At 65.7% G+C, this 57,671-nt stretch carries 48 protein-coding genes and 1 pseudogene (2 of these 49 running past the window's edge); 24 read left to right on the forward strand and 25 right to left on the reverse strand.

From position 1 onward, the window contains the following. Positions 1–2,374, forward strand: partial view of a transglutaminase TgpA family protein gene (locus GUV69_RS08425; protein WP_164201434.1) — the 3' portion only. It extends 170 nt beyond the left edge of the window; only the last 2,374 of its 2,544 coding nucleotides appear in the window; its start codon lies off the left edge, out of view; its stop codon occupies positions 2,372–2,374. A gap of 54 nt (positions 2,375–2,428) precedes the next feature. Here GUV69_RS08425 and GUV69_RS08430 read toward each other — a convergent pair whose 3' ends face one another. Together GUV69_RS08430 and rsmI are read right to left on the reverse strand one after the other, a co-directional pair. Next, positions 2,429–3,928, reverse strand: a complete 1,500-nt coding sequence (locus tag GUV69_RS08430) for an NAD-dependent succinate-semialdehyde dehydrogenase (RefSeq protein ID WP_164201436.1) — start codon at positions 3,926–3,928, stop codon at positions 2,429–2,431. A gap of 226 nt (positions 3,929–4,154) precedes the next feature. Next, positions 4,155–5,042 carry a 16S rRNA (cytidine(1402)-2'-O)-methyltransferase gene (rsmI, locus tag GUV69_RS08435; protein WP_208786704.1) on the reverse strand — a complete coding sequence of 296 codons (888 nt, stop codon included), beginning with the start codon at positions 5,040–5,042 and terminating at the stop codon, positions 4,155–4,157. Between the two features lie 118 nt (positions 5,043–5,160). Between rsmI and GUV69_RS08440 the strand changes: the two genes are divergently transcribed. Both GUV69_RS08440 and GUV69_RS08445 read left to right on the forward strand, forming a co-directional pair. Beyond that, positions 5,161–6,843, forward strand: a complete 1,683-nt coding sequence (locus tag GUV69_RS08440) for a dolichyl-phosphate-mannose--protein mannosyltransferase (RefSeq protein WP_164201438.1) — start codon at positions 5,161–5,163, stop codon at positions 6,841–6,843. A 59-nt stretch (positions 6,844–6,902) separates the two neighbouring features. After that, positions 6,903–8,735, forward strand: coding sequence for an AMP-dependent synthetase/ligase (locus GUV69_RS08445; RefSeq protein ID WP_164201440.1), 1,833 nt, complete (start codon positions 6,903–6,905; stop codon positions 8,733–8,735). On the opposite strand, the gene GUV69_RS08450 is transcribed toward GUV69_RS08445, so the two are convergent. The 5 genes from GUV69_RS08450 to GUV69_RS08470 all read right to left on the reverse strand — a co-directional run bounded on the left by GUV69_RS08450 (position 8,732) and on the right by GUV69_RS08470 (position 13,761). Further along, positions 8,732–9,985, reverse strand: coding sequence for a TIGR01906 family membrane protein (locus GUV69_RS08450; RefSeq protein WP_164201442.1), 1,254 nt, complete (start codon positions 9,983–9,985; stop codon positions 8,732–8,734). The two genes, GUV69_RS08445 and GUV69_RS08450, sit on opposite strands and share 4 nt — an antisense overlap. 80 nt (positions 9,986–10,065) lie before the next feature. After that, positions 10,066–11,304, reverse strand: coding sequence for a L,D-transpeptidase (locus GUV69_RS08455; protein ID WP_164201444.1), 1,239 nt, complete (start codon positions 11,302–11,304; stop codon positions 10,066–10,068). A 63-nt stretch (positions 11,305–11,367) separates the two neighbouring features. Continuing rightward, the gene (gene ahcY / locus GUV69_RS08460; RefSeq protein WP_164201446.1) at positions 11,368–12,846 is read right to left on the reverse strand and encodes an adenosylhomocysteinase; all 1,479 of its coding nucleotides are present in this window, start codon (positions 12,844–12,846) and stop codon (positions 11,368–11,370) included. A 134-nt stretch (positions 12,847–12,980) separates the two neighbouring features. Continuing rightward, positions 12,981–13,235 (reverse strand): Trm112 family protein, encoded by a 255-nt coding sequence (locus GUV69_RS08465; RefSeq protein ID WP_164201448.1) that lies wholly within the window; start codon positions 13,233–13,235, stop codon positions 12,981–12,983. A gap of 136 nt (positions 13,236–13,371) precedes the next feature. Beyond that, positions 13,372–13,761 carry a DUF3499 domain-containing protein gene (locus GUV69_RS08470; RefSeq protein WP_164201450.1) on the reverse strand — a complete coding sequence of 130 codons (390 nt, stop codon included), beginning with the start codon at positions 13,759–13,761 and terminating at the stop codon, positions 13,372–13,374. Between the two features lie 121 nt (positions 13,762–13,882). Here GUV69_RS08470 and GUV69_RS08475 point away from each other — a divergent pair, with 121 nt between their 5' ends. After that, entirely contained in the window at positions 13,883–14,398 is a 516-nt protein-coding gene (locus GUV69_RS08475) for a metallopeptidase family protein (protein WP_164201451.1), read from the forward strand. 53 nt (positions 14,399–14,451) lie between these two features. On the opposite strand, the gene GUV69_RS08480 is transcribed toward GUV69_RS08475, so the two are convergent. The 3 genes from GUV69_RS08480 to GUV69_RS23180 are packed head-to-tail and all read right to left on the reverse strand — an operon-like array spanning position 14,452 to position 20,130. After that, the gene (locus GUV69_RS08480) at positions 14,452–16,176 is read right to left on the reverse strand and encodes a DUF5719 family protein (RefSeq protein ID WP_431197124.1); all 1,725 of its coding nucleotides are present in this window, start codon (positions 16,174–16,176) and stop codon (positions 14,452–14,454) included. 55 nt (positions 16,177–16,231) lie between these two features. Further along, positions 16,232–19,561, reverse strand: coding sequence for a glycosyltransferase family 2 protein (locus GUV69_RS08485; RefSeq protein WP_164201453.1), 3,330 nt, complete (start codon positions 19,559–19,561; stop codon positions 16,232–16,234). Between the two features lie 29 nt (positions 19,562–19,590). Further along, the gene (locus GUV69_RS23180) at positions 19,591–20,130 is read right to left on the reverse strand and encodes a WhiB family transcriptional regulator (RefSeq protein WP_164201455.1); all 540 of its coding nucleotides are present in this window, start codon (positions 20,128–20,130) and stop codon (positions 19,591–19,593) included. Between the two features lie 414 nt (positions 20,131–20,544). On the opposite strand from GUV69_RS23180, the gene GUV69_RS08495 reads away from it, so the two are divergent. Continuing rightward, positions 20,545–21,243 carry a TIGR03089 family protein gene (locus GUV69_RS08495; RefSeq protein WP_164201457.1) on the forward strand — a complete coding sequence of 233 codons (699 nt, stop codon included), beginning with the start codon at positions 20,545–20,547 and terminating at the stop codon, positions 21,241–21,243. A 63-nt stretch (positions 21,244–21,306) separates the two neighbouring features. Here the strand turns inward: GUV69_RS08495 and GUV69_RS08500 are convergent, their stop codons facing one another. Beyond that, on the reverse strand, positions 21,307–21,879 hold the full coding sequence (locus GUV69_RS08500) for a GtrA family protein (protein ID WP_164201459.1): 573 nt from the start codon (positions 21,877–21,879) through the stop codon (positions 21,307–21,309). 172 nt (positions 21,880–22,051) lie between these two features. Here GUV69_RS08500 and GUV69_RS08505 point away from each other — a divergent pair, with 172 nt between their 5' ends. The 4 genes from GUV69_RS08505 (at position 22,052) to manA (ending at position 26,852) form a co-directional block, all read left to right on the forward strand. Continuing rightward, positions 22,052–23,248 carry a 5-(carboxyamino)imidazole ribonucleotide synthase gene (locus GUV69_RS08505; protein WP_164201461.1) on the forward strand — a complete coding sequence of 399 codons (1,197 nt, stop codon included), beginning with the start codon at positions 22,052–22,054 and terminating at the stop codon, positions 23,246–23,248. Further along, positions 23,245–23,844, forward strand: a complete 600-nt coding sequence (gene purE, locus GUV69_RS08510; protein ID WP_164201462.1) for a 5-(carboxyamino)imidazole ribonucleotide mutase — start codon at positions 23,245–23,247, stop codon at positions 23,842–23,844. The genes GUV69_RS08505 and purE overlap by 4 nt, the downstream gene beginning before the upstream one ends. Before the next feature lie 11 nt (positions 23,845–23,855). After that, positions 23,856–25,529, forward strand: coding sequence for an LCP family protein (locus GUV69_RS08515; RefSeq protein ID WP_164201464.1), 1,674 nt, complete (start codon positions 23,856–23,858; stop codon positions 25,527–25,529). 66 nt (positions 25,530–25,595) lie between these two features. Further along, positions 25,596–26,852: a mannose-6-phosphate isomerase, class I gene (gene manA, locus GUV69_RS08520; protein WP_164201466.1), complete on the forward strand. Its 1,257-nt coding sequence runs from the start codon at positions 25,596–25,598 to the stop codon at positions 26,850–26,852. Here the strand turns inward: manA and GUV69_RS08525 are convergent. Next, the gene (locus tag GUV69_RS08525; RefSeq protein WP_164201469.1) at positions 26,849–27,943 is read right to left on the reverse strand and encodes a lipid II:glycine glycyltransferase FemX; all 1,095 of its coding nucleotides are present in this window, start codon (positions 27,941–27,943) and stop codon (positions 26,849–26,851) included. The genes manA and GUV69_RS08525 overlap by 4 nt on opposite strands. A 135-nt stretch (positions 27,944–28,078) precedes the next feature. Further along, the gene (glpX, locus tag GUV69_RS08530; RefSeq protein WP_191081841.1) at positions 28,079–29,101 is read right to left on the reverse strand and encodes a class II fructose-bisphosphatase; all 1,023 of its coding nucleotides are present in this window, start codon (positions 29,099–29,101) and stop codon (positions 28,079–28,081) included. 218 nt (positions 29,102–29,319) lie between these two features. Here glpX and GUV69_RS08535 point away from each other — a divergent pair, with 218 nt between their 5' ends. From GUV69_RS08535 to GUV69_RS08555, 5 genes are all read left to right on the forward strand, one after another. Continuing rightward, positions 29,320–30,000, forward strand: coding sequence for a DUF4245 domain-containing protein (locus GUV69_RS08535; RefSeq protein WP_164206346.1), 681 nt, complete (start codon positions 29,320–29,322; stop codon positions 29,998–30,000). A gap of 9 nt (positions 30,001–30,009) precedes the next feature. Beyond that, positions 30,010–30,624, forward strand: a complete 615-nt coding sequence (locus GUV69_RS08540; RefSeq protein ID WP_164201473.1) for a carbonic anhydrase — start codon at positions 30,010–30,012, stop codon at positions 30,622–30,624. A gap of 77 nt (positions 30,625–30,701) precedes the next feature. After that, positions 30,702–32,123 (forward strand): class II fumarate hydratase, encoded by a 1,422-nt coding sequence (locus GUV69_RS08545; protein WP_164201475.1) that lies wholly within the window; start codon positions 30,702–30,704, stop codon positions 32,121–32,123. A gap of 171 nt (positions 32,124–32,294) precedes the next feature. Beyond that, a complete protein-coding gene (locus GUV69_RS08550; protein ID WP_164201477.1) occupies positions 32,295–32,960 on the forward strand; it encodes a TetR family transcriptional regulator in 666 nt (221 codons plus the stop codon). After that, complete coding sequence (locus tag GUV69_RS08555) at positions 32,957–34,687, forward strand: MDR family MFS transporter (RefSeq protein ID WP_164201479.1); 1,731 nt, start codon at positions 32,957–32,959, stop codon at positions 34,685–34,687. Before GUV69_RS08550 ends, GUV69_RS08555 begins: the two co-directional genes overlap by 4 nt. 231 nt (positions 34,688–34,918) lie before the next feature. Here GUV69_RS08555 and GUV69_RS08560 read toward each other — a convergent pair. Together GUV69_RS08560 and GUV69_RS08565 are read right to left on the reverse strand one after the other, a co-directional pair. Continuing rightward, positions 34,919–36,391: pseudogene (locus GUV69_RS08560) on the reverse strand (HNH endonuclease signature motif containing protein). Positions 36,392–36,419: 28 nt separating this feature from the next. Beyond that, entirely contained in the window at positions 36,420–36,977 is a 558-nt protein-coding gene (locus tag GUV69_RS08565; RefSeq protein WP_164201481.1) for a prepilin peptidase, read from the reverse strand. Between the two features lie 61 nt (positions 36,978–37,038). On the opposite strand from GUV69_RS08565, the gene GUV69_RS08570 reads away from it, so the two are divergent. Both GUV69_RS08570 and GUV69_RS08575 read left to right on the forward strand, forming a co-directional pair. Further along, positions 37,039–37,833 (forward strand): hypothetical protein, encoded by a 795-nt coding sequence (locus GUV69_RS08570; protein ID WP_191081210.1) that lies wholly within the window; start codon positions 37,039–37,041, stop codon positions 37,831–37,833. 50 nt (positions 37,834–37,883) lie between these two features. Continuing rightward, entirely contained in the window at positions 37,884–38,528 is a 645-nt protein-coding gene (locus GUV69_RS08575; protein WP_164201483.1) for a GNAT family N-acetyltransferase, read from the forward strand. 51 nt (positions 38,529–38,579) lie between these two features. On the opposite strand, the gene phoH2 is transcribed toward GUV69_RS08575, so the two are convergent. Further along, the gene (gene phoH2 / locus GUV69_RS08580; protein ID WP_164201485.1) at positions 38,580–40,004 is read right to left on the reverse strand and encodes an RNA 5'-3' helicase PhoH2; all 1,425 of its coding nucleotides are present in this window, start codon (positions 40,002–40,004) and stop codon (positions 38,580–38,582) included. Positions 40,005–40,286: 282 nt separating this feature from the next. After that, complete coding sequence (locus GUV69_RS08585) at positions 40,287–41,048, reverse strand: isoprenyl transferase (protein WP_164206350.1); 762 nt, start codon at positions 41,046–41,048, stop codon at positions 40,287–40,289. A gap of 235 nt (positions 41,049–41,283) precedes the next feature. Here GUV69_RS08585 and trhA point away from each other — a divergent pair, with 235 nt between their 5' ends. Then, positions 41,284–41,925: a PAQR family membrane homeostasis protein TrhA gene (gene trhA / locus GUV69_RS08590; protein WP_164206352.1), complete on the forward strand. Its 642-nt coding sequence runs from the start codon at positions 41,284–41,286 to the stop codon at positions 41,923–41,925. On the opposite strand, the gene GUV69_RS08595 is transcribed toward trhA, so the two are convergent. The 3 genes from GUV69_RS08595 to mca all read right to left on the reverse strand — a co-directional run bounded on the left by GUV69_RS08595 (position 41,918) and on the right by mca (position 45,622). Continuing rightward, a complete protein-coding gene (locus tag GUV69_RS08595) occupies positions 41,918–44,146 on the reverse strand; it encodes a thioredoxin domain-containing protein (protein WP_164201487.1) in 2,229 nt (742 codons plus the stop codon). The genes trhA and GUV69_RS08595 overlap by 8 nt on opposite strands. A gap of 113 nt (positions 44,147–44,259) precedes the next feature. Further along, positions 44,260–44,586 (reverse strand): hypothetical protein, encoded by a 327-nt coding sequence (locus GUV69_RS08600; protein ID WP_164201489.1) that lies wholly within the window; start codon positions 44,584–44,586, stop codon positions 44,260–44,262. Between the two features lie 130 nt (positions 44,587–44,716). Then, complete coding sequence (mca, locus tag GUV69_RS08605) at positions 44,717–45,622, reverse strand: mycothiol conjugate amidase Mca (RefSeq protein ID WP_164201491.1); 906 nt, start codon at positions 45,620–45,622, stop codon at positions 44,717–44,719. Between the two features lie 233 nt (positions 45,623–45,855). Between mca and GUV69_RS08610 the strand changes: the two genes are divergently transcribed. Both GUV69_RS08610 and greA read left to right on the forward strand, forming a co-directional pair. Continuing rightward, positions 45,856–46,314, forward strand: a complete 459-nt coding sequence (locus GUV69_RS08610) for a DUF4307 domain-containing protein (protein ID WP_164201493.1) — start codon at positions 45,856–45,858, stop codon at positions 46,312–46,314. 152 nt (positions 46,315–46,466) lie between these two features. Continuing rightward, positions 46,467–46,961 (forward strand): transcription elongation factor GreA, encoded by a 495-nt coding sequence (gene greA, locus GUV69_RS08615; RefSeq protein WP_164201494.1) that lies wholly within the window; start codon positions 46,467–46,469, stop codon positions 46,959–46,961. 40 nt (positions 46,962–47,001) lie between these two features. Here greA and GUV69_RS08620 read toward each other — a convergent pair whose 3' ends face one another. The 4 genes from GUV69_RS08620 to GUV69_RS08635 are packed head-to-tail and all read right to left on the reverse strand — an operon-like array spanning position 47,002 to position 51,239. Continuing rightward, positions 47,002–47,619, reverse strand: coding sequence for a rhomboid family intramembrane serine protease (locus GUV69_RS08620; protein WP_164201495.1), 618 nt, complete (start codon positions 47,617–47,619; stop codon positions 47,002–47,004). An 8-nt stretch (positions 47,620–47,627) separates the two neighbouring features. Next, a complete protein-coding gene (gene ilvA / locus GUV69_RS08625; protein WP_164201496.1) occupies positions 47,628–48,866 on the reverse strand; it encodes a threonine ammonia-lyase in 1,239 nt (412 codons plus the stop codon). Between the two features lie 47 nt (positions 48,867–48,913). Continuing rightward, the gene (locus GUV69_RS08630; RefSeq protein ID WP_164201497.1) at positions 48,914–50,239 is read right to left on the reverse strand and encodes an AI-2E family transporter; all 1,326 of its coding nucleotides are present in this window, start codon (positions 50,237–50,239) and stop codon (positions 48,914–48,916) included. 40 nt (positions 50,240–50,279) lie between these two features. After that, a complete protein-coding gene (locus GUV69_RS08635) occupies positions 50,280–51,239 on the reverse strand; it encodes an aldose 1-epimerase family protein (protein ID WP_164201498.1) in 960 nt (319 codons plus the stop codon). Positions 51,240–51,373: 134 nt separating this feature from the next. On the opposite strand from GUV69_RS08635, the gene galT reads away from it, so the two are divergent. Then, positions 51,374–52,537: a galactose-1-phosphate uridylyltransferase gene (gene galT, locus GUV69_RS08640; RefSeq protein WP_164201499.1), complete on the forward strand. Its 1,164-nt coding sequence runs from the start codon at positions 51,374–51,376 to the stop codon at positions 52,535–52,537. After that, the gene (gene galK, locus GUV69_RS08645) at positions 52,534–53,682 is read left to right on the forward strand and encodes a galactokinase (protein WP_164201500.1); all 1,149 of its coding nucleotides are present in this window, start codon (positions 52,534–52,536) and stop codon (positions 53,680–53,682) included. Before galT ends, galK begins: the two co-directional genes overlap by 4 nt. Before the next feature lie 116 nt (positions 53,683–53,798). Here galK and GUV69_RS08650 read toward each other — a convergent pair whose 3' ends face one another. Further along, on the reverse strand, positions 53,799–54,707 hold the full coding sequence (locus tag GUV69_RS08650) for a Bax inhibitor-1/YccA family protein (protein ID WP_164201501.1): 909 nt from the start codon (positions 54,705–54,707) through the stop codon (positions 53,799–53,801). Positions 54,708–55,135: 428 nt separating this feature from the next. Between GUV69_RS08650 and GUV69_RS08655 the strand changes: the two genes are divergently transcribed. The 3 genes in view from GUV69_RS08655 to GUV69_RS08665 are tightly spaced (at most 12 nt apart) and all read left to right on the forward strand, a layout consistent with a single transcriptional unit that may run on beyond the window. After that, complete coding sequence (locus GUV69_RS08655) at positions 55,136–56,473, forward strand: branched-chain amino acid ABC transporter permease (protein ID WP_370590722.1); 1,338 nt, start codon at positions 55,136–55,138, stop codon at positions 56,471–56,473. Between the two features lie 12 nt (positions 56,474–56,485). Next, the gene (locus tag GUV69_RS08660) at positions 56,486–57,457 is read left to right on the forward strand and encodes a branched-chain amino acid ABC transporter permease (RefSeq protein WP_164201502.1); all 972 of its coding nucleotides are present in this window, start codon (positions 56,486–56,488) and stop codon (positions 57,455–57,457) included. Further along, positions 57,454–57,671, forward strand: partial view of an ABC transporter ATP-binding protein gene (locus GUV69_RS08665; RefSeq protein ID WP_164201503.1) — the 5' portion only. 784 nt of this gene lie beyond the right edge of the window; only the first 218 of its 1,002 coding nucleotides appear in the window; it begins with the start codon at positions 57,454–57,456; the stop codon falls past the right edge of the window. Before GUV69_RS08660 ends, GUV69_RS08665 begins: the two co-directional genes overlap by 4 nt.

The raw sequence follows: 57,671 nt of genomic DNA on the forward strand, positions 1-57,671 counted from the left end.
GCTGCGTGGCTGGGCCTGGTACCTGCCGGTCCTGACCACGGTAGTGGTGGTCTGCCTGACACTTGCGGCACTTCGTGCCCTCCGCGCCCAGCCCCTGCTGGTTGCTGCCGGCGGCTTCGCATCCCTGATCGCCATCCTCACCCTGACCTTCTTCCGGAGCACGGGCATCGCCGGGTTCATTCCCTCCGGCGCAACCATGGCTGAACTGGACAGGTTCCTCCGCAGGGCCAGTGAGACTGTACTGGCCGAGACGGCCCCGGTGGCCCCCAACGCAGGCATTGTTATGGTCACCTGCGCCGTCCTTGGCCTGACCGTCATCCTCATTGATGCCCTCGCCGTGCCGCTGGGGATGCCGGCCACAACCGGGCTGGGCCTGCTGGCCATCCTGGTGGTCCCGGCAATGGTGAAACCGCAAAGCGTAGGGGTGTGGGGCTTCAGCACCGCGGTAGCGGGATACTTGCTGATTCTGGCCTGCAGCCAATGGTTTGCCCCTGATGCCCGGACGTCCGCTGACAGTGGCCGGACGCCCGGCAACCTGCGCCGGGCCGTGTTGACCGGAACCGTTGCCCTGGTGGCCACCCTGGCAGTTCCGCTGGCCATCCCGGGCTTCGACCACGGAACGTTTCCCCAGGGCTCGCGGCTGAACCCGTGGGGCAACGCAACGGGCCTGAATCCCATGATCACGCTGGGAAACAGCCTCCGGGCGCCCGCCGGGACAGGCCGCATCACCTACGCCACCAACGCGTCCGCACCGGTCTATCTGCGGACCGTGACAGTGGACAATTTCGACGGCGAAACCTGGGGGCCCGATGACCGGGACGGCGAGCGCCGGCCGGTGGCGGGACAGATCCAGCCGGGCTACGAAATCACGGCGGACGAACAGGTGCGCCAAGTGACCGCGGTGGACACCGGCAGTTTCACCAGCCAGTACCTGCCGCTGCCCTATGCCCCGGAAACAATCCGCGGGCTCAACGGCTCCTGGACGTGGGACCCTGCAACGCTCGCGGTCAAGGGAGGAAACACCAGCTCCCGCGGCCAGCAGTACATTGTGGCATCCTCAGTGCCGAAGCTCACCGCCACCATGCTCCAGCAGTCATCCCGGGAAGTGCGGGGAATTTCGGACGACTTCACCAGGATTCCCGGCGGCGTTCCGGACATCGTCCGCAGCACCGCTGATGCCGTGACTGCTTCCGGCGATAACGCCTACGCCAAGGCGATGGCCATCCAGAAGTACCTTCGTTCAGGGGAGTTCACCTACTCACTGCAGTCTCCGGTCCAGGGCGGCTATGACGGGAACGGGCTTTCGGTGCTGGCCGATTTCCTGAGCCAGAAGAGCGGCTACTGTATCCACTACTCCTCCGCCATGGCCGTCATGGCCAGGCTGGAAGGAATCCCCAGCCGCATCGCCGTAGGCTACGCGCCCGGCCGGTCCACCGGCGAGACGGTGTCCCTCGCTGGCCAGGGTGCGCTGCCCGAGTACGAGGTGGACGCCCGTGACGCGCACGCGTGGCCGGAACTCTACTTCCAGGGATTGGGCTGGGTGCCGTTCGAGCCCACGCCATCACGCGGCGTGGTCCCCGATTACGCCACCGAGCCGGTGAGCCCGGGCTCCCCCGACCTCATCGAAAACAACGACGACCTGCTGTCCGAATCCACGGCACCCGTCCCGGCTCCGAGCGCCACACCGGCACCCCTTCCGGGTCCTGGTGGCGGCAACGACGTGGGGCAGCTTCTCCTGCCGTGGCTGGCGGGGACAGCACTCGTCCTGCTTGTCCTGCTCCTCGTCGCGTCGCCGCGGCTGGTCCGGACAGGGATCCGCGCCCGGCGGCTCCGTGGCGCGGATCCGGGCAGGGACGCTCCGGGCACAGATGCTTCGCTTCCACTCGCCTGGGCTGAACTCCGCGATCTTGGCACCGACTACGGATTGCCGCCGGAGCCCAGCGAAACGCCGAGGGCGTACTCGGCGCGGCTCCGGAACTCGTCTGTGCTCGGCGGGACGGGCGGGCTGGACGACGCCGCACACCAGGCTGTCCGCTCGCTGACTTCCGACTTCGAACGTTGCCACTACGGCCCGCCCGCCGACCGTCCCGCCGCCAACCCCGCACCCGCTGGCCTGGCGGCAGGCCGCCCCGTGCGGAAGGCCGGGCCCGTTGCGCCCCGCATCGCTGCCGTGCAGCAGTCGTTGCAGGAGAATGCATCGCTTCCGGGGCGGTTGCGCGCCACCTGGCTCCCGGCGTCGGTCCTGGGCCGGTTGGCCGCGTTGCTGGCAGCGCCCTTCCAGGCAGCCGGCAGGCTCGCCCGCCGCACGGCAAAAGCCGCCGCGCGCTCCTGGTCGAGAGTGCGCGACGGCTTCGTGCGGCCCCGACGCGGCTAGCGGGCTGCTGCCGGGTCCGGTCAGCCCGCGGGTCCGGTCAGCCTGCGGGTCCCGTCAGCCTGCGTAGGGGTCCGCGATGCCGATGTACTGGGTGTAGAGGTACTCCTCGATCCCTTCGAGTCCGCCCTCGCGCCCCAGTCCGGACTGCTTGACGCCGCCGAAAGGTGCGGCGGCATTGGAAATGACGCCGGCATTCAGGCCCAGCATGCCGGTCTCCAGGCGTTCGCCCATCCGGATGCCGCGGTTCAGGTCCCTGGTGAAGACGTAGGCCACGAGCCCGTACTCGGTGTTGTTGGCAAGGCGTACGGCTTCGTCCTCGGTGCCGAAGGTGATGATCGGCGCGACGGGGCCGAAGATTTCCTCGGACAGGATCCGGGTGCCTTCGGTGACGCCGGTGAGAATGGTGGGCTGGTAGAAGTAGCCGGGGCCCTCTGCTGCCGCACCGCCCAGGACGGCCTTCGCGCCCGACGCCACGGCGTCGGTGACGAGTTCGTGGACCTTGTCCCGGCTCTTTGCATCGATCAGCGGGCCTACCTTGGATTCGGGCTCGGTGCCCCGGGCGGTGGTCATCTCCCGCATCTTCGCAGCGAACTTCTCTGCGAACTCATCCGCAACCGATTCATGCACGATGAACCGGTTGGCTGCGGTGCAGGCCTCGCCCATGTTCCGCAGCTTGGCCAGCATGGCCCCGGCGACGGCGGCGTCCAGGTCGGCGTCCTCGAACACCACGAACGGGGCGTTGCCGCCGAGTTCCATCGAGGTCCGCAGCACGGTTTCGGAGGCATCGGCGAGGAGGCGGCGGCCAACCTCGGTGGATCCAGTGAAGGACAGCTTGCGCAGGCGCTGGTCCTTGATCAGCGGGCCCGTGGTGGCACCGGCCGTGGACGTGGGAATCACGTTCAGGACACCGGCGGGCAGCCCTGCTTCCATCATGACCGCAGCGAAGAGCTGCGAGGTCAGCGGCGTCAGGTTCGCAGACTTCAGCACCATGGTGCAGCCCGCGGCGACAGCCGGAGCGATCTTGCGGGTGGCCATGGCCAGCGGGAAGTTCCAGGGTGTGATCAGCAGGCACGGGCCCACCGGCTTCTTCGTCACCAGCAGCCGGGACTTCCCGTCGGGAGATACGGAATACCGGCCAAACGCGCGCACGGCCTCCTCGGAGAACCAGCGCAGGAACTCCGACCCGTACGTGACCTCGCCCCGGGCCTCGGCGAGCGGCTTCCCCATCTCCAGCGTCATGAGCAGGGCAAAATCCTCGGCCCGCTCCGTCACCAGGTCAAAGGCCCGGCGCAGGATCTCACCGCGCTCGCGCGGCGGGACCTTGGCCCAGGACTCCTGGGCCGCCGCGGCAGCATCCAGGGCAGCAATGGCATCCTCCGGGCCGGCGTCGGCAATGCTCACCAGCACCTTGCCGGTGGCGGGATCCTCGACGTCGAACGTCTTTCCCGACGCGGCCGGCCGCCATTCGCCATTGATCAACAAGCCTGTGGGGACCGAAGTCAGCAGCCCGCTCTCACGTTCCGCAGAAACAGTTGTGTGGGCAGTGACAGTCACGATGACTCCCTCGTCAGTAAAGTACGTTCCCAGGCCCACGGGGCTGTTGCGGCCGTGTCCTGGCTGATTTCCTTCACAGTACTGCCGGGCCGAACCGACGGTCTACGCCCGGATGCACCACGCGTCCGAAGCCAGGTTGTGCAGTTGCACAGGCGTGGGCTGACCTGCCATGAGGCCCTGCGGCGAAGCCTGGTCACTCCCTGTTCAACCCCGCGCTGCGCAAACATCAGCGCGCTGCGAGCACCGCCGAATACAGCTCGCGCTTACTCACCCGGACGTCCTCCGCAACGGCAGCCACCGCTTCCTTGAGCCGGATCCCCTGGGCCATCAGTTCGTTCACGGCGGCAACGTGGTCTTCCGGGGCGCCCGGAGCCTTCTCGGGAGCACCGCCCACCACAACCGCTATCTCGCCGCGGACCTCGTTGTTTTCCGCCCAGAGCAGCAGCTCCCCTACCGTCCCGCGAATGACTTCCTCGTAGGTCTTGGTCAGTTCACGGCAGACAGCGATCCGCCGCTCCGCGCCGAAACGCTCGCGGAGCGCCCGCAGCATGGACTCCAGGCGGTGCGGGGCTTCAAAAAACACCATGGTGCGCCGCTCGGCGGAGAGGTCCGCCAGCCGGGACGCGCGTTCACCCGCCTTCCGGGGAAGGAAACCCTCAAAGCAAAAGCGGTCCGTAGGGAGGCCGGAGAGGGCCAAAGCGGTCAACACGGCCGAGGGCCCCGGCACCGCAGTCACTGTGAGTCCGGCTGTTACAGCACCCTCCACCAGCCGGAAGCCCGGGTCCGACACGGCGGGCATGCCTGCGTCGGTGACCATAACAAGGGTTTTGCCCGCACGGACCTGCTCCAGCAGCTCCGCTGTCTTCGTGGCTTCATTGTGCTCGTGGTAGCTGATAACCCTGCCTGCCACAGTGACGCCGAGACTTTGGACCAGGCGGTGCAGGCGCCTGGTGTCCTCGGCAGCGACGATGTCCGCCGTGCCGAGCAGTTCGATGAGGCGGGCCGACGCGTCTCCGGTGTTTCCGATGGGCGTGGCCGCCAGGACGATCCGGCCGGGCCCTGCTGCCACCGCACCTGACGCGGCCGGTCCTGCTGCGACGTCATCACCGGTCACCGGCCCCGCCTCAGCCACAATCGAAGGTTCGGCAGGGCTGGAATCGGCAAAGGTGCTGGGGTTAGGGTCCACCCCACCAGCCTACTGCCGGCAGGTGGCGTAAGCGTCAAAAGGTAGCATGGGGCACGTGACGCAGACCTGGATGCGGCCTGCCGAGGCCAGAGAACATGTTCCCCCGACCGGCCGCCCCTGGATTGCCCGCCCGGCGGAGGCGTTCTCCGCGGCAGCCCTGCGCGAGCGGCTCATCGGCAACGTCCGCAGCTGGCGCGACTACCCGCCGTCGCTGCAGTTCTGGTTCTGGCTGGTTCCTGTTGTGACCTCCGTGATCGGCGGCATCCTGCGTTTCGTCCGTCTGGACAGCCCTCCCAGCCTGGTTTTCGACGAAACCTACTACGTCAAAGACGCCTATTCCTACCTGGTCAGCGGCTATGAGCGCCAGTGGCCGGACAAGGCCAACGACTCCTTCAATGCAGGCAACCCGGCCATCCTCCTGGACAGCCCGGAATACGTGGTTCATCCCCCGGTGGGCAAATGGATGATCGCGGGGGGCATGTGGCTATTCGGCTCGGATAATCCCTTCGGCTGGCGGTTCGGCGCGGCCCTGACGGGCACCCTGTCCATTCTGCTCCTGACGCTGATCGCCCTCAAGCTGTTCCGGTCCCTGCCCCTGGCGGCCGCGGCAGGCCTGCTGCTCGCCGTCGACGGCCATCATCTGGTGATGTCACGGACCTCGCTGCTGGACATCTTTTTGATGTTCTGGCTCCTGGCCGCCTTTGGCGCCCTGCTCCTGGACCGCGACGACGGGCGGCGGCGCCTCGCGGCGCGGCTCGCACGGCTGGCGGCGGCGTCGACGGCGGGACGTCCGTCCGGGCGCCAGCTGCTCGCTGGACCGTGGCTGGGGATCCGCTGGTGGCGCGTCACCGCCGGCGTATGCATGGGGCTGGCCGTGGGGACAAAGTGGTCCGGCCTGTTCTTCCTTGCCGTCTTCGGCCTCCTGACGGTCCTCTGGGACCTGAACGCGCGCCGGGTGGCGGGCATCCGGGGCTGGATCAGCGGCGGAATCATCAAGGACGGCCTGCCGGCCTTTGCCAGTATGGTTCCCGTCGCTGCCCTGGTTTACACCGCCACATGGACCGGCTGGTTCCGTTCCGGGGACGCCTACTTCCGCCGCTGGGCGCAGGACAACCCCTCCTCTGCGTGGGGCTGGGTGCCTGACTCGCTCCGCTCGCTGGCGCACTACCATCTCGAGGCCTACAAGTTCCATCAGGGCCTGGGCTCGGAACACCCGTATGAGGCCAGTGCCTGGAGCTGGCTGGTGATGGGCCGGCCGACGTCGTTCTACTACCAGCAGCCGGGACCGGAAACCCTGGAGTGCGAGGCAGCCCGCTGCGCCTCGGCCATCCTCTCCGTGGGAAACCCCGTGATCTGGTGGAGTGCGGCAATCTCCCTGGTGGTCCTGCTCTTTTGGTGGGCCGGACGCCGTGACTGGCGCGCCGGGGCGATCCTGGCCGGTGTGGGGGCCGGGTACCTGCCGTGGTTCCTGTACCCGGAGCGCACCATGTTCTTCTTTTACGCCGTCTCTTTTGAGCCCTTCCTGATCCTCGCCCTGGTCTATTGCCTTGGCCTGGTCCTGGGCCGGGAAACCGAGCCGCTCTGGCGCCGGCGGTCGGGCCTTTACCTCGTTGCGCTTTTTGTAGCTGCGGCGGTCCTGCTGTCCGCATTTTTCTACCCGTTATGGACTGCGGAGACCATCCCGTACCAGGAATGGCGCATCAGGATGTGGATGCCGTCCTGGATCTAAGGCAGGATTGCATCAAACCTTTGAACGCCGCGGGAAGGCAGCGGAACGGAGACACCCCCGTGCGAGAAGCAAGCACTGAACTCCTGGTGGAGCTGGAGCCGGACAGCAATGTCACCGATCTCCTGCTCCGGCAGGAAGCCGCCAACACCGCCCACCCCCTCTACGCCCGCAAGGGTCCCAACGGCTGGACCGACGTTCCGGCGCACAAATTCCTCCAGGATGTCTGCGCCCTGGCCAAGGGGCTCATTGCCGGCGGCCTTGAGCCGGGAGACAGCGTGGCAGTGATGTCCGCTACGCGCTATGAGTGGACGCTGGTGGACTTCGCCGTCTGGTTCGCCGGTGGCGTGACAGTGCCGATCTATGAGACGTCGCCGCCCAGTCAGGTGGAGTGGATCCTGCACGACGCCGGTGCCCGGCATGTGTTCGCCGAGGACCGCGAGAAGGTGGCCATGATTGCCCGTGTAGTGGAGGGCTCGACGCTCCTGCGGGACCGGCTGGTCAGCGTAGTCAGGATGGATTACGACGGCGATGCCCCGGACCTCGCCAGCCTCTCCGCCGCCGGCACGGGCGTGACGGACGCCGAACTGGAACGCCACCGCTCGGCCGCCGGACTGGACGACGTCGCGTCCCTCGTCTACACCTCGGGTACCACCGGCCGCCCCAAGGGGTGCCAAATCACTCATGGCAATTTTGCTCTCGTGGCCGTCAACGTGGTGGCTTTCCTGCCGGAGATCCTGAAGCAACCCCATGCCCGCACCTTGATGTTCCTGCCACTGGCCCATGTGCTTGCCCGTGCAGTCCAGGTTTCGTGCCTCCATGCCGGCGCCACGCTCGGCCATGTCAACAGTTCCGCGGCGTTGCTGGAGGCTCTGGGCACGTTCAGACCGACCTTCCTCCTCGCGGTGCCCCGGATTTTCGAGAAGGTCCGGGCAGGCGCCGCGCACAAAGCTGCCGTGGCCGGCAAATCCAGGATTTTCGCCGCGGCAACCGCTGTCGCCATCCGCTATTCCACCGAACAGGACAGCGCCGCCCGCGGCCAAGGAAACGGGCCGGGCATCACGTCGCGGCTGAGACATGCCCTCTTTGACCGGCTGGTGTATTCCAGGATCCGCCAGCTTTTCGGCGGCCGGGTGCAGCATATGGTTTGCGGGGCCAGCCCACTGGCAGCCGACGACGCGCACTTCTTCCGTGGTGCCGGCATACCGGTCCTTGAGGGTTACGGCCTGACCGAGACCACCGCACCCTGCACAGCCAACACTCTAACCCGCACCCGGGTGGGAAGCGTGGGCATCCCCCTGCCGGGAACCACCATCCGGGTGGGGGAGGACGGCGAGGTGCTGGTGAAAGGCATCGGCGTGTTCAAGGGATACCACGCCAACGACGCCGCCAACGCGGAAGCCTTCGTGGACGGGTTTTTCCGCACCGGGGATCTAGGCGAACTCGACCCGGAAGGCTTCCTGACCATCACCGGCCGCAAGAAGGACCTGCTCGTCACCGCCGGGGGGAAGAACGTGGCGCCGGGTCCGCTTGAGGAGAAAATCCGAGCCCACCAACTGGTTGACCATGCGGTCGTGGTGGGCGACGGGAAGCCGTTTGTTGCCGCCCTCATCAGCCTGGATCCTGCCGGACTCGAAAACTGGTGCCAGGAAAACAAGATGCCGCTCCTGTCCCTGCCCGAAGCCGCCCGGGATCCCCGCGTTCGGCAGTCCATTCAAACGGCGGTGGACCAGGCGAATACGCTGGTTTCCCATGCTGAGGCCGTCCGGAAATTCACTGTCCTGACCGCAGCACTGACGGAAGAATCCGGCCACCTGACGCCCTCCCTCAAACTCAAGAGGGCCGCCGTCGTCAATGATTTTGAAGCGGAGATCGCCGGGCTGTACGGCAGCTAAACGGGAACGCCGGGGGCGTCCTTCTCAACCTTGGCGAGCCCGCGGCGGCGGCGTGTGGGCCAGGTGAGGATCAGGGTCACCAGTGAGGCCAGAAGCACCAGCCCGGCGATCACGATCCCGGCATCAATCCAGAACTGGCCGGGGAAGAGCCGGATCAGGGTGTCTTCCAAGGCAAAGGTCCACGAGCCGCTTGCAAAGAAGAGGCGGTGGAACTCGGTGAAGAACTGCTGCCAGCCCAGCACAGCCAGAGCCGCGAGAGCCAGGATGATGGCCAGGGAAATGATGGATCCGGCGAACAGGCCCCGGCGCACGCCACCCGTGCTCTTGCGGCGCAGGTAGGCGATGGCCACGATACTGAGCACTATCAGGAGCGCCCCCGCCCCGAAGGCGGAAAGGATAACGAGCTTCACGTCCGCCATGTGGCTGACTTCGCCGTCCTTGAACAGGCTGTCACCGCTTCGGTTGACGAGGTCACCGAGATACCGCGGGCCCGCCCAGTTGCTGAGGTAGTCCACGGTGTAGGAGCCGTACGTCATACGGTCCTCGGTGCTGAAGCCGTACCCGTCACCGGGAAAACCAGGCCTGTTGTATTCGACCCAGAGGAACAGCGGGCTGGTCACGGCGCGCACGGCGAGCACCAGGAGAATGACGGGGTAGAAAAACGCCAGGAGGACCTGCCAGATACGCGGCGCAACAGGTTTGGCGTTGGCGGCACTCTCGCGCTCGGCATTGCGGCGCTCCACTTCGTCCTGCGGCGGGCGGACCAGAAGCGCGGATGTCGGGAGCGGTTCATGGAAGGGAGCTGCCTCGTGCCGGGCTGCGCCGGGGAGGGGAGCTTCCTTCCCGGTCCTGGCCCCTGAAGACCCGACGGCGGCTGAAGACCCGACGGCGGCGCGCTGGGTTTCAGCGGAATCGGATCCAGACCGTTCGGCTCCTCCGCGGCGCCCGGCAACGGCGCGTTCCACGGCGGTGGGTTCGGCGGTGGAACGTTGAGCGGTGGAACGTTCGTGGCTGGCGCTGTCAGGGCTGGAAGATGCAGGGCTGGATGCCTCAGCGTTGGCAGGCTCAGCAGCGGAAGTCTCCGCCCCGGAAGGTTCGGCGGCGGCCTCCGCGGCCTTCCGGTCCGCGCGGCTTTCGGGTTGACCCGTCATCCAGGAAAAAGCGGGTTCGTCCGAGTCGGATGAGGTGTCGAGGACCGGATCCGGCTGCGGCTCCGAGCGTTTGGCAGGGGTCGGCGAATTGTCGTTCACAGCAGCGTCACTTCCGTTGAGGTTCGCGTTGCCGGCTCTGGTCCGGGCAGCGCGATGTGTCTGGTCTTGAGCCTACCGGCCTAGTTGTCATACTCGGCCCAAGGGATGTTCCAGTCCCCGTAGCCGTCGTCGACGGCTGCGTAGTCGCCCTCTGTGTTGATGATTTGAACGACGTCGCCGGTGGTCATGTTGTCAAAGACCCAGGCGGCGCCGTCGGGAGCGAAGCCAATACAGCCGTGGGAGACGTTCGTGTTTCCGATGAACGGGTAGGCGGACTCGAGTGCCTGGTGGATGTAGGCGCCGCTGAGTGTCAGGCGGATGGCGTACTCCACGTCCACGTTGCCGTAGTAGGCGGGGTCGCCGGGCTTGAGCCCGATGCTGGCGGCCCGGAAGTGGTCGTAGCGGTTCTTTTCCATCAGCACCGCGTAGCCTCGGGCCGACGGGAAGCGTTTGTCCCCCATGCTGACCGGGAGGGTTTTGACTACCTGGTCATTGACGCTGAGGGTAAACGTGTGCGCGGCGGCATCGGCGATGGCCACCTTCTTGTCGCCGAAACGGATGTTCGCCTTCTTGTTGAAGTTGGCGATCTGGCCGTTGCCGAGGTCCACGCCGAAGAGCTTCATGTCCATGGTGACGGTGGAGTTGGCAGCCCAGAAGGCTTCGGAACGGTAGCGGACCATGGTGTCGCTGAACCAGTGGAAGGCCCCCGCCTGGCCGGCACTGGAGGTAATGGTGATGGCCTTCTCCACCGCCTCCCGGTTGAGCACGGGCTCACTGAAGACAACCTGCAGGGGCTGCCCCACACCTACCTTCATACCGTCCAGAGGATAGATGGCGGCATCGGCTTCATGCGTGCTGGACACGGTATTGAACGACTGCGTGGCCGTTGTTTCGCGTCCCGCGCTGTCCGTGACCACATAGGTGTAGCTGTACTCTGTGTTGAACTTCAGCGGGGCCGTGGCAGTCCAGCTGCTGCCATCAGCCGCGAACGCGCCCTCGACCGCCTCACCGGAGGTACTGGTGAGGGTGACGCTCTCGATCCTGCCATTACCCACTGTGACTGAAACCGGGGTTGCAGGGTTCACCTGTTTGGCGGCGTCGGCAGGGGTGATGTCCACTTTCACGGGAGCGACCACCGGCGAGGCCAGGCCCGGAGCCGAGCGGACGGCGGATGCTGCTTCCGACTCCAGCGCCCCGCGCGCGAAGCCGGGCGCAACCGCCGCAAAAACACCGCCTGCAGCAGCAAAGGCGCAGACGGCTGCCACAACGAGAATCTTCTTGGCGGTCGACATACGGCGTGGCTTTACTTCAGGCTCCATAGTCCGATCTTAATGGTTGAAGGTAACAACCCCGGGCGCGGTCCGCGCCCGGGGAGTCACACCTCAGTAACGATAATGCTCGGGCTTGTACGGGCCTGCGACGTCGAGGTCCAGGTACTCGGCCTGTTCCTTGGACAATTCCGTCAGCTCGACATCCAGTGCGCCCAGGTGCAGCCTGGCCACCTTTTCGTCGAGGATCTTGGGCAGGACATAGACCTGGTTGTTGTATTCGCGGTCGCCTTCGGGCTGGTCCCGCTTGGTCCACAGTTCGATCTGCGCGATGGTCTGGTTCGCGAAGGAGTTGCTCATGACGAAGGAAGGGTGGCCGGTGGCGTTGCCCAGGTTCAACAGGCGCCCCTCGGACAGGACGATGATGGACTTCTCGGCGTCCGTGCCCTGGTCAAACACCCACTCGTGCACCTGGGGTTTGATTTCCACCTTCTTGACTCCGGGGATGCGGGCCAGGCCGGCCATGTCGATTTCGTTGTCGAAGTGGCCGATGTTGCCCACGATGGCCTTATCACGCATGCCGGCCATGTGCTCGGCCATGATGACGTCCTTGTTCCCGGTGGTGGTGATGAAGATGTGGCCTTCACCCAGCACGGACTCCAGCCTGGCAACCTGGTAGCCGTCCATCGCTGCCTGCAGTGCGCAAATGGGGTCGATTTCGGTGACAATAACACGGGAGCCCTGGCCGCGGAAGGCTTCTGCAGCACCCTTCCCGACGTCGCCGTAACCGCAGACAACCGCCACCTTGCCGCCCATCAGGACGTCTGTGGCCCGGTTGATGCCGTCCGGCAGGGAATGGCGGATACCGTACTTATTGTCGAATTTGCTCTTGGTGACCGAGTCGTTGACGTTGATGGCCGGGAACAGCAGTTTGCCCTGCTCAGCCAACTGGTAGAGGCGGTGCACACCGGTGGTGGTTTCCTCGGTGACGCCGCGCAGGTGGGAACCGATGCGGGTCCACCGCTGCGGGTCCTCCTGCAGGGACGCACGAAGAACGTCCAGGAAGATCCTGCCTTCTTCGGATTCGTCCTCGGCTGCTGTCGGCACAGAACCGGCTGCCTCGAAGTCAACACCCTTGTGAACCAGCATGGTGGCGTCGCCGCCGTCATCCAGGATCAGGTTCGGGCCCAGCTCCGGAGCAGCATCCGCGCCGGGCCAGGTGAGGATCTGCTGGGCCGTCCACCAGTACTCTTCGAGGGTTTCGCCCTTCCAGGCAAACACCGGCACGCCCTGCGGGTCCTCAACTGTACCGTTGCCCACCACCACGGCGGCGGCGGCTTCGTCCTGGGTGGAGAAGATGTTGCAGGAGGCCCAGCGGACCTCGGCGCCGAGCGCGGTGAGGGTCTCGATCAGGACGGCGGTCTGCACCGTCATGTGGAGGGAACCGGCGATCCGCGCACCTTTCAGCGGCTGGCTGGCGCCAAACTCCTTGCGGAGGGACATCAACCCGGGCATCTCGTGTTCGGCAAGGCGGATCTGGTGGCGGCCGGCTTCGGCCAGCGAAATGTCGGCAACCTTGTAGTCAAATGTCATGGGATTCCTTTGCTCTGTCCGATGTCGGCAACGACGCTAAAGCGTCTGCGTAGAAGTTATGTGGTGAATGGCAACTGCGTTGGCGGGCTCCCGGTGAGGTCCGGCCGCTAACGGCAGGGGCCTGGCGGAATTGCCTAGGCTGCACCGGCCGGGCGCGTGCCGTCGGCAGGCGGAGCCACCGAATCGTGCTGGTCGGAGCCGGCTGCGTTGGCGGCCTGCAGCAGTTCCGGGGGCAGCAGCAGCGGGATCCCGTCCTGGATCGGGTAGCGGAGCTTCACGCCGGAATCTCCTGCCGCCGTCGATACAAGCTCGTCGCCTTCCTGGACCAGCGGCGAGCCGGTCACGGGACAGCGCAGGACGGACAACAGGTCAGGGTCGAGCTTTGCCATGGTTGATGCTCCCGGAAGGGCGCGTATTCGCGCCGGTGGCTGACTGATTAGCAGGTTCCAGCCTACCGCCAGATGAGTATCCCGACGGTTCGGGGACGCAGGCGGCCGGGCGTACGGCAGTCAGCAACGGCCCCGGTCAGGAAGGTTCGCGCAGGACACGGAGGTGGCCGCGCCGGGCGCCTTCCGCCGGGGCAGGCGCCTCCAGCGCCGAATGGGAAGCCCGCTGGGCCTGCGTTGTCTGCAGCTTAGGGGGCAACGCCGCCGCTTCCCGGACCGCGTTGGCAAGTGCCAGGAGGTCGTCGGGGCCAGGCTGTTGCGGGTTGGCGGGCATGGCCAGGCGAAGTACTTCCCAGCCACGTGGAACCGTCAGCGAGCCGGCATGCTGCTCGCACAAATCGTAACAATGCGGCTCAGCGTAGGTGGCAAGCGGACCCAGGACTGCGGTGGAGTCGGCATAGACGTACGTCAAAGTAGCTACCGCTGACTGACGGCAGGCTGATCTTGAACACTCACGGATAGCTCCCACGACATCACAGACTACTCCGTCGCACGGACTTTTCCGGGTATTTGCGGCCGCTGCCGCCGCGTCCTGATGCGTTTCACCGGGTGGTGTCGCGTAAATCTGCGGCCGGGTTTACAGTCAATGTATGCAGTCATCGAACCATGATTCCGCTTTTACGGTCCGTTTGGCTGACCCGGACGCCCGCATCGGCGAAACGGGACCGGCTTCACCGGGCCGAAGCTTCGCGACGCGCCGCAGGAACCGCCACGGCCGCGGCCTCCGGGGTGAGCTGGTGCTGCCCACACACCCCGGGTACCGGACACGATCCGACCGCTTTGATGACATGGTGCTTGACTCGGCGCAGCGGCTGCACGACATCTGGGGCAAGACACTGGACGGCGTACGCTTCGCCGTCGACGAGATACCGCCGGAGCTCGAGCAGTTGGTGGCCAATTCCGCACCACCTCCCATGGGCTCCTACACTCCCGCCACGGAGGAGGAAGGCCCGGTCATCACGCTGTACCGCCGGGTGGTGGAGCAGGGCTGCGGCAGCCGGGAGGAGCTGCAGGACCTCGTTCACGATATTGTTGTGGAACACACCGCCGAAATGCTCGGCGTGGCACCGGAAACGCTCGATCCGGTCTACCGCCGCAGGTACTGAACCCGGCAACTGAGGCCCGGCTATTTGCACCTGGCAGGACCCGCCGCGCACTCTCAGTAGCGCAGGGTGACGGCTACCTTTTCCTGTCCTGACGCTGCCGGCATAAAGGCCAACGTTGAAATATCCTCGCGGCCTTCCTGCTGCAGGAGCAGCGCGCCGTAGGCAGCGTCCCCTGATGCTGCGACGACGTACGCCACGACCTCTGACCCATCCACCTGTTCGGGAAGTTTGATCGAGGTGGTGGTGCCGCCCGCGACGTCGGCCGTTGCCGCCGGCCGGATCCTGCCGTCCGCTGTGACGGGGCTGTAGGAGATCGTTGCCCGGTTCTCCAATACGCCGAAGACCAGGGTCCTGTCTCCCCCCTTCGGCACCGGGACGACGTGCTGGCTCCCCAGCCTGGTACCGGAAGCCGCCCACGCAACGTCGGAGGCCTTGTCGCTGCTGACCCCGCGGGTGACCCGTGCCGAGGCCACAAATGACACGTCCGAACTGGTGGACACGGTGTAGTGGCCGGCCGGGACACCGGCCAGCGAAATCTCTGTGACCGCGGCGGCCTTGGCAGTCACAACACCGCCGCCGGGCAGGGCCTTTTGCCCATCCCGGCCGAAGAGCTTGACTTCCACTACTGCGTCCGACGGACCGGGGACGGTGATGGCCAACGCCGGTCCGGCGTCGTCGAAGCCGCCGGTCCCGGTCACGGCAGCGATTCCGCCGGCGTCCTGGATGTCGATCCCGGTCAGGACCTGCCTCGCGGCAGGAGCAGCTCCAGGCCCAATGAAGTCCACACCGCCGGGCGTCAGCCCACGGAGCACACTTTGCTGAATGGCGGCGGCCACGGGACCGCCGGCGCTGCGGACGTGCACGCTTAGCTGCGCCTCCCCCGGCGCCAGGCCGGCAAGGACAACCGAGCGGGTCGTCCCCGGCGCGACGAGGAGGCCCCGGCTGCCGGGAGCCTGGATCTGCCCCTTATTCCCAAAGAGCTCCAGGCTGACCGTGGCCGGCGTACTGGAGGCATTGCTCAGGACCAGGACGGAGCTGCGGCCCACCGTGGTGCTGGCACCGCTGAGCCACAGGTCGTTGGCAGGCGGCTGGCAGTTGGCTGCCGCGGAACCCTGGAGGTCACCGTCGGTGGCCGTGTATTTCACAACACCGGCCGCGGAGGGCTGCTGGCCGTCCAGGGCCTCGGCGCCCAGGACGGTGGCGCCGTCCACATTGTGCCCGTTGAGCACACCGGCCTTTACATCCTGGGGGCCGGATTCCTGGCCCGGTTGGCCGCCACCCTTGGCGATTTCGACGGCGGGCGTACCGTTGAGCGCGGACAGCACGCTTCCCGGAAGGACACCGCCGGGGGCGCTGAGGACGGCACCGGTGACGACGCTCCTGGCCGTCGCTGATTCCGGACTGAACTGCGGGTCCGTACCCGCTTCCGTCCCTTCGAGCAGGCGGGCCGGTCCCGGACATACACCCACGCTGGCGCCCGCCGGAACGGAGGCCAGGACAGCAGGAATGCTGCGGCTGCCGGCCGGTTGGGGGGCAAAGGACGCAGCCGCGACGATGCCTCCTGCCGCCGCAACAATGGCCACCGCAGAAACCAGGCCGGCCAGCAGTTCCCTGGCAGGGGTCTTGCGGCCGGCAGGCGGCGCAGCTATCGCAGCTGTTGCCTTGGCTGGCGTGTCCGCTTCCGCACCGGAGCCGGGTGCAGTGCGCGGATCCGACCCAGGACGCGTATCCGCGGCGGGGCTTGTGGCTGCCGGAGCGCCCGTGCGTGCCAGAGGCATTTCCGGGCCGGCGGGAGGCGTTTCTGACCCGGCCGGTCCGGGCTGGGCAGCGTCCTTATGCATTCTGGTGTTCCTTACGCAATGATCCCTCGTCCCGGGACAGTCCCGTGTTGGGCCGGCGCGCGGGGATGGGAATGGCGAGCATCAGCGTGAGTCCGAACACCGTTGCCTGCGCGATGCCGGCCCACAGTGCCCACGGGGCGTCGTAGCGGATGGTCAACTGGCCCGCCGACGCGGGCAACGTAAAGGCCTGGGCCGAGCCTGATGTTGTGGCGGTGAGCTTCCGGCCGTCATACCAGGCGCTCCATCCCGGATCCGGCCGCTCCGCGAGCACCACAAGCCTGCCCTCCGGACCTTCCGCAATGGTGGTGTCGACGTCGTCGTACTTGGAGGCCACGAGCGCCACCGTGGCGCCGGCCGGGTCAACAATCCGCACCCGGTGGGCAACATCAGCAGGCTGGAGCGCAGGCTGGTTCAGCGGCGTGATCCGCCACAGCCAGCCAACATCCGTCTGGCCGACGGCAACGAGGCCCGGCACGGCGTCCATCCGGCTGGCAGTGATCTGGGCGGCGGTATCTGCCGAGCGGAGCACCACAAATCCGGCACCCAGGCGTTCGAGCAGCGGCCGCGGGTCCACGCCCTGCCCGGCCACAAGAGTGGCCACAACGCTGCGGATGGAGGCGGTGACATCGTCATCGTCCCGGACTGTCTCCTGGCCTGGTGCGCCCATGATGTTCCGGGCGGCGGCAATGGTGGAAAGGCTGTCCAGGGTTGTCCCGGCACCGCGCATCAGGGCTGCGTCAAAGGTGCCGTTCTCCTTGGTACTGATCAGCAGCGTCCGTGACTGTTCAGGCCCGGTGCCGCGGTCGATCGCCGTTGCCGGAAGCGTGCGGGCGTTGCCGGCCTCCACGAGCCGGGGGGTGCCGAGCGGCGGGCCGGCCGAACCGTCGGCCGGTTGCGCCGCAGCGGCCGGCCGGAGGACGTTCTGCGCCGACCAGGCCGCCATGCCGGCCAAGGGGCCTGCCAGCAGCAACACCATGCCCAGGGCTACCGCGGACCGCAGCATCACATTTTGCCGGATGCGCGACGACATGGATCGGTCCGCGGCATCAAGCAGCCGCTCGGCGCCGATCAGCGCCGCTGCCAGGAGTGCGAACCCTGCGGCCGAGACAGCCGGACCGGTGAACGGTGTGACCAGGGTGTCTCCAAGGACGCCGGTGGCGACGTGCCCGGCCAGCCAGCCCCCAACCAGGACCACCAGCGCCGCCACCCACAGCGCACGCGCAGTCCGGCTGCGTTTGCCTGGCAGGAAAAGTGCCGCCACGGCAAGCGCCAGGACCGGAACCGCAACCAGAAGCGCCAGAAGCAGTGCCCATGGGATGACCCCACCGCTAAAGAAGGGAAGCCCGGACAGGCCACCCCCGGGTGCGAACAGCAGGGGCTGGCCCAGGATTTGCTGCCACAGGGGGGCCGCTTCGAATGCCAGCGGCACGCCGGGATCGGCGAGGAGCGCCCGCGGCCTGTCGATGACGGAAAGTCCAAAGGGAAGGAAGAGGGCCACACTGGGCAGCAGGGCCCACCAGACTGTGCGTCCGCGGCGTCCCAGCACCAGGCCGCAGAGCACGATAAGCACCACGGCGGGGATCAGCAGCGAGGGTGCAGCTGCGGCAACAACCGCCAGGGCCAGGCCCGCCGCGGCAGCAGCTGTCCAGGACGGTGTTCCGTTGACGCCCGGATGCGTCGGCGGCTTCTCGGTAAACCGTCGCTCACCCGGGGCCGGAAGGATAAACCGCCCGTGGCCAACGGCGGATCCCGTGGCGCGCAGGAGGGCCAGGACCAGCAACGGGATCATGATGTGGGCCACCAGTGCACCGGCACGGCCCTGATTGAGGGCCACCTGCAACGCCGGAGCGGCAGCCCAGAACAGTGCGGCAGCAAAGCGGAAGCGGCGTCTGGTGGTCACACCGCCGGCGGCAAACCAGGCGGTCAGGCCGGACAGTGGCGCGGCGAGCAGGAGCAGCCAGGACATGGCCGCGTTGGCATCTCCGCCGCCCGACACGCCAAGGATCCACAGCACGTAACCGAACGGGTCTCCCTTGCCGGGAAGCCCCGCACCCAGGCTGATCCACCAGCTGGATGCATGGTGCCAGATTTCGCCCAGGGTGGCGGACACAGGTATCAGGCCGCCGCCGGAGACGGCCTCGGCACGGAACAACCCGCTGAGGGCGGTCACGGAAGCTGCGGCCGCGATGACGATGGCGGCGAGTGCACCAGCGCCCACCCAACCGCGTTCGGTGGTGGTCAGTGCTGCGAAGTCATCGGTGGAGTCGCCGGTGGGCTGGTCCGCGAGGGGGTCGTGCAGCAGGCCGTCGGCTGTGGACCTGTCTGCACCGAGGGCCTCCATCAGGGAACGCCGGTGGTTCCAGACGTCACGCCGGGGCGTCTGCAGCTTCTTGATGACCGAACGCCTGATCCGGCGGGTACTGGCTGCCGTCCGCCGGGATTTTGCCACAGCGGCCGGCCGGCCCAGTGCGGCGATCGTCGCTACGAGCTGGGAGAATCCGTGTCCCGGGTCCTTGACCGCGATGCTGAGGACGAGCTTGAAGATACTGCCCAGCAGGGCGCCCACAGCATGGATGGGAACCTTCCAGAGCGGTGCGTGCTTGAGCCGAAGGTGGACCTGCGCCTTGCGGGCGGCCGAGGGGTTGCCTTGGGCATGGGGGCGGTGGGCCACATGGAACATCCGCGCAGTGGGAACAACCACTACGCGGTGCCCGGCGAGGCGGTTGCGCCAGCAAAAGTCGACGTCATCACCCGTGCCGGGAAGTGCGGGGTCGAACCCTTGAAGGTGTTCCCAGATATCGCGCCGGACCAGCATGCCCGCTGAGTTCACTGCGAAAGTGTCCGTACGGCCGTTGTACTGGCCCTGGTCGAGCTCGTCGGCGTCAATCATGGTGAGGCGCTCGGCCCACCGGCTGGTGGACAGCCCGACGTCGATCAGTCGGCGTCCGGAGTGCCAGTCCAATTGCTTGCAGCCGGCGACCGTCACCGATGGTGCGCGTTCCACGGCACCGAGGAGTTCAGCCAGCGTCTCCGGGGCGGGGGCTGCGTCATCGTGAAGCAGCCAGATCCACTCCGCTGCGCGGCTGGACTGGCCTTCCCAAGGTGACCGTGCGCTGAGTCCGGCGCGTACGGCACCCCCCATGCCGCTCCTGCCGTGGGGGAAGCTGAGGACGTTCCCGGCGCCCAGGGCCCGCTCCAGCAGGGCCAAGGAGTCGTCACGCGAGCCTGTGTCCACCCCTATAACTGAATCGACGGGCCTGGTCTGGTCCGCCAGGGCGGCCAGGGTTCTGGGTAGATAGTCACTGCCGTTGTGGGACACCACAACAGCAGTGACATGTACTTCCTGAAGAATTAGATTGCTCGCTTCCTTAGCCGCCGGCGTTCACGCTCGGAAAGGCCACCCCAAATACCAAACCGTTCGTCGTTCGCCAGCGCGTATTCGAGGCACTGTGAGCGCACATTGCATGCTCCGCAGACTTTCTTCGCGTCGCGGGTCGATCCGCCCTTCTCCGGGAAAAAGGCTTCCGGATCAGTCTGGGCACACAAGGCATCAGTCTGCCAGCCTAGTTCGCCTTCGTCGTCAAAATCCTGCCTGAACGGCAAGCCGATCCACACCGGCTGAGTGGTCTCCGGCCCGGAAGTGCGCAGTTCCATGGGCGGGTCCAGATCGTCATCATCCGGGTCGTGCCCGCCGTCAAGGAGCGCCTCGTGTGCCGCCAGGAATGCCGTGGCCTGGTCCTGGAGGGGGTCTTTGACGTCCCGGTTGTAACGGTCTGCGGCGTCAGGATCGGCGGGATCCACATACCAGTCGCTCGGTACGCCCCGTGCGCGGTATTTAGCCGTTGCCTGGCCGGCGACGGCATCTTCATGGATACGCTCTGCTTGCCCCACGGCGACCCTCCTGAATGTTTTCAGCCACTGCTGGATCCCTTTGACACTCGGTTGTGTGCCGGGATTTATGCAGTCGCTTTCGATATCTAATTACACGTGTGTAACTAGCAGTGAGTCAAGCCGCCGACGGGATAATAATCAACCTTTCGGGCGAAACGCCGTCACGCCACGCCCGGAAATTTTTCTGCAGTCCGGCACGGCGGAGGCCTCACTGCGGTCAGTCGTCCCCGGAAGCCCCTGCGCCTAAGGAATACCGGCAGAAAATACAGGGCCGAAGCCAGTAAGACAAATGAGATGACAAAACAATGTGAGTAACATCACAGGCCGACGAGTGCCTGCGGGCCGCATCCTGCCTGGTCACGCAGCTTCCCCGCGCCCCCGGTAACCGCGTATCCGGCGTGGCAAGATAGTGCCATGAGCATCCCGGCGATCGACCTGATGACCACCCTTCGTTCCGGCCACTCCACATCGCCCCGCCTTACCTGGTACGGCCCCGACTCCGAGCGGGTGGAGCTCTCCGGCCGTGTCCTGGACAACTGGGTGGCTAAGACAGGCAACCTGCTGCAGGACGAGCTCGACGCCGAACCAGGCATGCGCCTCGGCCTTGATCTCCCCGCGCACTGGAAATCATTGATCTGGGCCCTGGCTGCCTGGCAGATTGGCATGGAGACCGTCCTTAACGGGAGCGAGGCGGACCTGCTCGTCACCGACAAGCCCGGAAATGTAACGGGAACGTACGACGCCGTAATCGCCGTCGCGTTGCCGGCGCTGGCAATGCGGTGGCCCGGGGACCTCCCTGCCGGAGTGATCGATTATGCCGCCGAGGTGCGTTCCCACGGTGATGTCTTCATGGCGCATTCGGATCCGTCGGCGTCGGGCTGCGCCATTGCGGGCAGCGACGGCCAACGGCACCTTCATGAAGGCCTGCTGACCGGCTTCGCCGCTCAGCACGATGAAGGAGTCAGGCTGCTGGTACCGGCATCAGATGGACTGGAAGCAGCCCTGGCCAACTCCCTGGGCGCCTGGCAGAACGGCGGCTCCGTGGTCCTGGCCCACGCCGACGTGCAGCTGACGGATCAGCTCCTCGCCGCAGAACGCGTCCAGGGAAAGTAGCCCTGCAGAGGACGCACCCTGGCCTGCGAGGCTGCCCGGCTCAGTGCCCGGGTCAACGCCCGGCTACGGCTGCCGCGTGGCGTCCGGAGCATCCTTCTCCGGGAGGTCCGCGCTCTGCACGGCCGCAGCCGATGCCTTCTCATGATGGTGCAGTTCGATGATTTCGTGGTCGTGGGAGAACTCCGGCTCCTGATCCAGTTCCTGATTGAACACAAGGAAGCGGTAGGCGAAGAAACGGACCACCGTTGCGACCAGGATGCCGACAACCCCGGCGGCAAACAGCATGTTTTTGTCGGTGACGTTGAATGAATACTTCGCCAGGGCAGTGAAACCGGTGGAAATCCCGATCCCGATACCGTTGATGAGAATGAACATCAGGAATTCGCGCAGCACGTTCGCCTGCCGCCGATGCCGGAACGTCCACAGCCGGTTGGCGATCCATGAGAAAACAGTCGCAATGCTTGCCCCGACGAAGCGCGCTTTGGCTTCACTGTCCGTCATCGGGCCGTGCATCAGGTAGTACGTCAGGCCGTTGTCGATCACGAAAGCCACTCCGCCGACGGCACCGAATTTGGCTACCTCGCGCCAAAACAGCGAGGCTAGCCCCCGGATACGATCTGCGAGTGAGTTAATCATGACCCTCCATGGCCGTCCGTTCTGTGGGCCACACGGCCAGAGGCCATTTTAGCCCCCAAAACCGCGAACCGCCCCCTCCCGCCCGGTCAAGCGACGGCCGCATTACCTGCTTCCGGGCCCCGTGGCGGCCCGAAAGCCGGGATACCGCGAGCTTTTCTGTAGGCTGGCACATGTGACTTTTCCAGTAATCGGCGTGGTTGGCGGCGGCCAGCTCGCGCGCATGATGGCCCCAGCCGCCACCGCCCTTGGTTTTGAACTGCGTGTCCTGGCTGAAGCCGAGGATGTTTCGGCCGTTTCAGCAGTCTCCACGTCACCGGTCGGTGACTACAAAGACCTCCAAACCCTCCTCAACTTCGCGGACGGCCTGGATGTTATGACGTTCGACCACGAGCATGTCCCCACGGACCACCTGCGTGAGCTCCTGGCGGCCGGCGTGAACGTCCAGCCGGGTCCCGACGCCCTGGTCAACGCGCAGGACAAACTGGTAATGCGGGCCGCCATCGACAGCCTGGGTCTCCCGAATCCGGCGTGGGCAGCTGTTTCCGACGTTGCCGGGCTGGTGAGCTTCGGCGACAGGACCGGCTGGCCGGTGGTCCTCAAAATGCCCCGCGGCGGGTACGACGGAAAGGGAGTCCGGATCATCGACTCCGCCGATGATGCCGCCGAAGCCGCCGAGTGGTTTGAGGCCATGAACCCGCTGCTCGTCGAAGCCAAGGTTGATTTCAGCCGCGAGCTGTCGGCCCTGGTGGCACGGACTCCCGGTGGTGAAGCGAGGGCCTGGCCAGTGGTCCACACCATCCAGGTGGACGGCGTCTGCGATGAAGTTATTGCGCCCGCACTTGGCCTTCCCCTGGAGGTGGCTGCGGCCGCCGAAGACGCTGCCCTGCGGATCGCCCACGAACTGGGAGTGACCGGCGTCATGGCCGCGGAGCTTTTCGAAACTCCCGGAACCGGCACCGGCTTCCTGATCAACGAACTTGCCATGCGGCCGCACAACACCGGCCACTGGACGCAGGACGGTTCCGTCACCAGCCAATTCGAGCAGCATTTGCGGGCAGTCCTTAACCTGCCCCTGGGTGCCACCGACGTTCTTGGCCCGGTGGTGGTGATGAAGAACTTCCTCGGCGGCGATAACCAGGACCTGTTCTCCGCCTATCCGGCTGCCCTCGCACTCGAGCCTGCTGCCAAGGTTCACTGCTACGGCAAGTCAGTCCGCCCCGGCCGAAAGATTGGCCACGTCAACCTGGTGGGGGACGCCACCGGCGACGTGGACTCGGTCCGGCAGCGCGCCACCCGCGTGGCTGACACCATCCGCGACGGCCGGGTTCCGGCCGAAGGACCGGCACGGATTTCCGAGGAGAACGCATGAGCACCGAAACTACGCCCGGACCCGGCCACAACGGCACCGGCACCGGCACCGGCCCCATCGTTGGGCTGGTCATGGGTTCAGATTCCGATTGGCCGGTCATGGAGGCCGCAGCCGACGCGCTGGCTGAATTCGGCATACCTTTTGAAGCAGATGTGGTCTCCGCGCACCGGATGCCCACCGAGATGATCCGGTACGGCCAGACCGCCCATGAACGCGGGCTGCGCGTGATCATCGCAGGCGCAGGCGGAGCAGCCCACCTGCCCGGCATGCTCGCCAGTGTCACTCCCCTGCCCGTCATTGGTGTTCCGGTGCCGCTGAAGACCCTCGATGGCATGGATTCCCTGCTGTCCATCGTCCAGATGCCGGCAGGCGTTCCGGTAGCCACCGTGTCCATCGCCGGTGCGCGAAATGCCGGCCTGCTTGCTGTCCGCATCCTGGCTTCCGGCACGGACGGGCTGGCGGCATCACTCCGCGCGGACCTTGTGGACTTCGCCCAGGAACTCAACGACGCCGCCACGCGCAAGGGAGCCAGCCTCAGGCAGAAAGTCAGCGAAGTCTTCGCTGACGGCAATGGCGTTCTCCGGGGCAGCCGCTAGGGTACCGGAATATGTCCCGAAGCGTTCAGCACCCCGCCACCGGCACGGCCATGACGGACCCCGTTCGGTATCCGTCCGGCGCCTCGTCCCCCGTCCGGACCAAGCGGGCCTTTGTCCTGCTGCTGATGACACTTCTGGTGCCCGGCAGCGCGCAGATTGTGGCCGGCGACCGCAAACTCGGCCGCACCGCCCTCCGGGTAACCCTGGCCGTATGGGCGCTGCTGGTGGTGGCCGTGCTGCTTCTGGTCTTCAACCGAACGCTCCTGATCAGCATTATCACCAACCCCTACGCCTCGCTGGTCATCATCGTGGTTCTGGTTGCCCTGGCACTGTGGTGGGCGTTCCTCTTTATCAACACCCTGCGGCTGATCCGCCCGGTCCTGCTGGCACCGGGGGCGCGTCCCGCCGTCGTGATTTCCCTCGTACTTGCCCTGGTCCTCAGCAGCGGGACACTGGGTTACGCGGCCTACCTGCTGAACGTGGGGCGCAACGCCATTGGCAATATTTTCTCGGCCGGACCGTCGATCGACCCCGTGGAGGGCCGGTACAACTTCCTGATGATGGGCGGTGATGCGGGCGACGACCGCACCGGCCGCCGCCCGGACAGCCTTTCCGTGCTCAGCGTGGACGCCAAGACCGGCCAGACCGCCATCATCTCTGTCCCGCGCAACCTGCAGAACGCCCAGTTCAGCGAAGGCTCGCCCATGCGGGAAATCTACCCTGACGGCTACGACTGCGGCGATGAGTGCCTGATCAATGCCATCAACACCGAAGTGACGAATGAGCACGCTGACCTCTACCCCGGCGTCGCAGACCCCGGTGCGCAGGCGACCCTGGAAGCAGTCTCAGGGACCCTGGGCCTGACCGTCCAGGCCTACGTCCTGGTGGACATGGAGGGCTTCGCCAAACTCATTGACGCTATGGGCGGTATCAGGATCAAGGCCGGCGGCTGGGTTCCGATGAGCGGCTACTTCGACGAAGTGACGCGTACTCATGGCATGCCCCTGGGCTGGATTCCCGCCGGTGAACAAACGCTCGACGGCGACCAGGCACTTTGGTACGGACGGTCCCGCGAGTACGTCGACGATTATGCCCGGATCCAGCGTCAGCAGTGCGTCCAGCAGGCCATGCTGAAGCAGCTCGACCCGGCGACCCTGCTGTCCAAGTTCGAGGACATCGCCAGCGCAGGCACCAAGGTGGTGGATTCCAACATCTCGTCGTCCCAGCTCGGCAGCTTCCTGGACCTCGCCATTAAGGCCAAGGGCCAGGAAGCCAAGCGGCTGACCATCGGCCCGCCCGACTTCGACGCATCCTTCTCGACGGTGCCTGACTTCGACGTCATCCACACCAGGGTGGACCAGCTCCTGGCGTCAGCCTCCGGCCCGCAGGCCGCCGCACCGCAGGACGGCGTGATGGATGACCGCGTGACGGGCGACGGGATCGTGCAGGCATCCGCTACGGGCGGCCACCCGCAGGCGTCCGGGACGCTGCGGCCTGCTGCAGGCCTTCGCGCAGGCGTGCCCGGGCAGCAAACCCCGGCGCCGTCGTCGGACTTCACCCCGGTGACTACAACGCCCGACGGCGAGCCGATCACCGAGGAGCTGCTGACCCAGCTCAAGCTTGCGGGTAATGAGGAAGCTATCCGTGAACTCGTGGCCACCAACGGCCAATGTGCGCCCATGTAGGCATGCTGCCCCACTCCGCCCCACCGAACTCTTACCTGACTGAATACAAAGGAATGGACCCCGGCTGTGTACGAACTTGAAAACGCCCTTCGCGACTATGCCTGGGGCTCCAGGACAGCCATCGCAGGCCTGCTGGGACGCCCCGGGTCCGGCGGCCCGGAAGCCGAGCTGTGGATCGGTGCCCACCCCGGCGCCCCGTCAAAGGCCCGCCGGCCTGACGGCTCCGAAGCACCACTGGACGCGTTGATCTCCTCCGATCCGGAGCATTTCCTGGGCAGTGAATCCGTGGCGGAGTTTGGGCCGCGGCTGCCGTTTCTCACAAAACTCCTTGCCGCCGCCCAGCCCCTGTCGCTTCAGGTTCATCCCAGCATTGAGCAGGCCAAGGAGGGCTTCGCGCGCGAGAACGCTGCCGGCATCGCCCAGGATGCGGCCAACCGGAATTACCGTGATGACAACCACAAGCCGGAGATGATCCTTGCGCTGACGCCGTTTGAGTCACTGTGCGGATTCCGTGCGCCGGCGGCCACACGGCAGATCCTGCTGCACGTGGCCGGTTGTTTCGACCCCGTGGAAGGCGACGTGCCGGCACTGCTCAACGAGTTGCTGGACGACCTCGGTTCACCCAACGAAGGCGTCGGCCTCCGGAACGCCTTTGAACGGCTGATCAACGGCGGCGAAAAAGTCTCCGAGGCCACGGCCATCGTGGCTGCTGCCTTGGCCTCCGGCGCCCCGCTGGCACCGTACCAAGCGGAGCTGTCCACGGTGGTCAGCCTGAACGAGCAGTACCCGGGTGATCCTGGCGTCCTGATCTCGCTGCTTCTCAACCGCATCTCGCTCGCTCCCGGTGAGGCCGTCTATCTGCCCGAGGGCAAAGTGCACGCCTACCTCTCGGGGTTGGGAGTGGAAGTCATGGCCTCCTCCGACAACGTGCTCCGGGGCGGACTGACACCGAAGTTCATCGACGTGCCCGAGCTCCTGCGCACCGTCGACTTCACGTCAGTGGCAGTGCCGATGCTCACCCCGGAATTTTCCGCGCTGGGTCAGGAACTCTACCGCCCGCCGTTCCGGGAATTCCAGCTTCAGCGGATCGAGCTGGCCCCCGGCGCCGCACCGGTCCCGATCGCCCAGTCAGGGGCCGCCGTTGTGCTTGTGGTCTCAGGCGCCGTGTACCTGGACTCCCCCAAGGGTGACCTGAAGCTGGCCCGCGGCGGGAGCGCATTCCTGGCCGCCTCCGAGGCTCCGGTCAACGCGCATCCGGTGGCGGGCGCCTCAGAGACAGCCGTTGCTTTCGCGGTCACCACCGGGGCCGGCAAAGGCGCCTAGCGCTGAGTGACCCGTCCCAGGAACGACCGTGCCGCGGGCAGGGCCTTCCGAGCGGCCGGCAGGGCATTCTGTAGCCCCCTCCGGGCTGCCGGCAGGGCCTTTCGCGTTGCCTGCAGCCCCTTGCGGGCGGCCGGCATTGCCCGGGCGTACACGGGGTAAAGGGGTGCCAGCGGCTTCTCCCACGTGCCCATCAGCAGGTTCTCATGCTTGGCGAATTGCTTCTTGAAGTCCGAGATGCCGTCATTCAGCAGGCCGTTGAAGTCGTAGCGCGCGCAGCCGTCCTCGCGCATGGCCTGCAGCGCAGCCCACTTCACGCCGTAGTTCACCCGCTGCTTCTGACCCTCGGCTGAGACGCCGCCGTAGAGCTCAAACGCCGTGGCCCCGCTTCGGGACAGCCAGACGAACGCCAGCAGCTGCCCGCCGTCGAAGGCTCCGATAATAGGTGACCCCTCGCCCAGGTTGGCGAAGATGTCGCGGTAATACTGGTCTTCGTGGATTCCGAACCCGGCCCGGTCCGCCGTCTCGTGGTAGATGCCCAGTACCTGTTCCAGCTCCGCCGGGGTCTGCACCTTCCGGAACTCCACCTCGCTGCGCATGGCTTTGCGGATGTTGGCACGTGTGGACTTGGACATCTCTGCCATAAGTTCATCGTCGCTCTTGGCCAGGTCGAGGATGAGAGTCCGGGGGATCAGCACGGTGTTGCTGGACGGGGTGAAGCCGGCGGCGGCCACCGCCGGGGCGAAGGCGGACTCGGCGTCCCAGTCAGGCTCGATGCTCAGCGCAACGCCCCGGTGGCGGCTGGAAGCATACTCGGCGAGCTGTTCCAGGACGGCGGTGGCGTGGTCGGCGGAGCACAAGGGGCCGCGCGGCACGTACACCAGTGCCCGGAACGGGAACGGCAGCTTGCGGACCAGCAACTGGGCGCAGCCGAGGATGTTTTCGTCGTCGGTGACCAGGACCCGGTCCACGGACCAGCCATGCATCCCCTTGGTCTCACCCCAGCCCCACAGTTGCTGCGGATGGCCCTGAAATTGGTCAACGTATCCGTCCCAGACGGCGCGGTCAGTACAGGGCATAACGGCAAGACTCATGAATTCAACCCTATACCAACGCCCTGGTGTGCCCGGCCCTGCGGCGACTGCCCCAGGATGCCGGCACACCGCGGCGCAGGCACGAAAAACGCCACACCGCCGGAGCGGTGTGGCGTTGTCCCGCTATGCCCGGAACTAGTTCTTGCGGGCGTAGCCTTCCCACTTGCTGGCCTGGTGCTCGCCGTCGACAAAGCGGATGGTGCCGGACTTGGAGCGCATCACGATGGACTGGGTCAGGACCTTGTCCTTGGAGTAGCGCACACCCTTGAGGAGGTCGCCGTCGGTGATGCCCGTGGCCGCGAAGTAGCAGTTGTCGCTGGACACGAGGTCGTTGGTGGACAGCACGCGGTCCAGGTCGTGGCCGGCGTCGATGGCCTTCTGCTTCTCGTCGTCGCTGGTGGGCCACAGCCGGCCCTGGATGACGCCACCGAGGGACTTGATGGCGCAGGCGGCAACGATGCCTTCAGGCGTGCCGCCGATACCCATGAGGGCGTCAACGCCGGTGCCGGAGCGGGCTGCGGCAATGGCGCCGGCGACGTCGCCGTCCATGATGAACTTGGTGCGGGCACCGGCTTCGCGGATCTCCTCGACCAGCGGACGGTGACGGTCGCGGTCCAGGATCATGACGTTGAGCTGGTTGACCTTCACGCCCTTCGCCTTGGCGATCAGGTGCAGGTTCTGCTTCACCGGGAGCCGCAGATCGACCATGTCGGCAGCTTCCGGGCCCGTGACGAGCTTTTCCATGTAGAACACGGCGGAGGGATCGAACATGGAGCCGCGTTCAGCCACTGCGAGTACCGCGAGGGCGTTGTTAATGCCCAGGGCGGTGAGGCGCGTGCCGTCGATCGGGTCCACGGCGACGTCGCACTCGGGACCGGTGCCGTCGCCGACGTGCTCGCCGTTGAACAGCATGGGGGCTTCGTCTTTTTCGCCCTCGCCGATGACCACAACGCCGTTGAAGTGGACGGTGTGGAGGAAGGAGCGCATGGCGTCGACAGCGGCGCCGTCAGCCTTGTTCTTGTCGCCGAAACCGACCCAGTGGCCGCCGGCGATGGCTGCGGCTTCGGTGACGCGGACGAGCTCAAGGGCAAGGTTGCGGTCCGGCTCGTCAATACCCACAGCAAGTGAGGGGGAGAGCGTGGAGTACTGCTGGGTCATAGGCGTTGCTGGCACGTGAACCTCTTCTTCGAGTGGCGATCATTGGACCCGTTCAGCCGGATTCAGCCGAGCGATGATTCCTCTGCTACTGATCATAGTCGCGGCGCCGGCCGAGGGCGCCGCCATGACGTCCGCCCGCAACATGGACCGTCTCACCGGTCCACAAGGCCGAATGTGAGTTGGGCCCGCGCATGCGCGACTATAGAGGGGTGAGTGAAATGCAGGAAAAGACCAACGCCGGACAAGACCCCTCGGACTCCGGGCCCGACAGGCACGACGCGCCGAACGGTGATTACCCTCCCGTAAAGCCCGTTATCCCGGCTGCCGCCGCCAAGCGCGCCAATGCGTCGGTGATCGGCATGATCATTGCCCTTCTTGTCAGCATCGCCGCTTTCCTGCCCATTGTCCTGATGAACCCGCTCCCCAAGAGCGACGGCTTCCGCCCGGACATCGACGTCAGCGCGTCAGCCCGGAACGCCGCCGATGTGGCAGGATTCACACCCGCCGCGCCCGACACCGCAAACGCCTACCGGCCAAATTACGCCCGCTGGGAGTCCGGAAGCGGCAGTGGCGTTCCCATGTGGGAGGTGGGCTACATCACCCCGAAGGACTCCTTCATCGGGCTGATCCAGACCCGGCAGTCCAACCCCACGTGGCTTCTGCAGCAGACCAAGAGCGCGCCGGTCACAGGAACCCGCGACGCCGGCGGACAAGCCTGGGAACTCCGTGACGCCGGAAAAGGCGAGAAGAGCATGATCCTGGACTACCGCGGAACCACCGTTGTCCTTACAGGCACCGCGCAACTGGACGAGTTCGTTGTCCTGGCAGACGCCGTCGTGAAATCCATGGACAGCAACCCGGCCGTAACGGTTTCACCGTCAGCCAGCCCGGCGCCGTAAGGTAGGCCAGTGGCCACATACCTGACACCTGCCCTCGCCTGGCGCCGCATGCGCGAAGGCAACGAACGCTTCGTTGCCGGAGAATCGTCGCACCCGAACCAGGACGCGTCCCGCCGCTCCTCGCTTGTCGAGAACCAGCATCCTTTTGCTGTGATCTTCGGCTGCTCCGACTCACGGCTCGCCGCGGAAATCATCTTCGACCTGGGGCTGGGTGACGCCTTTGTGGTGCGCACCGCCGGCCAGGTGATTGACGACGCCGTCCTCGGCTCCCTCGAGTACAGCGTCAGCGTGCTGGGGGTGCCGCTGATCGCCATCCTTGGGCACGACAGCTGCGGTGCGGTGAGCGCCACAAAGGATGCTGTCGAAACCGGGCAGATGCCGGCAGGCTTCATCCGGGACCTCGTGGAGCGCATTACCCCCTCGGTCCTGACGTCCCTGCGCAACGACGAACACGAGGTCAACGACATGGTGGTGGAGCACGTCAAGCAGACATCCCAGCGCCTCGTGGACAGCTCGCGTGTGATTTCTGCCGCAATCGAGGACGGCCGCGCCGCAGTGATCGGCTTGTCCTACAGCCTCGCCGAGGGCCGGGCGAACGTGGTTTCGGGGATCGGCGAGATCTAAGCCAGCCCCGGACCTGGCCCCGTAGCAATGCGGTTCACGGTTTTAGCCCCGGGCGCACATCGTCCTAAGCTAGCCCCATGACTTCCACTGAAGAATTCCGCATTGAACACGACACGATGGGCGAAGTCCGCGTCCCCGTGAACGCCCTGTACCGTGCACAGACGCAGCGTGCAGTTGAGAACTTCCCCATCTCCGGCAAGACGCTGGAACGCGCGCACATCGAAGCCCTCGCCCGGGTCAAGAAGGCGGCTGCCCAGGCCAACGCAGAACTTGGAGTGCTCGACGGCGAGCTGGCCAAGGCAATTGCAGAGGCCGCCGATGAGGTTGCTGCCGGCAAGTACGACGGCGACTTCCCCATCGACGTCTTCCAGACCGGCTCCGGCACCTCCTCGAACATGAACACGAACGAGGTCATCGCCGAGCTCGCCACCCGCGCACTCAAGGCCGCCGGAAGTGACAAGGTTGTCCACCCGAACGACCACGTCAACGCCTCCCAGTCGTCCAACGACGTTTTTCCCACCTCGGTCCACGTGGCCGCGACGTCCGCCCTGATCAACGACCTCATCCCGGCCCTCGGCTACCTGGCCGAGTCGCTGGAGCGCAAGGCTGTTGAGTTCAAGGACGTCGTCAAGTCCGGCCGTACCCACCTGATGGACGCCACCCCGGTGACGCTCGGCCAGGAATTTGGCGGCTACGCAGCCCAGGTCCGTTACGGCATCGAGCGCATCAACGCCTCACTCCCCCGCGTTGCCGAGGTACCGCTCGGCGGCACGGCCGTGGGCACCGGCATCAACACTCCTGCCGGCTTCCCGGAGCGCGTCATCGAACTGCTGGCCACCGACACCGGGCTCCCCCTCACCGAGGCCCGCGACCACTTCGAGGCCCAGGCCAACCGCGACGGCCTCATCGAGGCCTCCAGCCAGCTGCGCAACATCGCGATCTCCTTTATGAAGATCAACAACGACCTCCGCTGGATGGGCTCCGGCCCCAACACCGGCCTCGGCGAAATCGCCATCCCGGATCTGCAGCCGGGTTCCTCGATCATGCCGGGCAAGGTCAACCCCGTCATCTGTGAGGCGTCCATTATGGTCTGCGCCCAGGTCATCGGCAACGACACCGCCATTGCCTGGTCCGGCACCAACGGCGCCTTCGAACTGAACGTCGGCATCCCCGTCATGGCCGCCAACCTGCTCGAATCCGTGCGCCTGCTGGCCAACACCAGCCGCGTCATGGCCGACAAGATGATCGACGGAATCACCGCCAACGTGGAGCGCGCCCGCTTCCTGGCAGAAGCCTCACCGTCCATCGTCACGCCGCTGAACAAGCACATCGGCTACGAGAACGCAGCCAAGATCGCCAAGAAGGCTGTAGCTGAGGGCCTGACCATTCGCGAGACCGTGGTGGCCATGGGCTTCCTGGAGCGCGGCGAACTCACCGAAGAGCAGCTGGACACCGCGCTGGACGTTATGTCCATGACGCGGCCGCCGCACAAGGCATAGTTCCCACCGGCTCCTTAATTACGACGGCGGCCTCCTACCTTCATCGCGAAGGTGGGAGGCCGTTTTGCGTTAAGGCCGCGGCGCCCGGCAATGGTGCCGGTGTTGATTCGCCCTCTTCCGGATGCAAACAAAAGTTTGCACTATTTCTAGTTTAGTGCAAAAATTTACTTTGTGAATGAAAGTGCAGAAATAGAAGGCGGTCTGCGGGAGCGTAAGCGCGCCGCCACGCGGGCCGCGATAACCGCCGTCGCCCGGAAACTGACAGCGGAGCGCGGCCTGAACGGCTACACCGTGGAGGAGGTCTGCGAACTGGCAGCAATCTCCCGCCGCACGTTCTTCAATTACTTCCCCACGAAGGAAGACGCCATCCTGGGCCATGTGGACGACGAAATACCCCAGGACGTGATCGAGGTCTTCATCGCCGGCGGCGAATCGTCCGCGTCCGGTGAGATCTCCCCCACCCTCTTGCAGGACCTGATCGGGCTCTCGCTGAAACTCTCCGAGAATATGGCGGCCTCGGAGGAGGAAACCCGTCAGCTGATCGGAGTGATCAAAAAGGAACCTCAGCTCATGCTCCGCATCATTGGTGCCACCGAGGAACGGGAAGCGCAGTTCGCCCGCGACGTGGCCCGCCGTGAGGGTGTGTCCCCTGACCACCCCGTTGTGCAGATGGCTGTTGCCTTGCTGGGCACTATCGCCCGGAAAAGCAGCATGGCCTACTTCTCCGACGGCAACACCCGCCCTTACGCCGAGCTGCTGATGGAAAACTTCTCAGCCGCCAGCCAACTCTTCTCCCAGCATTTTGACAAACCAGCACCCTCAGAAGGACGCCCATGAGCACCCCCGTCAGTTCCAAAACGGCGGCCGCACCGCTGCTTTTGACCCAGAAAAGGATCTGGATCATCTTCTCGGCGCTGATCGCCGGCATGCTGCTCTCCAGCCTTGATCAGACCATCGTCTCCACCGCCATGCCCACCATTGTGGGCAAGCTCGGCGGTGTGGAGCACCAGGCATGGATCACCACCGCTTACCTTTTGGCCACCACGATCGTCATGCCTATCTACGGCAAGTTCGGCGATGTCCTGGGCAGGCGGAATCTCTTCCTGGTCGCCATCGCCCTGTTCACCCTGGCCTCCGTGGGCTGCGCCCTGGCCACCGATTTCTGGGGCTTCGTCATCTTCCGCGCCGTCCAGGGCCTCGGCGGCGGCGGCCTGATGATCCTCTCGCAGGCCATCATCGCCGACATTGTTCCCGCCAAGGACCGCGGCAAGTACATGGGCCCGCTGGGAGCCGTCTTCGGCCTCTCGGCCGTGGCAGGCCCTCTGCTCGGCGGCTTCTTTGTGGACCACATGACCTGGGAATGGGCGTTCTACATCAACATCCCTATCGGCATCGCTGCGTTTGCCATTGCGTGGTTCACGCTGACGCTGCCGAACAAGAAGGCTGAAAAGCGGATCGACGTCCTGGGCGTAGTGCTCCTGTCCGCCGCCACAACCTGCCTGATCTTCTTCACCGACTTCGGCGGCAAGAAGGACGAGGGCTGGGATTCACCACTCACCTGGGCATTCGGTGCCGGGCTCATCGTCACGGCCGCCGCCTTCGTTATGGTGGAGCGCCGCGCCGAGGATCCCATCATTCCCTTGAGCCTTTTCAAGAACCGGATCTTCGTAAATGCCACGGCCATCGGGTTCACGCTGGGCCTGGGCATGTTCTCCGCCATTGCCTTTGTCCCCACGTTCCTGCAGATGTCGTCCGGCACCTCCGCCGCGGAGTCCGGCCTGTTGATGCTTCCGATGATGGTGGGCCTGATGGGCACGTCCATCTACTCGGGAATCCGGATCTCCAAAACCGGCAGGTACAAAATGTTCCCCATCCTCGGAGCAGCCTTCACCATGGCCGCCATGCTCTGGATGACCACCCTCACCGCCGCCACACCCATTTGGGTCATTTGCATCCAACTGTTCATCTTCGGAGCCGGCCTGGGCCTGATCATGCAGGTGGTGGTCCTCGTGGTGCAGAACTCCGTTCCGGCGGACCAGATCGGCACCGCCACAAGCACCAACAACTACTTCCGTGAAGTGGGTGCGGCCATGGGCGTTGCAGTCTTTGGTGCCATTTTCACCAACAGGCTTTCGGAGTCCCTGACCAGCGCTTTCACAGGTGCCGGGGCGTCATCGGAGCAGGCCGCTCAGTCCACCAGTTCGCTGGATCCGCAGGCTCTGAGCCAACTGCCGGACCAGCTGCGGGACGCCGTGGTCAATGCCTACGCCGAATCCTTGGCGCCGGTGTTCTGGTACCTTATTCCGTTCATCGCCGTCGCCCTCCTGCTTGCCATCACCCTCAAGCAGATTCCCCTGTCCGACACTGCCGGCATGGTGGCCCGCGGTGAAGCTGTGGGCGGAGAGGAAGCCGACCGGCTGGAGGCAGAGCATCTGGCCATGCTAACCGGGAAGTCTGAGACGGTTTCTGCTCCCGGGCACAAAAGAACTCCCGATGCTTCTACCGGCCCCGGCTCTAAGGTTACACAGGACGACCACGGCGAACTGGTTTCCCAGCCTCGGTGACCGGAGGAGGTAGACCGAAGAAGGTAGACCGGAGAAGGTAGACCGGAGGAAGTAGACCTCAGGAGGTTGACCGGTTTACCGGAGCAGGCAGCTGACTCCCCGTTTCACGCAGTACCAATTGACCCGCAGGGGCGCCGCGATCTTGGGGGTTGCGGCGCCCCTGTTCACGTCCGGCCGCCCGGCCTGGATGTTCGGCGAGCCCAATATCCGCCCTCCAGAGAACACCTCGTATTAGGGATCCGGGCGTGGCGCTGCTTCGACAAGGGGCGGCTGAAGGTCCGCGATCCACTCGTCCGGCAGATGTGGCGGTTCCCAGTCGGGCCGTTCGCTCGCGCGCGTCTGCCTGTGGGTGAGATCCAGCCTGGAGGGTGATCCGCGGTAGCCGGGCCGGGTGTCCAGCCGGTGCTGTGCCGCAGCTTGTGGTGCTTCGGGCAGGGCTGGGCAAGTTTGCTGATGCCGGTAGTTCCCCCCGTTGGCCCAGGCGAGAAGATGGTCCGCTTCATTGTCCAGGGAAGGGTTGCTGCAACCCGGGAACGGGCACTTCCCGTCGCGCATGCGAAGCAATTGGCGTTGGGCTTTGGTGACCCGGTAACTGGTCCGCTCGATCTCCAACGGCGCACCGACCCGGGGGTCGATGAGGACGCGATGGAACGACTCGGCACCATCGGCAATAAGCCTGCGTGCCATGGTGACCGGGATCGGCCCATGCCCGTCCAGCATGGCGGGTTCGTCCGTGGCGCCAAGGAGGAACCTGACGGGCACGGTAATCAGGACCTGCGCCCGCGGCGACGGGACACCTGCGTGGGGATCGTCAGCGGCCCCGCCGAGGAGCAGGGTGGCGGCGATGTCGGCACGCATCTGGGTCAGGGTGCTGTCCTCGTCCGGGCCCTGCAACGCCCGGGCCGCGGCTGTGGCCCGGTTCCAGATCCCGGCGGCCTGGTCAGCGGGCAGGTACGCGGAGAGCCAGGCCATGCCGTCCCGGTCCGGGCGGTATTCCAGGCGCCGGTCCGCGACGGAGCGGGTATGGCGTTTTTCGATGCAGACCGGGTGGTGGCGTTCCCGCCAGATCCGGGCCTTGTGCCGGAACCGGGAGGGAACGAGTTCCCCGGCGGGGCCACGGGCAGGGTTGGGTGCGTCGGGGTCCAGGAAGTGCGCTGCCAGAGCCTTCGCAGCGGAGGGGTCAAGGTTGGTGGCCTCGTCCACCATGACCCGCGCGTGCTGCCACGAAATTGCCCCGGCCTGCAGGGCGGCGAGGGTCAACGGTAAGTCAGCGGTGAGGGTGTGCGATTCGGCCAGCAGGGTTGAAGCGGTCCGTTCGCCGACCGTGAGGGCGCACGCGACCTCCGCCACCAACGCCATTTCCTGTGCGGCGGCCTCCTGCGGCGACTGCGCCGGCGGGTCCAACGCCGTGGAGACTTCGACTAATTCCGCGATGACCTGAACCTTTTCCGCCGCGGTCCGGGCCTCCAGCCGTGCAATCCCGGCCAACCGTTCCAGGCAACGGTCCTTCCGCCGGTGTAAAGGATCTGACGGGAAAAGTACCTCATCCCCGGACTCGTCGCCGCCGGCTCCGCCGTGACCTGGACGGACTGCGGCGGGACGGCGGAGGCCGTGATGGGTTCCAACACCTCGTCCGCCGTCGCGCTTTCCATACCCCCATCGTCCTGCGGGGCACTGAGAATTAGGGTGCGGATAAAAGCTTATCTGGATAACCCGGCAAAAAAAGCAAGCCTCAGGCGGGCAGCAACATGGCAGCAGCCGCGCCGGCGAGCATAAAAGGGCCGAAAGGTATGGACGACTTCAGGGTGCCGCGCCGTGCCGCAAGCAGGGCAATGGACCACAGCCCACCCAGCAGGAAGGCTGCAAAGGTGCCGGCAAAGACGTGGCCCCAGCCAAGGTACCCCAGATACATCCCCAGAACACCGGCCAGTTTCACGTCACCGAATCCCATTCCAGGCGGATAGACCAGCCGCAGGACAAAATAGAAGACCCAGAGGACCGCTCCCCCGCCGAGTATGCGCAGTGCGGGCACGCCCAGGATCTCCGCCCCACCCTCAAGTGCCGCCCCTTGGGTCCCGGAACCGGCCACAGCGAGGACGATAGCGGCGGTCACGAGCAGCACTCCAGCCACAGCGTAGGACGGGAAAACGATCCGGTTGGGCAACAGGTGGTGGCGTACGTCGATGACGGTCAGCCGGGCAGCCATCACGACAAAATAGAGGCACGCTGCCAGGACCAGCCAGAAGGCCAGCGGGGCCACATCCAAGAGTTCGTCCAGTCGTCGGATCACCCCTCGGATGCTACTGGATTCCGCCCGTCCATGCGGCGGCACCCACGCGTACACTGTGGATATGTCGACATGGGACACCAGGCGCCGGCCGGATCCGGACAGCGGCAAACCGGCCGCGGACCTGACCACGGTGTTCCGGAATCTTTGCAGGTCTTCACCCTGGAAATGGCAGAGCCTTCGCTTCGAATACCGGGACGAACCATTTACCGATGCCCCCGACGCCGACGCGCCGCTGGTTCGCGCGTGGCTGCGCAGGCCGGGCGCCCTCCGCCTGGAAACCTCGGACGGACTGGTCCTCCACAGCACCACTGGAATCAACGATTCGAAGGACGGGCTCTACATCAGCGCCACACGGAAGTCGTGGCTGCTTCCCCCGCAGTTGGTGGCGCCCGTTTACGACGACGGCGGGCTGGTCAGGCGCCGCCCCGAGGCGGCGTACGGCGAACCGGGCTTCGGAAACGGCCGCTTTTCGGCTGCACTCGATCCCGTGGAGCTGGCGGGCAACGCTCCCGTCCCCCTGGAATTTCCCGGCAGCAACCCGCTGGAAATAAGCGAAGTCCGGCGGGTCGAGCACGAGGGACGGCCGGCACTCGAGGCTCTTGTCAACACAACCGTCTCCTACCGCCCCGCTGATTCTGCAGCACCGCTGTGCCAGCCCGGCAGGAACCGGGTGAGGATCGACTTGGAGACGGCCGTGTGTGTGGCCAGCCAGTCTCTGGAATCCGAAACGTCCGATTACGGACACTGGCTTCGAATCATCGCGGTCGACGAGTACATGCTGGACGATCTCTTCCTGGCGGAGTCCATGAACCTCACAGACGTCCGGCGCCACATCAGTTGGGATATCCGCGCCTAACCTGCGCCGTTGACATGCAGGCCGCTCCGGCGGTCCGCTACGCTTCCCTGATGACCCCGCTGACTTCACTCTGGCCGGTTTTCGGCCTCACCCTGACCACACCCCGGCTGGTGCTCCGGCCTATCACCGACGACGACATTCCCGCCGCCGTCGCAGCGGCAGCCAGTGGCATCCATGATCCCGGACGGAACCCCTTCAGCAACCCGTGGACGGAACTTCCAGCGGAAACACTCGGCAGCAATATGGCGCAGTGGTACTGGCGCTGCCGCGGCCAAGCCACCCCCGCGGACTGGACCCTGCTCCTGGGCATCTGGCACGAAGGCCAGTTCATCGGCTGCCAGGACATTGGTGCCAAGGAGTTCGCCATCCTCAAAACTGTCAGCACCGGATCCTGGCTCAAGCAGTCCGTCCACGGCCGGGGGCTCGGCAAGGAAATGCGCGCCGCCGTCGCGCTGTACGCCTTCGACCGGCTCGGCGCCGAGGTCGCAGAATCGGAAGCCGCCGCCTGGAACGCCGCCTCCCTTGGCGTCTCCCGCTCCCTCGGCTACGAACTCAACGGCACCACCCGGACCTCCTGGGGCGGCAAAGCCGTCGACGTCCAGAAAGTCCGCCTCACCCCGGCAACGTTCAAGCGCCCCCACTGGACCCTCAAGGTCGAAGGCCACGAAGCCGCAGCGGCCTCTCTCGGCGCTTAACGTGTGCCGGGCCGTGGCCCGACGAGATGAGTCACGGCCCTTGGCGCTGAGCTAGATCTCGGCGCCCTCCAGCAGTTCCGTGACCAGGGCTGCGATCGGTGAGCGTTCGGAGCGGGTCAGGGTGATGTGACCGAAGAGAGGGTGTCCTTTCAGGGTTTCGACGACGGCGGCGATCCCGTCGTGCCGGCCGACCCGGAGGTTGTCGCGCTGGGCGACGTCGTGGGTCAGGACGATCTTTGAGTTCTGGCCGATGCGGCTCATCACGGTGAGCAGGACGTTCTTCTCCAGTGACTGGGCTTCGTCGACGATCACGAAGGCGTCGTGCAGCGAGCGTCCGCGGATGTGGGTCAGGGGCATCACTTCGAGCATGCCGCGGTCCATGACTTCTTCCACCACTTCCTGGCTGACCAGGGCGCCAAGGGTGTCGAAGACCGCCTGCGCCCAGGGGTTCATCTTTTCGGACTCGGAGCCTGGCAGGTAGCCGAGTTCCTGGCCGCCCACGGCGTAGAGCGGCCGGAAGACGATCACCTTACGGTGTTCGCGGCGCTCCAGCACCGCTTCCAGGCCCGCGCACAGGGCCAGAGCTGATTTGCCCGTGCCTGCCCGCCCGCCGATGGAAACGATGCCGACGGCGGGATCCATCAGCAGGTCGATCGCCAGGCGCTGTTCGGCCGAGCGTCCGTGCAGGCCAAAGACGTCGCGGTCTCCCTTGACCAGCCGCACCTGCTTGTCGGCGCCTACCTTGCCCAGGGCCGAGCCCCGGTTGGAGAGGATGACCAGGCCCGTATTGACCGGCATTTCCGCGGCGGCCGGGATGAAGACCGGCTCGTGCCCGTAGAGGGTGTTGACCTCGTCCTCGGTCGCTTCGACCTCGGCGATGCCCGTCCAGCCCGAATCCTTCACCAGCTCGTTGCGGTATTCGTCGGCCGTGAGGCCCATCGCGGAGGCCTTGACCCGCATGGGCAGGTCCTTCGACACCACGGTGACGTTCCGGCCCTCGTTGGCCAGGTTCTTGGCTACGGCGAGGATGCGGCTGTCATTGTCGCCGCTGCGGAACCCCAGCGGAAGCACCTCAGCGGAAACATGGTTCAGCTCCACCATCAGGGTGCCGCCGTCGTCCCCGATGGGAATCGGATGGCTGAGGCCGCCATGTTTCACCCGGAGGTCATCGAGCAACCGAAGGGCCTTGCGGGCAAAGTAGCCCAGCTCGGGGTCGTGCCGCTTGCCCTCAAGTTCGGTGATCACAACGATGGGAACAATAACTTCGTGCTCGGCGAAGCGCAGCAGCGCGCGCGGATCAGAGAGCAGCACAGAGGTGTCAATGACGAAGCTGCTGATGGTGGCTTCCCTTCCGGAGACGGCAAAACCGGCCGCAGTTTTGTTGACTGCACCGGTTTTTGAGGTGGCTCGCGTGGTGCGAGAGGTAGCTTTCTGTCCCTCGGAGGTAACCTCGGGCAGGTGTTCAGAAGTAGCCACATCGACTCCAGCCCCGGGCACACGCCCGGATGTGTTATTGGTGAGGCGGTTCGGCCTGGAGGCCGGACGCGGCCTCCCATACAACCGGTGCGAAAGTTCGCTCCATGTACTGGCCTCCCCGAACAGCCGGCGGTTTTGCCTGCTGATGATTACAACGTAAATCCACCGCCAGTAATTTCACGAATCTGCGATCGGCGATTCCTGTTGCCGGTTTGTGAATTCCAGATGAACGCGGACGACGGCGGGAACCCGCCCGGGTGCCGCCCTCATGAGCAGCGATGCTCAGGTGCCGAAGCGCCGCTGCCTGCCGGCGTAGTCCCGCAGGGCGCGCAGGAAGTCCACCTTGCGGAACGCCGGCCACAGGGCCTCGCAGAAGTAGAACTCGCTGTAGGCGCTCTGCCACATCAGGAACCCGGAGAGCCGCTGCTCACCGGAGGTCCTGATCACCAGGTCCGGGTCGGGCTGGCCCCGGGTGTAGAGGAAGCGGGAGATATCGTCCACGGAAAGGTTGTCCGCGAGCGCGGCGATGTCCGAGCCCTTGGCGACGGCGTCGTGCAGCAGCTCCCGGACGGCGTCGACGATCTCACGACGCCCGCCATACCCCACCGCAACGTTGACATGGATCTTTTCATGAACCGGTGTCCGGGCCGTCAGCTTGTTGAGCCGGTCCGCCAGATAATCGGGGAGCAGCTCGGGGGCGCCCATCGCGTTCACTGAAATGTCGGCGTCCTCGTCGAGCCGGTCCAGGGTGTTGGCGATGATGCCCATCAGAAGGTCCAGCTCTTCACTGGAGCGGCTCATGTTGTCCGTGGACAGCATGTACAGCGTGACGACTTTGACGCCGAGTTCCTGGCACCAGCCGAGGAATTCGTGAATCTTGTCCGCGCCGGCCTGGTGGCCCTGGCTGGTGGGCGCGTTGAACTGCTTGGCCCACCGGCGGTTTCCGTCCACCATCACGCCGATGTGTTTGGGAATGCGCCCGCCGGCCAGCTCGCGGAGCAGTCGCCGCTCGTAGAAGCCATAAAGGAACCCGCCCAATTCCACGAGGAGACTCACCTGACTTCCGATTCTGTCCGACGGCATTGCACATCCTAGGCTACCGTCCGCAGGGGGTCAGGATGCGCGGGGGCCGGGCGCATCCACCGTCACATCGTGTTACCTGCGAGTAACTTACTGCGCCGAAGGATATTCTGGAGGCATGAAAAGCCAGACCCCCGACGGCGGCCGCGCACCCGGACCGGACGGAGGCCAGAGTCCGGTGGACGACGCCGCGGTCCGGCTGGCCGAACTCCTGATGATCAAACCCAAATGGCGCGGCTGGATCCACACGGTCGCCGCTCCGCTCGCCCTCGCGGCCGGCATCATCCTCGTAGCCGTCGCCCCGACCACCGACCGCAAGATCACTTCGGCCATCTATGCCGCCACCGGAGTCCTCCTCTTCGGCATCAGCGCCATTTATCACCGGGGCAACTGGTCCCCCGGCGTAAAGATGGTCCTCAAGCGCCTGGACCACACCAACATCATGCTGGTGATCGCCGGGAGCTACACACCCCTGGCATGGTCCCTGCTGGAGCGGCCCAAGGCCATCCTGCTGCTATGGGTCATCTGGTCCGGCGCAATTCTGGGCGTCCTCTTCCGGCTGCTGTGGACGGAGGCCCCGCGCTGGCTGTACGTGCCCATCTACATCGCCCTGGGCTGCGGATCACTTTTCTACATGCCGGAGTTCTTTGCGGCCAGCCTGCCGGCCGCGGTCCTGATCTGCGTTGGCGGCGTCCTCTACATCACCGGTGCCGTGTTCTATGCGCTCAAGAAGCCCAACTTCAGCTATGAGCACTTCGGCTTTCACGAACTTTTCCACGCCCTGACGGTCCTTGCGTTCGGCGCGCACTTCGCGGCGATCCTTATCGCCGTCCTCAGCTGACGGGGTCCTCCCCCGTCATCACCAGGAGCCGCTGCCGCAGCTCCTGCGGCGTGGACACAGGACGTTCACACACCATGTTCCGGCACAGATACGCCAGCGGTGATCCGTCGGGACCCGCCGGCCTGCCTGCCAGCAGCGGGACGGGCTCCCCCCGGAGAAGACCGGCCGACGGCGGCACTCCCGGTCCGTCGTCGTCCTCCACAGCTATCACCAGGCCGGGACTGGCGGAGTTCAGCAGTTCACGGTGCAGTGCGGTCCTTGCAGGACCTCGAGCTCCCACAACGGCGGCCTCCACCGGGCCCGCGAGGGCAGCCTGCGCGGTCGCCAGGAGCCAGCCCGCCACCCGCGGCGCGCGTTCCGCCAACGGCGGTAAGAGCGCGAGTACCTGGGCGGCGAGCGAGCGGTGTTCCGCGGATCCGGAGAGCGCAGCGTAGCTGAGCAGGGCACCGGCAAAGGCCGACGCGCCGCTGGGCGTGGCGTTGTCGAACGGGTCCAGCCCAGTCTGGCCACCCTGGGCGGCCCGGACCCGGCCGTCTCCCCCGGCCGTGTCCACCAGGCGGCCGGCCACCACAAACCGGCTGCCGGCAGCCTGCACCAGCTCCTCGGCGAAGCGGTACCACCGCTGCCGGCCAGTCACGGAGTAGAGGGCAAACAGGCCGTCAGCGCAGAAGGCGTAATCCTCGAGCAGCCCTTCAATCCCCCGCGCGGTTCCTGTATGCGAAACGCGGAGCAGCACTGAACCTCCCGCCTGCCAGTGGACACGTTCGAGGTACGCCGCAATCGACTCGGCCCCGGCGACGAAGTCTTCCCTATCCAGCACCGCTCCGGCCTCTGCGAGGGCGGCCACCGCGAGCCCGTTCCAGCCCGCCACAACCTTGTCGTCACGGGCCGGCTGCGGCCGCTGCTTCCGCGCGCCCAGGAGCGCGGGCCGGGCCCTCATCCACAGCTCCGCTGCGGCACCCTCCACGCGCCGTGCGGGGTGCAGCGGGGAGCCGTGCGCGGACACGGTACCTTCGCCACCCACATTCATCAGCCGGGCAACAGCTTCCCCGTCAGCAGTCCCCAGCACTTCCTGCAGGCCCTTAACGGTCCACAGGTAGCCGGCGCCTTCGTGGTGTTCGCCGTTCACCACCGAATCGGCGTCAAGGGACGATGCGAGCGCTTCCACCCTTGGCGCGCCGTTGCCGTTGACGTCCCCGTCGCGGCTCGGGCCGAGCCCAAGGGATTCCAGCAGCCATACCCCGGTCCGGGCGGCCACGTCGGCAGCTTCCGCCACCGGGAACACCTCATTGCCGCCCAGGCGTATCCAGTGCACGTAAATGCGAAGCAGCTGGACATTGTCGTACAGCATCTTTTCAAAGTGCGGGACGGACCAGTCCCGGGTTACCGAGTACCGGGCGAAGCCCCCGTCCAGCTGGTCAAACAACGCCGATCGTGCCATGGCCGCCAGCGTCCGGCCCGCCATGTCCCGGGCAGCGTCTGCGGTGTCCGAGGGGACTGCTGCGTGCCTGATGAGGAACTCGAGCACCGCCGACGGCGGGAATTTCGGGGCGGCGCCAAAGCCGCCGTCGGTCATGTCCTCGGAGCGGGCCAGGGAGGCTACGGCCGCGGGAAGCAGCCCGGGGTCAAGCAGAGGCGGCGGACCGGCAACCGGGACCGCCGCCGCGAGCTGGGCGTCGCCCAGGTTCCGGGCAAGAGAGGCGGCATTCTGTTCCACAGCGTCGCGCCGCTCCAGCCACGCTTCCCGGACCGCTTCGAGCACCTGCCGGAAGGATGGCCGGCCCGGCATGGGGCGGGGCGGGAAGTAGGTGCCGGCGTGGAACGCCCGGCCGTCCGGGGTGAGGAAGACGGACATCGGCCAGCCGCCCTCGCCGGTGATGGCCTGGGTGGCCGCCATGTACGCGGCATCCACGTCGGGGCGTTCTTCCCGGTCCACCTTGATGGCAACAAAGTGCGCGTTCAGGTAGTCGGCGGTTTCCTGATCCTCGAACGACTCATGCGCCATCACGTGGCACCAGTGGCAGGCCGCGTAGCCGATCGACAGGAACACCGGGACATCGCGGGCGGCGGCCGCGGCGAATGCCTTATCCCCGAACGGCTGCCAGTGGACCGGGTTGTCCGCGTGCTGACGGAGGTAGGCGGACGGTTCCGCGCCCAGGACGTTGGCGGCACCTAAGGCCGCCCGCTCCCCGGCGGAAGGGCTCTGGCGCTCACTGTTCATCCGCGCACCTCTGGTCACTCGCTGCAAGGAATGTTGCCGACCATCCCAGTCTACGGAAGTGGTGCGTGCACAGTCTGCGAAGGGACCGGTGGAACGCGGGGGTCCGGTCCCTGCTAGTCCTTGGTGCCCGGCCGGTTGGTGTCCGGGCCGTCCTGGACGCTGTGCCGGCCGTCCTCCACCGGATGCCGGACCTCGTCGGCTTCAATATCCGCCGCAGCAGCGGCCGCCTGGCGTTCCTCTTCAACCTGCGCCCGGTACCGGACGCGGCGGATGCGCCGAACCATGTCCACGATGAGCAGCGTGGTGGCCAGGACAAAAAAGGCAGTCATGATGAAGCCCCACAGGCCGGGCGTGATCTGGTCCTCGGTAATACCCTCACGCAGGCCGGGCGTGGGCACGGGCGAGGGCGTAGCGGACAGGACGAGGAGCAAGTGATGCACGTTTAACCTTCTATGGAAACTGGTGGGCAGCCGACGCACGGTTTCCGCATCCGGGTCCGCCGGACCCGGATCATCCCACTGCATTTCTACACGGCGTAATTTCTACACGGCATAGAACAATCGGCCGTTTCTATCTTAGCCCGGCGAAGAGGTCCTTCTCCGGAAAAGATGCGGGAACGCGGGACTCAATCAGCGAGTAGTCTTCCCACGGCCACACCCGGCGCTGCATCTCAGCAGAAACCGCGAAGAAGAACCCCAGCGGATCCACCTGGGTGCAGTGCGCGCGGAGAGCGTCGTCGCGAACCTCAAAAAAGTCGCCGCAGTCGATCTGCGTGGTGGTGGGGTGTCCGCCCGGTGGCGGCGTGTGGCCTTCGGCGTCTGTTTCGAGCCAGGCGGCAAGCCGCTCGGCATACGGGGACCGGAGGCCGGCTTCCTCGAGGGCGAAATGCAGGGCCCGGAACCGGGCCGGGTTGAATGCGCGGTCGTAGTAGAGCTTGCTGGGTTCCCAGGCGGGGCCGGCGCCCGGATAGCGTTCCGGATCACCGGCAGCCGCGAAGGCTTCCACGGCAACCCGGTGGGCCATGATGTGGTCAGGGTGCGGATATCCCCCGTTTTCGTCATAGCTGATGATCACGTGCGGCTTGAAGCTCCGGACCAGCCGGACCAGGGGTGCTGCGGCGCGGTGCAGCGGCTGGACGGCGAACGATCCGGCCGGCAAGGGCGGCAGCGGGTCGCCTTCGGGCAGGCCTGAGTCCGTGAAGCCGAGCCAGCGCTGCGTGATGCCAAGGATCTTCGCCGCCTGCTCCATTTCAAGCCGCCGCGCTCCGGCCATGTCCCGTTTGGGGTGGGCTGCACCTTCCACCGCAGGGTTCTGGATATCGCCGCGGGATCCGTCGGTGCAGGTGGCCACCATGACATCGACGCCGGCGGCCGCGTACATTGCCATGGTGGCCGCGCCCTTGCTGGACTCGTCATCCGGGTGCGCGTGAACGGCGAGCAGCCGGAGCGGAGCCGGTGTATGAGTGGACGCTGTCATGGGGGGACGGCTCCTGATTCTTTTGAGGCAGCCGCCGCGGCCACAAGGCCGAACGGGCTGCCGAACTTAACGTGTTGCTGGACGTAACTGGCTAACTGGACGTAGCTGGCTGCTCGACTTAACTGGCTGCCTGGTGGAACGGTGTTGGCGCGAACCGGGCTGCCTGTCGTTGCCCGGGCTGGCTTTGATGATCCAGGAACAAGCAGCGTCCCGATCCGAACTAAACTGGACCGGTGACTACCCAGGATCAACCCGCCGCGTCCCCGCCTGCAGACACTAGCCTAGCCAATCGTTATGGCAGTAAAAAGCAGCCCCTTCCGCGAGCGGCCAAGCGCGGCATCGCCGTGGCAGCACTGGCTGTCGGCGTGGGTTTTATGGCCTGGGTCTCCACATCCAACGCCGTCTCCGCTGTGACGTTCAAGGACATCGGCTACAGCACCGTCGACGCCACCCAGGCCGAGATCGATTTCACCGTCACCAGGGACCCGGGTTCGGCCGTCAAATGTGCGCTGAAAGCCCTGGACTCTAAGTTTGCCGTGGTGGGTTGGAAAGTCGTGGACATCCCGCCGGGAGAGGCGGACAACACTGCCGACGGCGGCCGGACTGTTACGCAGCGCGTGAGCGTGCGGACGGAGTCGCTGGCCGTTTCCGGAGTGGTGGACAGCTGCTGGGTTCCAGGTAGCACGAAGTAACGGCATGTGATCTGCACCGCTTCCCCGTTGGGTTATCTCCACAGTATTGACTACAATGAATCAATACCCTTTACCCCGCTGAGCTGGTTACTGAGTTCCACAAGTGGCCGCGTGGCGGGGTCTTTTGCATGTATGACCATTAGGAGAAGTCCGTGTCTACCACCAACAGCGCGCCTGCAGCCTGGCTCACCCAGGAAGCTTTTGACCGCCTGAAGGCAGAGCTGGACCACCTTTCCGTCGCTGGCCGCGCGGAGATTGTCCAGAAGATTGAATCCGCCCGGCAGGAGGGCGACCTCAAGGAAAATGGCGGCTACCATGCGGCCAAAGAAGAGCAGGGCAAGATTGAAGCCCGGATCCGCCAGCTGACGGCGCTTCTGCGTGATGCCCACGTCGGGGAAGCCCCGGCCGATGACGGGATTGTCGAGGCCGGCATGCTTGTCGTTGCCAGGATCGCCGGGGACGAAGAGACGTTCCTGCTGGGTTCGCGCGAAATCGCCGGTGACACGGATCTGGATGTCTTCAGCGAGAAGTCACCCCTCGGCGCCGCAATCGTCGGCCACAAAGAGGGCGAGACGCTCAGCTACACTGCGCCGAACGGCAAGGACATCACGGTGGAAATTCTCTCCGCCAAGCCTTACGCAGGCTGACGCACAGCTCTCACCGCTTAACCCACAACGCCGGCCCCCGTCAGGGGGCCGGCGTTTTGGTGTATTTGGGGCGCAACAACAGGGCAGCAGCCACTCCGCCCACCGCCCCGCCCAAGTGGGCCTGCCAGGAGATGAGGCCACCCATGATGGGCAGCACTCCCAACAGGATGCTGCCGTAAACCATAAACAGCACAACGGCGAGGAGAATCTGCCGCCAGCTGTGGTTGAAGAAGCCACGGACCAGGAGGAAGGCGAACAATCCAAAAACCAGCCCGGACGCTCCCACGGTGATCCCGCCGTCGCCGATCAGCCAGACGGTTAGCCCCGAGCCCAGCCAGCTGAACGCCAAAGCCGTCAGGAAGACCCTCAGGCCGGAAAGGAACACCAGGAATCCGAAGATGACCAGTGGCAGGGCGTTGGACAGCAGATGGTTCAGGTTGGCGTGAAGCAGCGGAAACGTGAAGATGTCCAGGAGCCCGTCCGCGGACCTCGGCCGTAGCCCGAATGTCCTGTTCAGGGCGTGCAGGGTCAGCATGTTGACCACTTCGATCACGAAGAGCAGGACCACAAACCCGCCGGACACCAGCAGCCCGCCTTTGGCGCGCGACGCTGTGCTTTCCCTGCTCCCCGGCCGGCCGTCCCCTATCGCATCCAGCATGGCTGCTCCTAATGCACCACAATCGGCTGAAAACCCTCGGCGCGGAGCGCTCCGAGAACCTGTTCGCAATGTTCATGGCCCTTGGTTTCAAGGTTCACGGTAATGGAGACATCGCCCATGCTGATGGACCCGCCCACCCGCGTATGGTCCAGCCCTGTGACGTTGGCATCATTCTCGGCGATGATCCGGGCGATGGTCGCCAGCGAACCCGGCCGGTCATCGAGCATCATCCGGACCGTCATGTAGCGGCCGGCGGCCGACAGGCCCCGCTGGATGACCTTGAGCATAAGCATCGGATCGATGTTGCCGCCGGACAGGATCACGGCCGTCGTACCGGGGTTTTCGATCTTCCCGTCCATCAGGGCCGCGACCCCCACGGCGCCTGCCGGCTCCACCACCATCTTTGCCCGTTCCAGCAGGAAGATCAGCGCACGTGCCAGGGAGTCCTCGCTGACAGTGACCACGTCATCCACGAGTTCACGGATGATGCTGAACGGCAACTGGCCGGGTCGGCCCACGGCGATGCCGTCCGCCATGGTGGAGACTTTCTTCAGCGGAACCAGGGCGTCGGCGGCAAGCGACGGCGGATAGGCGGCCGCATTTTCGGCCTGGACGCCGATGATCCTGATTTCACGGCCCAGTTCCCGCGCCCGGGCTTTGATGGCAACAGCGACGCCTGCCAACAGCCCGCCGCCGCCCACGCCCATCAGGATGGTGTCCACGTTGGGGATCTGCTCAAGAATCTCCAGTCCTACGGTTCCCTGCCCTGACACCACATCAACATTGTCGAAGGGGTGGACAAAAACCATTCCGGACTCGTCCGCGTAGCGCTGCGCCTCGGCGAGGGCCTCATCCACATTGTGGCCGTGGAGGACCACCTCGGCGCCGTGGCTGCGGGTGGCGGCCAGTTTGGGAAGCGCCACACCGAGCGGCATGTAGATCCGGGCCTTGATGCCAAGGGCCTTGGCCGCCACCGCAACGCCCTGCGCATGGTTGCCGGCCGAGGCGGCAACCACGCCGCGCTTCTTCTCCTCAGGCGAGAGCCTTGCCATCCGGACGTAGGCACCGCGGACCTTGAAGGAACCGGCCCGCTGCAGGTTTTCGCACTTGAAATAGACCTCGCCGCCCACCATGCTGCCGAGGGCCCGCGAGGATTCCACCGGTGTCCGCGTAATAATCCCCTCGAGCAGCTTCTGCGCCTCCAGGACATCGTCCAGCGTGACGGGAAGGGTTTCGACGGTGTTCACGGACTGTTCTCCTTGGGTGGATGGGGCTCCGGCGGACGGCCCACGGGTCAGGCCGGGCCCTCCGGATTGGATGCGTCTGTGCTGGCTGCGGCGTCCTTGCCACGGATGGACCTGCCGCCCGGCAACCGGACTTCCCTGATGGTGCCATCAGTATCCGGGCCAAGCGTCACCGGCCCCTCGGGGGTTACCAGCACTTGTTCATGTTCCCATGTTCTGGCAGCGATGTAGCGAATTGCGGAGTTTGCTACGGCGAGAATGGGCACGGAAAACAGCGCCCCGGGAATACCCGCCAGATATGAACCTGCCGCCACACTGAGGATGACCGCCACCGGATGCAGGGATACGGCCTTGCCCATCACCAGGGGCTGCAGGATGTGGCTCTCCAGTTGCTGGACCAGGAGCACGATAGCCAGCATGATGAGGGCGTTGATCGGGCCGTTGGCCACCAGCGCCAGGAGAACGGCGATGGCACCGGTCACCAGGGCACCCACCACCGGAATAAAGGAGCCAATAAACACGAGCACGCTCAGTGGCAGCGCCAGCGGGACACCGATGATCGCCGCTCCGACGCCAATGCCCACGGCGTCGACAAATGCCACAAACATCTGGATCCGTGCATAGCTGACCATGGACGCCCAGCCCTTGCGCCCGGCGCCGAACGTGGCTGCGCGCGCCTTCTTCGGCAGCAGCCGCACAATGAATGCCCAGATCCTGTCGCCCTCGAGCAGGAAAAAAATCAGGATGAAAAGGGCCAGCACCAGCCCGGCCGCGAAGTGGCCTGCAGTGCTGCCAAAGGACAGTGCCCCGCTGAGGATACTGCTGCTGTTCTCCTGCAGGGCAGCTGTGCCTTCTTTGAGGTATTGGTCGATCTGGTCCGCCGTCAGGTGCAGCGGCCCGTCGGCCAGCCAGTCCTGGACCTGCTTCACGCCGGCCAGCGCCTGAGACCAGAGCTCGCCGAACCCTGAGACCAGCTGGCGCCCGACGAGGGCGAGGGCACCAGCGATCAGGCCAAGGAATCCGACTACCGTAATGGCTACCGCGGCGCCGTTGGGCAGCCTCTTGCTCCGCAGCCAGCGCACCACGGGGCTGAGCAGCCCGGCCAGAAGCGCTGCCACCATCACGGGAATGATCAGGAAGCTGATCCGGCTCAGCAGCCAGATCAATGCTCCCCCCACCACCAGGATGAGCCCGATCCGCCACGCCCACGAGGCTGCAATACGGACCCCGTACGGGATGTCCTGCTCAAGCTCCCGGTCCGCCTTGATGCGGGGCGCACGCGATTCAGCACGGGGCGTTTCAGCAGGCCGGACCGGGTCCGGTGCCTGCAGGCCCGGGGTTGAAGTGGATGGATTGGCGTCCTCGGCTGGCGTCATAGCCTAATACTTCCGCAGGCATGGGCCTTATGCGAAACGGCTACCCGGCATCGCGCAGATCAGCATCGATCCCCCAGGTCATGGTGAACGATTCGCCCGCCGGGAGCCATCGCAGTCCGTCACCCGAGTTGAAGGCGTTGGCCGGACCGGTCATGGGTTCAAGCGCCACAGCTTTGGGCCTGCCCGGGAACTGGGTTGTGACGAAGACATGGACGTAACCGCAGGACTCGTCCTGCCACAGCGTGACGCTGCGGCCGTCCGGAGCGCTGAGCGTGTGGCGGGCCGAACCGCCGTCGAACGCAAGGTCCGTCAGGGCGACGTCCACGTCGAGGTCCCCCACACGCCGGCCGGCACGGAGGTCGCTGTCCCCGCTGACGGGCTCCGAACTCCGCGGGATCAGCCGGGAGTCCGCCACAAGCCGGGTGCCTGCTGAGACAGTCAGCGTCAGGTCGTCCATGTCCGCGTCACCCAGCCGCACGTAAGGGTGGGCCCCAAGGACGAAGGGCGCCGGCGCATTGGAATCGTTGATGAGCGTCTGGCGGACCTCCAGGCCAAGATCCTCAGCAAGGAGGTACTGCACGCGGTGCCGCACCAGGAACGGATAACCGTGCTGGGGGAACACGGTGGCCTCCAGGGTCACCGAATACTGCGACTCCTCAACGAGGCTGTAGGCGGAGTTGCGGAGCAGCCCATGGCTGGCGTTGTTCCGCGAGACCTCGGTAATGTCCAGCTGCTGCTTCTTGCCGTCCAGGTACCAGATCCCGTCCTCCACGCGGTTCGCCCAGGGGGCAAGGGTGATTCCGGCGGCGCCGGGCGAAATCTCGGCATCGCCATAGGTTTCGGTCAGCTGTACCCCTGCCCGGGTGTAGAGCCGCAGGCCGGCCGCGAGCTCAGTCACGACGGCCAGTGCATCATCCCTGCGGAGTTCGTACTGCCGGCCGGTGGCGTAGGTCTGGAATCCGGACGGAACACTGGCGTTCGGGGTTGCGCTCAAAGTCATGAGCACCACCGTACAGGGGCCCGGTGTGTCCTGCCATCGGGACCCTGCTTGTTACATTTTGTTTGAAACTCTTCCTTTTTGAGCGAAACGTGAAATGATCGATGCAAACACCATCCACGTCAAAGGACCCAGTCATGACAGGCATCACCAGCACCCGGCTCGCCGACGGCCGGGAGCTCATCTATTTCGACGACGGCGGGTCCCTCGCCGGCACCGTCCGCACCGCAGCTGCCGCCACCGACCGCCGGGAGCTCCCCGAGCGGGGGGCGCCGGGCGAAGTCCGCTTCGATGCGCTGACGGACGAATGGGTGGCAGTCGCCGCGCACCGGCAGAGCCGGACGCACCTGCCGCCCGCCGACCAGTGCCCCATCTGCCCCACCACCGCGGACAATCCGTCCGAGATTCCGGCTCCGGACTACGACGTTGTGGTGTTCGAAAACCGCTTCCCTTCACTGGGCCCGGCAGTCGGGCACATCCCGGCATCCCCTGCCTGGGGAACCACCGGTCCCGCTTACGGTCGGTGCGAGGTGGTATCCTTCACCCCCGAGCACACGGGATCGTTCAGCGGGCTGACGGAGGCCCGGGCCCGGACTGTTATGGAAGCATGGGCACACCGCACCGAGGCCCTCAGCAAACTGCCCGGCGTGCGCCAGGTGTTTCCCTTCGAGAACCGGGGAGCCGATATCGGCGTCACACTGCACCACCCCCATGGCCAGATCTACGCGTACCCCTACATCACGCCGAGGGCTAAGACCCTCGGCGTCGCGGCCCGGAAATTCTATGACGGGGCCGATGGCCGGCAGACGCTGACAGGATCACTGTTGCAGGCCGAACGCGAAGACGGGAGCCGGATGGTCATGGAGGGAGAGAACTTCAGCGCCTATGTGCCGTTTGCCGCCCGGTGGCCGCTGGAAATCCACCTTGTCCCGCACCGCCAGGTGCCCGACCTCGCCGCGCTGAGCGGCGAGGAGAAGGACGAGCTGGCGCACCTCTACCTGGACCTGCTCAAGCGGCTAGACGCGTTCTACCCCACACCCACCCCCTATATCTCAGCCTGGCACCAGGCACCCCTGGACGATCTGCTGCGCCCGGCCAGTTATCTGCACCTGCAGCTGACATCCCCCCGCCGGGCAGCGGACAAGCTCAAGTACCTGGCCGGCTCCGAGGCCGCCATGGGCGCCTTCATCAACGACACCACCCCGGAAAGCGTGGCTGAAAGGCTGAGGGCAGTGACTGTTCCCGCGTCCGCAGGCAGCGTTGCCCCCGTCCGAACCCGGCCGGAAGGTGCGCTCGCATGAGCGCGGCGGAACTTGCCGGGCGGTTCGAGCGGGAGTTCGGCACGCCTCCCGACGGCGTCTGGCAGGCACCGGGACGTGTCAACCTCATCGGCGAACACACCGACTACAACGAGGGCTTTGTACTCCCGTTCGCCATCGACAAGACCGCACGCGTTGCCGTGGCAGTCCGGGCGGACTCCACGGTCCGGATGCTGTCCACCTACGGCGACCAAGGCCTGGTCACTGCCGATCTCGCCGCCTTGGAGCCAGCCTCCGCGAAGGGCTGGACGAAGTATCCGCTCGGTGTCATCTGGGCCTTGCAGCAGCGCGGCATCCCCGTCCCGGGCCTGGACCTGCTGCTCGATTCCACCGTGCCGCTGGGCGCCGGGCTCTCGTCCTCGCACGCCATTGAATGTGCCGTTATCTCGGCCCTCAACGAACTGACCGGAGCGGGGTTGGAACCGGAGGAGATGGTCCTCGCTACGCAGCGTGCCGAGAATGACTTCGTGGGCGCCCCCACGGGCATCATGGACCAGTCGGCGTCCCTCCGCGGCTCCAAGGGTCACGCGGTGTTCCTGGACTGCCGCGACCAGAGCGTCGAACTGGTGCCCTTCGACGCCGAGTCCGCCGGGCTCGTGATGCTGGTGATCGACACCAAGGTGTCCCACTCCCATGCCGACGGCGGCTATGCGTCCCGCCGCGCCTCCTGCGAGCTGGGCGCGGAGCTGCTCGGAGTCAAGGCTCTCCGCGATGTCCGGGTTGCAGACCTGACGAGGGCCGAAGGCCTCCTGGATGAGGTCACCTACCGGCGGGTCCGCCACGTGGTGACCGAGGATGAGCGCGTACTGCAGACGGTCGGGCTCCTCGCCAGCGACGGCCCCGCCGCCATCGGGCCGCTGCTCGACGCCAGTCACGTTTCCATGCGGGACGACTTCGAAATCTCCTGCCCGGAACTGGACCTGGCCGTCAGCGTCTCCCGCGCCAACGGCGCTATCGGCGCCCGGATGACCGGCGGCGGTTTCGGCGGCGCAGCAATCGCCCTCACGCCGGTGGCGGCTGAGCAGCAGGTGCGCGCCGCCGTCGTACGCGCTTTCGCGGAAGCCGGCTATACCGCCCCGGAGATTTTCACGGTGACTCCTGCGGCTGGCGCGATGCGCATCTCCTAACCGGCGGGCACGCCAAAAGGGCTCCCATCCGTGCGTGCTGCACGGATGGGAGCCCTTCCAGTTATGTGAACCGGACGATTATGTGAACCGGACGACGGCGGACGCCGCCGCGGGTGCTAGTCCTCGCCGCGGAGAATGGCCAGGACGCGGATGATTTCCACGTAGAGCCACACCAGGGTGACCGTCAGGCCGAATGCTGCGGTCCAGGAGAAGCGCTGCGGCGCACCGGCCTGGACGCCGGCTTCGATGCTGGTGAAGTCCATCACCAGGGAGAACGCGGCGAGGCCGATGGCGAGGATGCCAATGACGACGCCGATAATGCCGCTGCGCAGGCCGAACGGTTCCGTGGTCATGCCGGTCATCATCATGACGAGGTTGACCAGGGAGAAGACGGCGTAACCGATCAAGGCGATCATAAAGAACTTCATGGCCTTGGGCGTGGCACGTACCTTGCCGCTCTTGAACAGCAGCAGGGTCACGGCGAAGACGGACAGGGTGCCAATAACAGCCTGCAGGCCCACGCCCGGGTACGCGAGGTCCAGTACGCGGGTGAGCCCGCCGAGGAACAGGCCTTCCAGCCCTGCGTAGGCAAGGATCAGAGCCGGCGAAGGCTGCTTCTTGAACGTGTTCACCAGGGCAAGGACAAATCCGCCCAGGGCGCCGACGATCATCAGCATGCTGGCAAGGCTCATGCTGACGAACAGGGTCACAGCCGCGCCTGCCAGCAGCACGCCAAGGCAGGCTGTGGTCTTGACGATGACGTCGTCATAGGTCATCCGGCCGGTGTCCGCGGGGCCCGCGGCCGGCTGGTTGTACATCTGCTGCAGCTGCTCGCTGGTCATGCCCTGCTGGCCGTAGCCGGCCTGGCCGTCCATGACCTGGCCGGGTGCGCGGCCAAACGACTGCTGTCCGTAGGGCTGCTGGCCGTACTGGGCCTGGCCGTAGGGCGCCTGCGGGACACGCGGTGCCTGCGTTGCTCCACGGAAGTTCTTTCCGTTGAAGATCGGGTTTCCGCCAAGTGCCATTGCTGGTGTCCTCCAAGTAAAGGGTTGAGTCGTGGACTACTAGCCACGCTACCAATATCTACGCATTTACGCGCCGATAAGTTCCCGCATGCGCAGGGCTGAAACCCAACCGTGATGAGCTGCCGGGGCTGGCGGACCCGGCAGTCCCTCTGTTGCCCCGCTGAGGAATACCAGCAAACACCTTAAGTTTCTTGGCGAACACATTGCCAAGACGCAATGGGCTTGCCGCAGTTGTTATGCGATCGCGACCGTACGGGCTTCTCCGAGCCGTAAATTTGGCGCTGACGCGCTGTAACATAGGCCACACACGGTGACGGATATCACAATCAGGCCCCAACAAACCTGCGCACCAGCGCTATCCGTCCCGTGACGTTTGCAGCGGTTGCAAGGGAGCACCTTGGCCACCCCCCAAGTGGAGGTTTTTCAATTTGAGAAGTACACCCAAAGGCCCGCCGCACCGGCGGCAGCCGGGATTGCTGAGAATCATAGGGGCCGTCTTTGGCTCCGTGCTGGCAATCCTGCTCGTCGTCGCTCCGGCGTCACTGGCCACTTCCCCGTCACCGGCACCATCCCCGTCGGCCACAAGCTCTCCATTCAGCATCAGCGGGTTCCTGCGTAACGCGGGCGCACCCCTTCCAGACGTAAAGATCAGTGTCTCCGGCGAAGGATTCGAGGGTTCCACCACCTCCAACGCCAATGGCTCCTGGACTCTCGGAGTACCGAAGTCCGGCACCTATGAAGTGGAGCTGGATGAATCCACGCTTCCGGAAGGTGTGGCACTGGCGGAGGGTCAGGAAAACCCGCGGCAACTCGCCTTCGGCCAGACCTCAAACCAGACCACCATCTTCACTTTCGGTGCAGGCATTGTTGTGCAGGAGGGCAACTTCGCGCAGGACCTGACCAACAGGCTGGTTGCAGGCCTGAGTTTTGGGCTGCTGCTCGCCCTGGCCGCAGTAGGCCTCTCGCTGATATTCGGCACCACGGGCCTGACCAACTTTGCGCACGGTGAAATGGTCACCCTTGGAGCCGTCCTGGTCTTCGCCTTCAACGCCATGGGCCTGCCGTTCTGGCTGACCCTGATCCTTGCCCTGCTGGGCGGAGGACTGGTGGGCTACGTCCAGGACGCCGGCCTGTGGAAACCGCTCCGGGGCCGCGGCACAGGACTCGTCCCGATGATGATCGTCAGCATCGGCCTTGCCCTCGCCGCCCGCTACGTGATCCTGTTCTACTTCGGCGGAGCCACCGAGCAGCTTCCGGGAGCGCAAAGTGCCGAGATCCAGCTGGGCCCCATCTCCGTTTCCCCGAACAACCTGTGGTCCCTCATCATCAGTGCCGTCGTCATCCTGGTGGTGGGACTGGTCCTGATGAAGACCCGGCTCGGCAAGGCCACCCGGGCCGTTGCCGACAACCCTGCGCTGGCCGCGGCCTCCGGCATCGACGTGGACGCAGTCATCCGCATCGTCTGGGTTGTGGGCGGCGTCCTCGCCTCTCTGGGTGGAATCCTGTGGGCGTACTACCGTCCCGGTGTTTCCTTCAACATGGGGTCACAGATTCTCCTCCTGATTTTCGCCGGCGTCACACTGGGCGGCCTCGGGACCGTCTTCGGTGCCCTCATCGGCTCCATCGTGGTGGGCATCTTCACCGAACTGACCACAGTCTTCGGTGCCCCGGCAGACCTCAAATACGTCATCCCGCTGGGCGTGATGATCCTCGTCCTGCTGATCCGGCCGCAAGGCATCCTGGGTCGCCGCGAGCGCGTGGGATAGGAAGGACCAATCATGGATTTTGCAGCTATTCTGTCCAACGCCTTCGGCGAACTCATCAGCCCTACTACCGCCGCGTATGCACTGGCCGCTTTGGGCCTCGCGGTGCACTTCGGCTACTCCGGTCTGCTCAACTTCGGCCAGGCGGGATTTATGGCCGTGGGCGCCTATGGTTTCGCCATCTCCACGCTGACCTTTAAGGCGCCCTTCTTCCTGGCCCTTCTCATCGCCGTCGTGGCAGCAGCAATCTTTGCGCTGATCCTCGGCATACCCACCCTCCGCCTGCGGGCCGACTACCTTGCCATCGTGACCATCGCTGCGGCCGAAATTGTCCGCTACCTGGTCACCACCAACGGCTGGACGGCTGTCACCGGCTCGGCCAACGGCCTCGCGGCCTTTGAAGGCGGGTTCTTCGACATGAACCCCTTCCCGCCCGGGGATTACCCCTTGGGCATGAACAACCGCGACTTCTTCATCCGGATCGTGGCGTGGGTCGTGGTGATCGTGGCGGGCGTCCTGATCTGGCTCCTCATGCGCAGCCCCTGGGGCCGGGTCCTGAAGGGCATCCGGGAAGACGAGAACGCTGTCCGGTCACTGGGCAAGAATGTGTACGCCTACAAGATGCAGGCGCTCATCATCGGTGGCGTCCTGGGCGCCCTGGCCGGAATGATCTTCACCCTGCCCCGCGGTGCCATCCAGCCGGCCAACTACGGCACTGAGCTGACGTTCTTCCTGTGGACCTGCCTCCTGCTCGGCGGCATGGCCACCGTCCTGGGCCCTGTCATTGGGGCCATGATCTTCTGGGTGGTGCTGTCACTGACCCAGGGCATTCTCAGCGGACTGATCGAATCGGGAATCATCACCTGGCTGTCCACCGTCCAGGCGGGTCAACTCCGGTTCATCCTGGTCGGTATTGCCCTGATGCTGCTGATGATCTTCAGGCCCCAGGGTGTCTTCGGTAACAAGAAGGAGCTTGCATTCGCATGAGCGAGCAGAGCGCAGTATCAAAACAGGAAAACGTCGACTTCATGACCGACACCCGGCCCATTGCAGCTGACGAAACAGGGCCCGGCTGCAGGAAGCGGGATCCGATCGTTGTGGCCGAGAACATCAGCCGCAGCTTCGGTGGCATCAACGCCGTGGATGTGGAGTACCTCGAAATTCCGCGGCACAAGATCACCGCCCTCATTGGACCCAACGG

The organism is [Micrococcus luteus] ATCC 49442 (genome assembly GCF_010367585.1).
GTDB lineage: Bacteria > Actinomycetota > Actinomycetes > Actinomycetales > Micrococcaceae > Arthrobacter > Arthrobacter luteus_A.

Coding starts and splice junctions, on each gene's coding strand:
- GUV69_RS08440 (WP_164201438.1), top strand. CDS start 5,161: ATGGGGCACGTGACGCAGACCTGGATGCGGCCTGCCGAGGCCAGAGAA.
- GUV69_RS08455 (WP_164201444.1), bottom strand. CDS start 11,304: ATGGAGCCTGAAGTAAAGCCACGCCGTATGTCGACCGCCAAGAAGATT.
- ahcY (WP_164201446.1), bottom strand. CDS start 12,846: ATGACATTTGACTACAAGGTTGCCGACATTTCGCTGGCCGAAGCCGGC.
- GUV69_RS08465 (WP_164201448.1), bottom strand. CDS start 13,235: ATGGCAAAGCTCGACCCTGACCTGTTGTCCGTCCTGCGCTGTCCCGTG.
- GUV69_RS08475 (WP_164201451.1), top strand. CDS start 13,883: ATGCAGTCATCGAACCATGATTCCGCTTTTACGGTCCGTTTGGCTGAC.
- GUV69_RS08480 (WP_431197124.1), bottom strand. CDS start 16,176: ATGCCTCTGGCACGCACGGGCGCTCCGGCAGCCACAAGCCCCGCCGCG.
- GUV69_RS08495 (WP_164201457.1), top strand. CDS start 20,545: ATGAGCATCCCGGCGATCGACCTGATGACCACCCTTCGTTCCGGCCAC.
- GUV69_RS08500 (WP_164201459.1), bottom strand. CDS start 21,879: ATGATTAACTCACTCGCAGATCGTATCCGGGGGCTAGCCTCGCTGTTT.
- purE (WP_164201462.1), top strand. CDS start 23,245: ATGAGCACCGAAACTACGCCCGGACCCGGCCACAACGGCACCGGCACC.
- GUV69_RS08515 (WP_164201464.1), top strand. CDS start 23,856: ATGTCCCGAAGCGTTCAGCACCCCGCCACCGGCACGGCCATGACGGAC.
- GUV69_RS08525 (WP_164201469.1), bottom strand. CDS start 27,943: ATGAGTCTTGCCGTTATGCCCTGTACTGACCGCGCCGTCTGGGACGGA.
- glpX (WP_191081841.1), bottom strand. CDS start 29,101: ATGACCCAGCAGTACTCCACGCTCTCCCCCTCACTTGCTGTGGGTATT.
- GUV69_RS08535 (WP_164206346.1), top strand. CDS start 29,320: ATGCAGGAAAAGACCAACGCCGGACAAGACCCCTCGGACTCCGGGCCC.
- GUV69_RS08545 (WP_164201475.1), top strand. CDS start 30,702: ATGACTTCCACTGAAGAATTCCGCATTGAACACGACACGATGGGCGAA.
- GUV69_RS08555 (WP_164201479.1), top strand. CDS start 32,957: ATGAGCACCCCCGTCAGTTCCAAAACGGCGGCCGCACCGCTGCTTTTG.
- GUV69_RS08570 (WP_191081210.1), top strand. CDS start 37,039: ATGTCGACATGGGACACCAGGCGCCGGCCGGATCCGGACAGCGGCAAA.
- GUV69_RS08575 (WP_164201483.1), top strand. CDS start 37,884: ATGACCCCGCTGACTTCACTCTGGCCGGTTTTCGGCCTCACCCTGACC.
- GUV69_RS08595 (WP_164201487.1), bottom strand. CDS start 44,146: ATGAACAGTGAGCGCCAGAGCCCTTCCGCCGGGGAGCGGGCGGCCTTA.
- mca (WP_164201491.1), bottom strand. CDS start 45,622: ATGACAGCGTCCACTCATACACCGGCTCCGCTCCGGCTGCTCGCCGTT.
- GUV69_RS08620 (WP_164201495.1), bottom strand. CDS start 47,619: ATGCTGGATGCGATAGGGGACGGCCGGCCGGGGAGCAGGGAAAGCACA.
- GUV69_RS08630 (WP_164201497.1), bottom strand. CDS start 50,239: ATGACGCCAGCCGAGGACGCCAATCCATCCACTTCAACCCCGGGCCTG.
- GUV69_RS08635 (WP_164201498.1), bottom strand. CDS start 51,239: ATGACTTTGAGCGCAACCCCGAACGCCAGTGTTCCGTCCGGATTCCAG.
- galT (WP_164201499.1), top strand. CDS start 51,374: ATGACAGGCATCACCAGCACCCGGCTCGCCGACGGCCGGGAGCTCATC.
- galK (WP_164201500.1), top strand. CDS start 52,534: ATGAGCGCGGCGGAACTTGCCGGGCGGTTCGAGCGGGAGTTCGGCACG.
- GUV69_RS08650 (WP_164201501.1), bottom strand. CDS start 54,707: ATGGCACTTGGCGGAAACCCGATCTTCAACGGAAAGAACTTCCGTGGA.
- GUV69_RS08660 (WP_164201502.1), top strand. CDS start 56,486: ATGGATTTTGCAGCTATTCTGTCCAACGCCTTCGGCGAACTCATCAGC.